48 protein-coding genes (2 of these 48 running past the window's edge) are annotated in these 57,671 nt (G+C 58.0%); 22 read left to right on the forward strand and 26 right to left on the reverse strand.

What is annotated here, in order from left to right; all coding sequences use genetic code 11:
- The 3 genes in view from ACPOL_RS07310 to ACPOL_RS07320 are tightly spaced (at most 1 nt apart) and all read right to left on the reverse strand, a layout consistent with a single transcriptional unit that may run on beyond the window.
- On the reverse strand, positions 1–1,008 hold the 5' portion of the coding sequence (locus ACPOL_RS07310) for an efflux transporter outer membrane subunit (protein ID WP_236657302.1). 492 nt of this gene lie to the left of the window's left edge; 1,008 of the gene's 1,500 nt are visible here — the first part of the coding sequence; its start codon is at positions 1,006–1,008; its stop codon lies off the left edge, out of view.
- The gene (locus tag ACPOL_RS07315; protein ID WP_114206472.1) at positions 1,005–2,285 is read right to left on the reverse strand and encodes an efflux RND transporter periplasmic adaptor subunit; all 1,281 of its coding nucleotides are present in this window, start codon (positions 2,283–2,285) and stop codon (positions 1,005–1,007) included. Before ACPOL_RS07315 ends, ACPOL_RS07310 begins: the two co-directional genes overlap by 4 nt.
- A 1-nt stretch (position 2,286) precedes the next feature.
- Entirely contained in the window at positions 2,287–5,571 is a 3,285-nt protein-coding gene (locus tag ACPOL_RS07320; protein WP_114206473.1) for an efflux RND transporter permease subunit, read from the reverse strand.
- A 445-nt stretch (positions 5,572–6,016) separates the two neighbouring features.
- Here ACPOL_RS07320 and ACPOL_RS07325 point away from each other — a divergent pair, with 445 nt between their 5' ends.
- The 3 genes from ACPOL_RS07325 to ACPOL_RS07335 all read left to right on the forward strand — a co-directional run bounded on the left by ACPOL_RS07325 (position 6,017) and on the right by ACPOL_RS07335 (position 9,632).
- Positions 6,017–7,489, forward strand: coding sequence for a circularly permuted type 2 ATP-grasp protein (locus tag ACPOL_RS07325; RefSeq protein WP_114206474.1), 1,473 nt, complete (start codon positions 6,017–6,019; stop codon positions 7,487–7,489).
- Between the two features lie 75 nt (positions 7,490–7,564).
- Positions 7,565–8,527 (forward strand): alpha-E domain-containing protein, encoded by a 963-nt coding sequence (locus ACPOL_RS07330; protein ID WP_114206475.1) that lies wholly within the window; start codon positions 7,565–7,567, stop codon positions 8,525–8,527.
- A gap of 118 nt (positions 8,528–8,645) precedes the next feature.
- Positions 8,646–9,632, forward strand: coding sequence for a transglutaminase family protein (locus ACPOL_RS07335; protein WP_114206476.1), 987 nt, complete (start codon positions 8,646–8,648; stop codon positions 9,630–9,632).
- Positions 9,633–9,660: 28 nt separating this feature from the next.
- On the opposite strand, the gene ACPOL_RS07340 is transcribed toward ACPOL_RS07335, so the two are convergent.
- The 3 genes from ACPOL_RS07340 to ACPOL_RS07350 all read right to left on the reverse strand — a co-directional run bounded on the left by ACPOL_RS07340 (position 9,661) and on the right by ACPOL_RS07350 (position 13,428).
- Complete coding sequence (locus ACPOL_RS07340; protein ID WP_236657303.1) at positions 9,661–10,419, reverse strand: SDR family oxidoreductase; 759 nt, start codon at positions 10,417–10,419, stop codon at positions 9,661–9,663.
- On the reverse strand, positions 10,412–11,806 hold the full coding sequence (locus tag ACPOL_RS07345) for an FAD-binding oxidoreductase (protein WP_114206477.1): 1,395 nt from the start codon (positions 11,804–11,806) through the stop codon (positions 10,412–10,414). The genes ACPOL_RS07340 and ACPOL_RS07345 overlap by 8 nt, the downstream gene beginning before the upstream one ends.
- Before the next feature lie 164 nt (positions 11,807–11,970).
- Positions 11,971–13,428: a UbiA family prenyltransferase gene (locus ACPOL_RS07350; protein ID WP_114206478.1), complete on the reverse strand. Its 1,458-nt coding sequence runs from the start codon at positions 13,426–13,428 to the stop codon at positions 11,971–11,973.
- 251 nt (positions 13,429–13,679) lie between these two features.
- Here ACPOL_RS07350 and ACPOL_RS07355 point away from each other — a divergent pair, with 251 nt between their 5' ends.
- Complete coding sequence (locus tag ACPOL_RS07355; protein WP_114206479.1) at positions 13,680–15,194, forward strand: helicase HerA-like domain-containing protein; 1,515 nt, start codon at positions 13,680–13,682, stop codon at positions 15,192–15,194.
- A gap of 24 nt (positions 15,195–15,218) precedes the next feature.
- On the opposite strand, the gene ACPOL_RS07360 is transcribed toward ACPOL_RS07355, so the two are convergent.
- The 3 genes from ACPOL_RS07360 to ACPOL_RS07370 form a co-directional block, all read right to left on the reverse strand.
- Complete coding sequence (locus ACPOL_RS07360) at positions 15,219–16,919, reverse strand: CRTAC1 family protein (RefSeq protein WP_114210684.1); 1,701 nt, start codon at positions 16,917–16,919, stop codon at positions 15,219–15,221.
- Between the two features lie 145 nt (positions 16,920–17,064).
- Entirely contained in the window at positions 17,065–18,873 is a 1,809-nt protein-coding gene (locus ACPOL_RS07365; protein ID WP_161557243.1) for a tetratricopeptide repeat protein, read from the reverse strand.
- Positions 18,874–19,057: 184 nt separating this feature from the next.
- A complete protein-coding gene (locus ACPOL_RS07370; protein ID WP_114206481.1) occupies positions 19,058–19,516 on the reverse strand; it encodes a MarR family winged helix-turn-helix transcriptional regulator in 459 nt (152 codons plus the stop codon).
- Positions 19,517–19,597: 81 nt separating this feature from the next.
- Between ACPOL_RS07370 and ACPOL_RS07375 the strand changes: the two genes are divergently transcribed.
- A complete protein-coding gene (locus ACPOL_RS07375) occupies positions 19,598–21,187 on the forward strand; it encodes a DHA2 family efflux MFS transporter permease subunit (protein WP_114206482.1) in 1,590 nt (529 codons plus the stop codon).
- Positions 21,188–21,447: 260 nt separating this feature from the next.
- Here the strand turns inward: ACPOL_RS07375 and ACPOL_RS07380 are convergent, their stop codons facing one another.
- The 5 genes from ACPOL_RS07380 to ACPOL_RS07400 form a co-directional block, all read right to left on the reverse strand.
- Entirely contained in the window at positions 21,448–21,816 is a 369-nt protein-coding gene (locus tag ACPOL_RS07380) for a DUF2721 domain-containing protein (protein WP_114206483.1), read from the reverse strand.
- A 258-nt stretch (positions 21,817–22,074) separates the two neighbouring features.
- A complete protein-coding gene (locus tag ACPOL_RS07385; RefSeq protein ID WP_150132932.1) occupies positions 22,075–22,911 on the reverse strand; it encodes an Ig-like domain repeat protein in 837 nt (278 codons plus the stop codon).
- 2 nt (positions 22,912–22,913) lie between these two features.
- The gene (locus tag ACPOL_RS07390; RefSeq protein WP_161557244.1) at positions 22,914–23,543 is read right to left on the reverse strand and encodes an SBBP repeat-containing protein; all 630 of its coding nucleotides are present in this window, start codon (positions 23,541–23,543) and stop codon (positions 22,914–22,916) included.
- Between the two features lie 122 nt (positions 23,544–23,665).
- Positions 23,666–24,226, reverse strand: coding sequence for a hypothetical protein (locus tag ACPOL_RS07395; protein WP_114206486.1), 561 nt, complete (start codon positions 24,224–24,226; stop codon positions 23,666–23,668).
- An 89-nt stretch (positions 24,227–24,315) separates the two neighbouring features.
- Positions 24,316–25,116, reverse strand: coding sequence for a DUF7948 domain-containing protein (locus ACPOL_RS07400; protein WP_114206487.1), 801 nt, complete (start codon positions 25,114–25,116; stop codon positions 24,316–24,318).
- A 284-nt stretch (positions 25,117–25,400) separates the two neighbouring features.
- Here ACPOL_RS07400 and hemL point away from each other — a divergent pair, with 284 nt between their 5' ends.
- Positions 25,401–26,705, forward strand: a complete 1,305-nt coding sequence (gene hemL / locus ACPOL_RS07405; protein WP_114210685.1) for a glutamate-1-semialdehyde 2,1-aminomutase — start codon at positions 25,401–25,403, stop codon at positions 26,703–26,705.
- A gap of 46 nt (positions 26,706–26,751) precedes the next feature.
- On the opposite strand, the gene ACPOL_RS07410 is transcribed toward hemL, so the two are convergent.
- Entirely contained in the window at positions 26,752–27,486 is a 735-nt protein-coding gene (locus ACPOL_RS07410; protein ID WP_114206488.1) for a polysaccharide deacetylase family protein, read from the reverse strand.
- A gap of 247 nt (positions 27,487–27,733) precedes the next feature.
- On the opposite strand from ACPOL_RS07410, the gene ACPOL_RS07415 reads away from it, so the two are divergent.
- The 3 genes from ACPOL_RS07415 to panC all read left to right on the forward strand — a co-directional run bounded on the left by ACPOL_RS07415 (position 27,734) and on the right by panC (position 30,556).
- Complete coding sequence (locus tag ACPOL_RS07415; RefSeq protein WP_114210686.1) at positions 27,734–28,390, forward strand: deoxynucleoside kinase; 657 nt, start codon at positions 27,734–27,736, stop codon at positions 28,388–28,390.
- Positions 28,391–28,771: 381 nt separating this feature from the next.
- Positions 28,772–29,701 (forward strand): 3-methyl-2-oxobutanoate hydroxymethyltransferase, encoded by a 930-nt coding sequence (panB, locus tag ACPOL_RS07420; RefSeq protein WP_114206489.1) that lies wholly within the window; start codon positions 28,772–28,774, stop codon positions 29,699–29,701.
- Positions 29,702–30,556: a pantoate--beta-alanine ligase gene (gene panC / locus ACPOL_RS07425; RefSeq protein ID WP_114206490.1), complete on the forward strand. Its 855-nt coding sequence runs from the start codon at positions 29,702–29,704 to the stop codon at positions 30,554–30,556.
- On the opposite strand, the gene ACPOL_RS07430 is transcribed toward panC, so the two are convergent.
- Together ACPOL_RS07430 and bcp are read right to left on the reverse strand one after the other, a co-directional pair.
- The gene (locus ACPOL_RS07430) at positions 30,557–31,210 is read right to left on the reverse strand and encodes a DNA-3-methyladenine glycosylase (protein ID WP_236657304.1); all 654 of its coding nucleotides are present in this window, start codon (positions 31,208–31,210) and stop codon (positions 30,557–30,559) included.
- Between the two features lie 66 nt (positions 31,211–31,276).
- Positions 31,277–31,768, reverse strand: coding sequence for a thioredoxin-dependent thiol peroxidase (gene bcp / locus ACPOL_RS07435; protein ID WP_114206492.1), 492 nt, complete (start codon positions 31,766–31,768; stop codon positions 31,277–31,279).
- Between the two features lie 195 nt (positions 31,769–31,963).
- Here bcp and ACPOL_RS07440 point away from each other — a divergent pair, with 195 nt between their 5' ends.
- The 4 genes from ACPOL_RS07440 to ACPOL_RS07455 all read left to right on the forward strand — a co-directional run bounded on the left by ACPOL_RS07440 (position 31,964) and on the right by ACPOL_RS07455 (position 36,599).
- Positions 31,964–33,463: a hypothetical protein gene (locus ACPOL_RS07440; protein ID WP_236657305.1), complete on the forward strand. Its 1,500-nt coding sequence runs from the start codon at positions 31,964–31,966 to the stop codon at positions 33,461–33,463.
- A gap of 14 nt (positions 33,464–33,477) precedes the next feature.
- Entirely contained in the window at positions 33,478–34,701 is a 1,224-nt protein-coding gene (locus ACPOL_RS07445) for a glycoside hydrolase family 18 protein (RefSeq protein WP_114206494.1), read from the forward strand.
- 123 nt (positions 34,702–34,824) lie between these two features.
- Positions 34,825–36,108 carry a phosphoribosylamine--glycine ligase gene (gene purD / locus ACPOL_RS07450; protein WP_114206495.1) on the forward strand — a complete coding sequence of 428 codons (1,284 nt, stop codon included), beginning with the start codon at positions 34,825–34,827 and terminating at the stop codon, positions 36,106–36,108.
- Positions 36,105–36,599: a DinB family protein gene (locus ACPOL_RS07455; RefSeq protein WP_114206496.1), complete on the forward strand. Its 495-nt coding sequence runs from the start codon at positions 36,105–36,107 to the stop codon at positions 36,597–36,599. The genes purD and ACPOL_RS07455 overlap by 4 nt, the downstream gene beginning before the upstream one ends.
- Before the next feature lie 13 nt (positions 36,600–36,612).
- On the opposite strand, the gene ACPOL_RS07460 is transcribed toward ACPOL_RS07455, so the two are convergent.
- On the reverse strand, positions 36,613–37,128 hold the full coding sequence (locus ACPOL_RS07460) for a Uma2 family endonuclease (protein WP_114206497.1): 516 nt from the start codon (positions 37,126–37,128) through the stop codon (positions 36,613–36,615).
- A gap of 72 nt (positions 37,129–37,200) precedes the next feature.
- Complete coding sequence (gatB, locus tag ACPOL_RS07465; RefSeq protein ID WP_114206498.1) at positions 37,201–38,676, reverse strand: Asp-tRNA(Asn)/Glu-tRNA(Gln) amidotransferase subunit GatB; 1,476 nt, start codon at positions 38,674–38,676, stop codon at positions 37,201–37,203.
- 186 nt (positions 38,677–38,862) lie between these two features.
- Between gatB and ACPOL_RS07470 the strand changes: the two genes are divergently transcribed.
- On the forward strand, positions 38,863–41,379 hold the full coding sequence (locus ACPOL_RS07470) for an ABC transporter permease (RefSeq protein ID WP_114206499.1): 2,517 nt from the start codon (positions 38,863–38,865) through the stop codon (positions 41,377–41,379).
- Between the two features lie 65 nt (positions 41,380–41,444).
- Positions 41,445–41,960 (forward strand): Uma2 family endonuclease, encoded by a 516-nt coding sequence (locus tag ACPOL_RS07475; RefSeq protein ID WP_114206500.1) that lies wholly within the window; start codon positions 41,445–41,447, stop codon positions 41,958–41,960.
- Between the two features lie 66 nt (positions 41,961–42,026).
- Here ACPOL_RS07475 and ACPOL_RS07480 read toward each other — a convergent pair whose 3' ends face one another.
- Positions 42,027–42,464 carry a hypothetical protein gene (locus ACPOL_RS07480; protein ID WP_114206501.1) on the reverse strand — a complete coding sequence of 146 codons (438 nt, stop codon included), beginning with the start codon at positions 42,462–42,464 and terminating at the stop codon, positions 42,027–42,029.
- Positions 42,465–42,561: 97 nt separating this feature from the next.
- Between ACPOL_RS07480 and ACPOL_RS07485 the strand changes: the two genes are divergently transcribed.
- The 6 genes from ACPOL_RS07485 to ACPOL_RS07510 all read left to right on the forward strand — a co-directional run bounded on the left by ACPOL_RS07485 (position 42,562) and on the right by ACPOL_RS07510 (position 47,747).
- Positions 42,562–43,518, forward strand: a complete 957-nt coding sequence (locus ACPOL_RS07485; RefSeq protein WP_114206502.1) for a PLP-dependent cysteine synthase family protein — start codon at positions 42,562–42,564, stop codon at positions 43,516–43,518.
- 6 nt (positions 43,519–43,524) lie between these two features.
- On the forward strand, positions 43,525–44,004 hold the full coding sequence (locus ACPOL_RS07490) for a M67 family metallopeptidase (protein WP_114206503.1): 480 nt from the start codon (positions 43,525–43,527) through the stop codon (positions 44,002–44,004).
- Positions 44,001–44,276, forward strand: a complete 276-nt coding sequence (locus ACPOL_RS07495; RefSeq protein WP_114206504.1) for a MoaD/ThiS family protein — start codon at positions 44,001–44,003, stop codon at positions 44,274–44,276. Before ACPOL_RS07490 ends, ACPOL_RS07495 begins: the two co-directional genes overlap by 4 nt.
- 48 nt (positions 44,277–44,324) lie before the next feature.
- Positions 44,325–45,506: a molybdopterin-synthase adenylyltransferase MoeB gene (moeB, locus tag ACPOL_RS07500; protein WP_114206505.1), complete on the forward strand. Its 1,182-nt coding sequence runs from the start codon at positions 44,325–44,327 to the stop codon at positions 45,504–45,506.
- A gap of 153 nt (positions 45,507–45,659) precedes the next feature.
- On the forward strand, positions 45,660–46,706 hold the full coding sequence (locus ACPOL_RS07505) for a PIN/TRAM domain-containing protein (protein WP_114206506.1): 1,047 nt from the start codon (positions 45,660–45,662) through the stop codon (positions 46,704–46,706).
- A gap of 111 nt (positions 46,707–46,817) precedes the next feature.
- Positions 46,818–47,747, forward strand: a complete 930-nt coding sequence (locus ACPOL_RS07510) for an acyl-CoA desaturase (protein WP_114206507.1) — start codon at positions 46,818–46,820, stop codon at positions 47,745–47,747.
- A gap of 52 nt (positions 47,748–47,799) precedes the next feature.
- Here the strand turns inward: ACPOL_RS07510 and ACPOL_RS07515 are convergent, their stop codons facing one another.
- On the reverse strand, positions 47,800–50,094 hold the full coding sequence (locus tag ACPOL_RS07515; RefSeq protein ID WP_236657306.1) for a PAS domain-containing protein: 2,295 nt from the start codon (positions 50,092–50,094) through the stop codon (positions 47,800–47,802).
- Positions 50,095–50,392: 298 nt separating this feature from the next.
- On the opposite strand from ACPOL_RS07515, the gene ACPOL_RS07520 reads away from it, so the two are divergent.
- Entirely contained in the window at positions 50,393–52,243 is a 1,851-nt protein-coding gene (locus tag ACPOL_RS07520) for a tetratricopeptide repeat protein (RefSeq protein ID WP_114206509.1), read from the forward strand.
- 244 nt (positions 52,244–52,487) lie between these two features.
- Here ACPOL_RS07520 and ACPOL_RS07525 read toward each other — a convergent pair whose 3' ends face one another.
- The 5 genes from ACPOL_RS07525 to coxB all read right to left on the reverse strand — a co-directional run.
- The gene (locus ACPOL_RS07525; RefSeq protein ID WP_236657307.1) at positions 52,488–53,933 is read right to left on the reverse strand and encodes a deoxyribodipyrimidine photo-lyase; all 1,446 of its coding nucleotides are present in this window, start codon (positions 53,931–53,933) and stop codon (positions 52,488–52,490) included.
- Between the two features lie 80 nt (positions 53,934–54,013).
- Positions 54,014–54,355 carry a cytochrome C oxidase subunit IV family protein gene (locus tag ACPOL_RS07530; protein WP_114206511.1) on the reverse strand — a complete coding sequence of 114 codons (342 nt, stop codon included), beginning with the start codon at positions 54,353–54,355 and terminating at the stop codon, positions 54,014–54,016.
- A gap of 61 nt (positions 54,356–54,416) precedes the next feature.
- The gene (locus ACPOL_RS07535; RefSeq protein ID WP_236657308.1) at positions 54,417–55,172 is read right to left on the reverse strand and encodes a cytochrome c oxidase subunit 3 family protein; all 756 of its coding nucleotides are present in this window, start codon (positions 55,170–55,172) and stop codon (positions 54,417–54,419) included.
- Complete coding sequence (ctaD, locus tag ACPOL_RS07540; protein ID WP_114206512.1) at positions 55,165–56,829, reverse strand: cytochrome c oxidase subunit I; 1,665 nt, start codon at positions 56,827–56,829, stop codon at positions 55,165–55,167. The genes ACPOL_RS07535 and ctaD overlap by 8 nt, the downstream gene beginning before the upstream one ends.
- On the reverse strand, positions 56,826–57,671 hold the 3' portion of the coding sequence (gene coxB / locus ACPOL_RS07545) for a cytochrome c oxidase subunit II (RefSeq protein ID WP_114206513.1). 225 nt of this gene lie beyond the right edge of the window; the window shows 846 of its 1,071 coding nt (coding positions 226–1,071); the start codon falls outside the window, past its right edge; its stop codon occupies positions 56,826–56,828. The genes ctaD and coxB overlap by 4 nt, the downstream gene beginning before the upstream one ends.

Below are 57,671 nucleotides of genomic sequence, written 5' to 3' on the forward strand. Positions count from 1 at the left end.
GGCAGCGATAGCAATGCCGATTTGAGCATTGGCAGCCTGGGCGCGGCGCTCTGCTCCAGAGATGTCGGGGCGGCGCTCGAGTAGCGCTGAGGGAACTCCGGTAGGGAGCTGCGGCAGATTGAGATTCAGGGGTTGCGGCGGAAGACCGAAGCTGGACGCGGGAACTCCGATGAGGGTGGCGATCGCGTGTTCAAACTGGGCGCGAGCCACTCCGAGATCGATGCTCTGGGCCACCGTGGACTGCAACTGGGTCTGCGCCAGGGCCACATCCGACTCCGTCGCGATTCCCCCTTTGAAGCGATTCATGGTCAGCTCATACGACTGTTGAAAGGCAGTGACCGTATCGTTCAGGAGTTGAAGGTCGGTATCGAGGCCACGAAGTTCAAAGTAATCGCTGGCCAGTTCGGCGCGAATGCTGAGATCGACGTTGGCCAGATCAGCAGCCGTGGCCTGGGCATTCGAGCGCGATGCCTCGACGTTACGGCGGATGTTCCCCCAAAGATCGGGTTCCCAGGAGGCCTGTCCGCTGGCAACCAGGTCACTGTAAGTCGACTTCGATCCGGGCACATGGAGCGGACGATTTTGCGACTGGCGCTCGCGGCTGGCCGAGGGACCGACGGTCAAGCTCGGATAATAACTGGCGCGGCTGACCTGCACCTTCTCACGGGCCGAGAGATACTGCTCGGTTGCCGCCTTCAGCGTTTGGTTGGAGACTGCAACCTTCTCTTCCAGCGCATTCAGCTGCGGATCCCCGTAGAGCTCCCACCACTTGCCGCGAATCACATTGTCAGCTGGTTCCGCCTGCTTCCAGGTGCCGTTCGGCGGCGGAACGGTAGCGGTCGTGCCGCCGTTCTCTTTGTAGGCTGGAGGGACGGGAGCGTCGGGACGTTTATAGTTCGGGCCTACAGTACACCCAGCCAGCAGCAGGCTAGCCGAAGCCAGCGCCATCAGGATACCGCGCTCGGTCGCGGACCGGAACGCGACGATTCTGCCATTCGCTCGTGTCATTTCTTTCCACCCTGGGCGCCGGCGGATTGTCCTCCACCCGCTCCTGCACCGCCGCCGGATGGATTAGCGGGCTTGACGATCTGAACGTTTTCTCCGTCGATGAGGGAGTCGGGAGGGTCCTGAATCACTCGGGAATCGGCGGCAAGGCCGTGGATGACTTGTACGGTGGCGCCATCGTCGCGCCCTAGGATAACGGGAACCAGCTTCGCTTTATTGTCTTCGGCGACCACCGCTACGCGAAGGCCCTCGGAGCGAAACATGAGCGCGGAGACCGGGACGATAAAGGACGGCGCATTGCTATTGGTTTTGAAGTGAACTTCGGTATAAGCGCCGGGAAAGAGTTCGCCGGTGCGATTATTGACGTCGAACTCGACCAGCAACGTTCGCGACGTGGGGTCGATCTGGCGCGAAGTGCGAACCAGCCGCCCGACGAACTTCCTGCCAGGAAATTCATTGAAGGTGAGGTCGGCGGTCATCCCAGGTTTTAAATTCTGAGAGTAGATCTGAGGGACGTTGACATAGAGGCGCAGGGTCTGGGAGGCGGCGAGATGAAAAAGCTCGGTTAACGGTGTTCCGGTGCCCGCTCCAGCATTGATCAATTGACCAATGTCCGTATTCCTAGCAGTGACCACCCCATCGAAGGGCGCAAAGACTTTCTCAAAGCCGACCAGCTGCTGCAACCGCTGAACGTTGGCCAGGGCCGACTTTACGGTGGTACTTGCGGCGTTGGCCTGGGTAGTGAAGTTGTCGGTATCCAGCTTGGATACGGAATCGGTCTTCAACAAGTCTTGATACCGGGTGGACTGGGTCTGTGCATTTCCGGCATTGGTTTGGGCGGTAGCCAGATCAGCCTGGGCCTGAGCGAGTTGCTGGTCGATCTCAGGCGACTCGATGTCGGCGAGCAGCTGCCCCTTGCGGACGTGTGCGCCAATATCGAAATACCACTTTTTTAGATAACCGTTGGTACGGGCATAAATTGGGGAGTCGGTGTAGGCCTCCAGATTCCCGGGCAGGACGACCTCCTGTTGAGGCTGGCCTTGAGTGGGCGGATTGACGATGACCGAGGGGGCAGCGAGAGCATTGGTATTGTCAGCGACGTTGGTTCGGGCATGGATGCGGGTGATGATGCCGGAGCCCGCAAGTAGCCCTGCAAGGACGACAAGAACCACCAGCAGCACGATGGCGCGTCCGGCGGAAAGCGCTTTGGGGCGGCGCGACTTGGGCTGCTCTTGCGGAGTTGGATTCTCTGCCGGGCGCGGTTGCTGGGGCTGGCTCATATTATTCGATGTCTCCAACGGTTGGCTCATACTTGTCAATCTGCGGCTCGGGATCTCTGGCTTCCCTTTCCCGGCGTTTCTTTTCGATGCGTCCATGCAGCACGCTGAAGAAGGTTGGAACAAAGAGCAACGTCGAGACGGTAGCAAAGAGCAGGCCACCGATGACTGCGCGTCCCAAAGGCGCGTTTTGCTCACCGCCGTCCCCCAGGCCGAGGGCCATCGGAACCATGCCGATGATCATCGCAAGTGCGGTCATGATGACCGGGCGAAAGCGAGTGAAGCCCGAATCTAACGCAGATTGCCGGGCATCGCCTACGTTGACTTCCAGTTGCTCGCGAGCGAAGCTCACCACCAGAATCGAGTTTGCCGTTGCGACGCCCATGCACATGATCGAGCCGGTGAGAGCGGGAACACTGATGTGGGTGTGGGTGATGAAGAGCATCCACACGATCCCCGCCAACGCCGAGGGAAGAGCGGAGATGATGATGAAGGGATCGAGCCAAGACTGGAAGTTGATGACGATCAGCAGATAAACGAGCAAGATCGAAAACGCGAGGCCGGCCATCAATCCGATGAAAGAGGTTTTCATCGTCTGGACCTGTCCACGCACGACAAGCTGGGAGCCGCGCGGCAGTTGCTTCCGGTAGCGGTCGACGATGTCCTCCAGCCTCTTATCAACGCTGGCAAGATCGTTGTTGACGACATTGCCGTAAATATCGATCACCGGAGCGATATTGAAATGGCTGACCGTGCCGAGGTCCTGCCCCCGCACGAAGGAGGAGACGTTGCCGAGGATTTGGACAGGGGTGCCGCCACGCTGATATGGGGAGGGTGCGTTGAGTCCTCCTCCGACTGCGCCAGCTCCGCTGCCGGCGGTGAGCGGTATGTTGTTCAAGTCTTGAAGAGAATCAAGGTTGTACTGCGGCGACTGCACGGCGATGTTGTAGCTCACGCCGTTGGCCGGGTTCAGCCAATAGGTTGGCGTGGTTTGGTAGCTGCCGCTGGTGGCCACCAGCAGGCTGTTGGTAATGTCCCGTTGTTGCAGGCCAATCTGCTGTGACTTGGTGCGGTCGACGTTTACATCAAATCTGGGATTGTCGAAGGGCTGCTGGATGCGAAGGTCAGTGGCCCCGGGAATGTACTTGATCTCGTTCATCATCCGCTCGGCCAGCTCGCGATCGGCGTACATCTGCTGCTGGGTGCCGATGACCTGGATGTCGAGCGGCGCGGGTAAACCAAAGTTAAGGATCTGAGTCACGATATCTACGGGCAACGTGTAAAAGGTCACGCCCGGGAAACGCTTAGGCAGACTGGCACGCAGCGACTGCACATAATCGTCCGTGGGGTGATGCTTCTCCTCAAGCGAGACTTGGATGTCGGCGTCGGCCGGCCCCACCGGAGCGGAGTTGCTGTACGACAAATTCAGACCGCTATAAGGTAAGCCGATGTTGTCGATGATGGTGTGCAGTTCAGCCTTAGGGATCTCCTCGCGGATCGCGTCATCGACCTCATCGCAAAGCCGGGCGGTCTCTTCAATACGGGTCCCCGTCCGGGCGCGGACGTGAAGCTTGAATTGGCCGCTGTCGCTCGAGGGGAAAAAATCCTGCCCGAGCCAGGGGTAGAGCAGCGCAAACGATCCGATGCAAAAGACGAAGAAGAGGACAATGAAGACCGCGGAATGCTCGATACAGAGTTCGAGAATGGTCTGGTAGAAGTTTCTCAGCCTTTCAAAAAGATGCTCGAAGAGCTGCTGACCGCGAACCAGCGGATTGCGGCTGTTCTTCTTAAGCGCCTCTGAATTCTTGTCGTGTTCCTTCAGCAGGTACTTGGCCATCGTCGGCACGATGGTCCTCGAAAGCAAGTACGAGGCGAGCATGGCGAAGACGACCGCCTCAGCCAGCGGGACGAAGAGATACTTCGCCACGCCGGTTAAGAAGAACATCGGCACGAAGACGATACAAATTGACAGCGTCGAGACGAAAGCGGGGATCGCAATCTGCGCCGCACCATCTAGAATTGCCTGCTCAATCTCCTTGCCTTCTTCAAGGTTTCGGTTGATGTTCTCGATCTCAACCGTGGCGTCATCGACCAGTATGCCGACAGCCAGCGCCAGGCCGCCAAGCGTCATGATGTTAATCGTTTCCCCGAGTGCGTGAAGCATCAGCAGCGAGCAAATGATCGAGAGTGGAATCGATACGGCGATGATCAGCGTACTGCGCCAGCTGCCGAGGAAGACCAGGATCATAATCGCCGTCAGGCAGGCGGCGATTATCGCTTCGCGAACGACGCCGGTGATGGCGCCGCGGACGAAGATCGATTGGTCAGAGAGCGGAGTGATGACCAGCTGCGGCGGAAGCTGCGACTTGATGAGCGGCAACTTCGCAAAGATGTTCTTGATGATATCGAGCGTCGAAGCGCTTCCAGTCTTTTGAATGGTAAGCAGCGAGGCGCGCTGTCCATCGACGCGGACGATGTTGGTCTGCGGTGGAAAGCCGTCGCGAACGTGAGCGACATCGTGGATGTAGATCATCGCCCCATTCACTGAGCGGATGGGCAAATCGTTCAAGCCGGTGATGGTCGTAGGGGCGCTATTCGTCTCGACCTCATACTCGAAGCGGTCAATCTTGGCGGTGCCGGCAGGCAGAATCAAGTTCTGTGCGGACACGGCATTGACTACATCGGAGGGCGACAATCCTTTGGCCTGGAGCGCCTGAAGATTGATATCAATCTGTACCTGGCGCTGCTTGCCGCCGTACGGATAAGGGATCTGCGCGCCTTCGACTGTGGCTAGTTGAGTACGGATGAAGTTCAGGCCAAAATCGTTGAGCTGCTGCTCGGAGAGTCCCTGACCGGAGAGACCAAGTTGCAGGATCGGAACGCTCGACGCATTGAACTGGATGATCAGTGGTGGCGTGGTGCCAACGGGAAGGGTACGCAAGGCGGTCTGAGAGACGGCAGTAAGCTGGGCCACCGCATTCGCGATCTGGACGGTCGGCTGAAAATAGACCTTCACGACTGCGACACCGTTGAGCGACTGGGACTCAATGTGCTCGATGTCGTTCACTGTAGTCGTCAGGGTTCGTTCGGTGATGGTGACAATGCGGTTCGACATGTCCGACGGCGAGAAGCCGGTGTAGTTCCAGACAATGCTGACAACCGGAATATTGATATTCGGGAAGATATCCGTTGGCGTGGAAAGAATCGACAGCGGGCCGAGAATGAGTAGAAGAATTGCGAATACGACGAAGGTATAAGGCCGTCGCAGGGCAAGGCGGACAATCCACATTTCTTAAACGTTCTCCTGAACTAACCAACTGCCATGACCGGACCAACATCTACCATCGGGACAAAAATCCGGCCTGCTGAAGCTCTTCTCAGCGCTCTTGAACGCGACAACCTGACGCGTCGGTCTGGGGCTGAAGAGCGAAGAATCTCGCGTTGTTCTTGCTGGCGGCGGCGGGTACGTGCTACAACGAAGTACGCTTCGTACCAGTCACCGAAAGTCGATCTTTCCTGACCAACAGTATAAGAGACTCTGAAAACAGGGGCGGCGGCAGAGCTTCCAAGTGCATACCAGCTTGACGCTTTCTCAGGCAAAAAAGACTCTCTTACCCTATCGTTTGTACCTAGTAGATGAGGGGAGCGGGTATACCGATGCAGAGATGCCTGACCCCGAGTGAACGATTCGCAATTACAAGCAACTAGGAAGAGACTGAGGCCCAGGACACTCGATGAGTACAGCAAGGCCTTCGGGGCACCTCGAAAATCCGGCATTAGCGGAATACTTTCTCGATCACGCCTTCGATGAGATGTTCGGCGAGCACGGGGAAATTCGCCCACAATACCGGGAGTTGCTCGAGGCGCTCACCTCGATTCCACGGGATGAATTGCAGCGGCGCAAGCGGTCCGCCGATGTTTCGTTCCTGACCCAGGGAATCACCTTCACGGTGTACGGCCGTGAAGAAGGTACGGAGCGCATCTTTCCCTATGATCTGCTGCCTCGAGTGATCACCAGCGCGGAATGGCAGCATATCGAAAGAGGGCTTACCCAGCGGATCACGGCGCTGAATTTGTTTCTGCACGATATCTACAATGAAGGCAGGATCCTCGAACAGGGCTTCGTTCCTCGGGAGATCGTTTACAGCTGTCAGCATTTCCGCCGGCAGATGCGCGGGCTTCAGGTTCCGCGCAACGTCTACATCGCGGTCGCCGGCACCGACCTGCTGCGCCTCGAGAGCGGCGAATTCGCGGTGCTGGAGGACAATCTGCGGGTCCCGAGCGGCGTCTCGTACATGCTCACCAACCGGCGAATCATGAAGAGGACGTTTCCGCAACTCTTTCGCTCCTATGGCGTCCGGCCGATCGAGCACTATACGCAGGCGCTGCTGGGTACGCTGAAGTCGCTGGCGCCGGAGGGTCGCCCCGAGCCTTCCATCGTGCTGCTGACGCCCGGCGTATACAACTCGGCATATTTTGAACACACCTATCTTGCCCGGCAGATGGGAATCGAACTGGTGGAAGGCCGCGATCTGGTCATTCACGACAACGTGGTCTATATGCGGACCACGGCTGGGCTCAAGCGGGTCGATGTGATCTATCGCCGGGTCGACGACGACTTCATCGATCCATTGTCGTTTCGCCCCGACTCGATCCTGGGGGTGGCCGGATTGTTCAACGCCTACCGCGCCGGCAACGTGACGCTGGCGAATGCTTTCGGGACCGGGGTTGCAGACGACAAGGCGCTCTATGCCTATGTGCCGCAGATCATCAAGTATTACCTGGGAGAAGATCCGGTGTTGAACAATGTCGAGACGTTTCTGATGACCGATCCGGTGCAGCGCCGTCATGTGCTCGACAATATCGGCAGCCTGGTGGTGAAGGCAGTGGGCGAATCGGGCGGCTACGGAATGTTGATCGGGCCGCATAGTTCCAAGGCCCAGCAGGAGGAGTTTAAGCGGCATATCGAGGCCAACCCGCGCAACTATATTGCCCAGCCGACGCTCAATTTTTCCCGCGCCCCTTGTTTGCAGGAGGACGGCAGCATCCAGCCTCGGCATGTGGATCTTCGGCCTTATATTCTGTTTGGCGACAAGGTGACGATTGTTCCCGGAGGGCTGACCAGGGTCGCGCTGCGAAAGGGCTCGCTGGTGGTGAATTCGTCGCAAGGCGGAGGAAGCAAGGACACATGGGTTTTGAGCTATTGAAGCGCAGCTGGTTTTGGTTAGGAAACCCCAGATGATGGAGCGCATCTCCCCGAAAACGGAGTTATTGCAAGTATCATGCTTTCACGCGTAGCCGACAGTTTGTACTGGATGAGCCGCTACCTAGAGCGGGCGGAGAATACGGTGCGCCTGCTCGACACCAACATGGGCCTGATGCTGGACAAATCGAGCACCAGCGCGGAGCGCCGCTGGCAGCGAGTGCTGGCGACGATCGGCAAACCCGAGGGTTGCGAATGGAAAGGCGATGTTTATGAATTCGTCGATCAGCTTTGCTTCGATGACACCAAGGCGGCGGCGGTGACCTCCTGCATCGTGCTGGCGCGGGAGAATGCCCGGCAGGTGCGCGAGGAGATCAGCTCGGAGCAATGGCAGCGGCTGAATCGGCTCTTCCATGAAGTAACGAAGCAGACCGATTCAGATCGTTCCGAGCTTCGGCTGTCGGAATTCCTGCCCTCAGTAGTCGATGGCATCCACCTCTTTCAAGGCGTCACGGATACGACGTTAAGTCATGGCGAAGGGTGGCAATTCATCCAAATTGGCCGGTATATCGAACGCGCCTCATCGACCGCCCGTCTCCTAGAGATTTACCATCACGACAGTTTCACGACAATGGAGGAAGTCCACGACGGCTTTGAGTACCTCGAATGGATTGGATTGCTGCGGACTTGCACAGCGTTTGAAGCCTATTGCAAGGTTTACACCGCTGACCTGACCTACGATCGGATTCTAGAATTTCTGGTGCTCGATGCCGACTTTCCGCACTCCATCCGCTTCTGTATCGACAGCCTGGTGAATGCGCTGCGCGCCGTCCAGCAGGACAGCCGCGGTCATCATGCAGAGGAACTGATGCGGCTTTCCGGCCGCTTACAGGCATCTCTACGTTATGGACAAATTTCCGAGATCCTGGAACGCGACGCAGGAATCTACCTGCGCAGGATTTTAGACCTATGTCTGCAGATTCACGAACTTATCTACGAAGTGTACATTCGCTACTCGGTGCAGACGGCGCTCGCGATGTAACCAATCAACTGCGGCGAGACCGTTGTCCCTCTGAAGCTCTTCAACCGGCACGAGCAGGTTGCGCGGAAGAGTCACACAGAACTCGCTGGTTGGATTCCACGAACGGGAGAAACGCTCAATGCTCTTTTACTCGATACGGCACCTGACGAAGTTTCAATATAGCCGGCCAGTTAGCGAGAGTGTAATGGAGATGCGCATGCACCCGCGCAGCGACAGCAATCAGCGCTGCTTGAGCTTCTCATTGTCGGTCAGTCCTCGCTGCCGGGTATTTTCCTATCGCGACCACCTGGGCAATAACATCCATCACTTCGACATTCCTGGGGAACACCAGCAATTGGTGATTGTCGCCGAGTCACTCGTCGAGCAACAGCCCCTGGCGAATATCCCGAAGCATTTGGACCCGAGCGCCTGGAGTGAACTCGACGCCATTGTGGCGCAAGGGGACTATTGGGAGATGTTGCTGCCGAGCGAATTTGCCCGGCCAACCGACCCGCTGCGAGCCTTTGCCAAGAAACTGGCTATCGTGCGCCGTGACGATCCTCTCACCATGCTCCACGAGCTGAATTCACGGCTGTACGAGCACTTCGACTATGTTCCAAAAAGCACCAAGGTGGATTCGCCCATCGACGTCGCGATCGAGTCCGGTAAAGGCGTCTGTCAGGATTTCGCGCATATTATGATCGCGCTGGTTCGCCAGCTGGGCATCCCATGCCGGTACGTGAGTGGTTACTTGCACCACACCAAGCAGATGCATGACCGATCGACCTCCGATGCCACGCATGCATGGATCGAGGCTTTGCTGCCGCATCTTGGATGGGTAGGCTTCGATCCCACCAATTGCCTGGTCGCGACCGACCGGCATATTCGGACTGCGATCGGCCGCGACTATGCCGATGTACCTCCCACCAAGGGAACCTATCGCGGACGCACCAGCAGTGAACTGTATGTGGCAGTGCGGGTCAACGCCTCCGAAGAGCCACCGGCGCTCGACCAGGACCTTCCGATTCCGGAAGACTGGTCGATGCTGGTCGAGAAGGCGCAGGCACCGCCCCCACCGCCAGCTGCTCCGCTCTTGCAGCTGCAGCAGGCGCAGCAGCAGCAGTAGCGTCCTCCAGAAAGCGTCGCGGCGTTCCTTACAGATCCAGATTCTTGAAGATGGCTTCAGGAATCGCGCGGATCACAAACATGATCGCTGCCCAAAAGCCGGGGACGTAAGCGATGTCTCTGCGCGTCTGCATGGCTCGCAGGATGCCGTGCGCCACGGCGGTGGGAGTCGCAAAGAGTGGTCCCTGGGGCAAATGCGCAGTCATCGGCGTGGCTACAAAGCCCGGGCGGATGGTGAGTACCTGAACTCCGGCACGATCAATGCGATTGCGGACCCCGTTGAGGAAGATGTTGAGTCCGCCTTTCGATGCTCCGTAAAGATAGTTGCTCTTGCGGCCTCGGTCCCCGGCGACCGAGGAGATCACGGCGAGGGTCCCCTGCCTGGTGCCTTCGAAATAGTTGGCGAGCCAGGTAACCAGCGATACCGGAGAGAGAAAGTTCGTGGTGAGAATGGCGCTGGCCGCTTCGTAGTGCGCCTGGGCCTCTTCCTGGATGCCGAGCACTCCGTGAGCGATAAGCGCGAGATCGATGTTGCCAAGACTCGCCGCCGCCTCGCTCAGCATGGCGGGATGGAGCGGAGTCTCATCCAGATCCATGGCATGGACGACGACGCTGGCCGCTCCGCGAGTGAGCAGATCGCTGGCCACCGAATTGAGCTTGCGCGGATTGCGCGCGACCAGAAAGAAATGCGTATCCGGCCGCGCGAGCAGCCTGCTGAAAGCCATGGCGATGCTGGAGGTCGCGCCCAGCACCAGGATTCCGGTGGGGCGCTTGTATGGTTTATACAAGGGCGTTTCCTAACCCGGCAGTTGAAGTCGCAGCGGCCAGGTTGATCGCGCCCACCCCGCTCACCCGCTGCCAAAAGCTGGAACTGAAGGCGGGATCGACGTAGTGGGCAAATTCTCGCCATTGGGGATAGAAGGACTGGAACTGCAGTGCGGTCATACACGCATCCTTGGCAGGATACATTTTGCCGTGGTGCTCGACGGTGATGTAAGCCAGCCGCTCGAGCAAGTCGAAGCTGACATCCCGTCGAACCGGGAAGTCCAGAGCAAGAGTGATGCCCGGCGCGGGAAAGGACATCATGCCCGGGGAAGGGACGTCGCCAAAGACTTTGATGACGGCGAGAAAGGAGGCCAGCCCGGAGCTGGTGATGGCCTTGAGGATACGCAGAATCCCTTGCTGGCCATCTTCAAACGGAAGCACGCACTGGAACTGCAGCAATCCATCTTTGCCGTAGAGACGGTTCCAGTGAAGGATGCTGTCGAGGGGGTAGAAGAATGGCTCGTAGTCTACCAGTGCGCGCTTCTCCCGGCCCAGCTGTTTGCGGTAGTAGAGGGCATTAAAAGCCTCGACGGTGTACTTGTTCAGCAAGACTGACGGCAAGTCGACCGGCAGCGTGAGCCTGGGATCGCGCGATGGTTTGAGGATGGAAGGCTCCGGCGAGTGATCGCCACGCATGAAAATGCCTCTGGCGAAATTCTTCCCTTGGGCAACGCAGTCGATCCAGGCAACACTGTACTCCGCGTTTTTGGCACCCTGGGAGAGCTCGAGAAACGCATCTACGCCCACAAACTTAGTGCCGTGGTAGACAATCTTGCGCGAAACGATCGGCCGGAGCTGGACCTCGGCCCAAGTGATCAAGCCGGTAAGCCCCATGCCGCCAATGGTGGCGGCGTACCAATCCGAGTTCTGTATTGGCGAGCATTCGAGCCGCATGCCATCGGAACGAACCAGCTCGAAGCGAGGCACATGGCGGCCGAAGGTGCCGGCGACATGATGATTCTTGCCATGAATATCGTTGGCGATGGCGCCTCCGACAGTGACGAACTTGGTGCCCGGCGTGACGGGTAGAAACCAGCCGAGGGGAACAGCAAACTTGAGGATCTCCGCCAGGGTGACCCCGGCCTCACAGCGCAGCAATCCAGTCTTCGGATCAAAGCCGATGAAGCGGTCAAGGGTGGTGGTGTGCAGAAGTGTGCCGTTCTCAAGCAGGCAGACGTCCCCGTAGCTCCTGCCCATTCCTACAGGCAACATCGAGGCGACGGGGCGATCGGCCGGGGGAAACTCCTCCATCCAGTAGAGCGGCACGAGGGTCGCTGGCAGACGAGGATAGCGTCCCCAGGATTCGAACGCTGGAGCTGATTTCTTTTGCCGGAGCTTGCTGGCGGACATTTTTTCCAATTCTCTGACTTCAATTCTCTCTTATTTGATGACGCTGGTGAAGCGGCTCGAGCCAAGCAGAACAGGACGGAAGTGGAAGTACTTTGCTTCAGCGAATTTTCTCCCGAAAAACCCATCAATGGTCGACACGTTGCTGTCAGTCGTACTGCCTTGTGCTAAAGGGAGAACAAGGCCACACCGACAATTCCGGCGCCAATCACGACGCTGGTGCGGTCGGTAAGCGCGAAGACCACCGGATCCTCGTTCAGTTCGCCACGGGAGGCGAGCAACCAGAAGCGACTTACCCACAGGATCAGGAGCGGGGTGATCAGCCACATCCGATGGGGATGGCTATACAGAGACGCAATGTCATGCCCGCTGATATACAGCGTGAAGACGACCACCGAAGCGTAAGCGCTGGCGGTGCCAAAGCTGCGGATCTGTTCGATGTCCTGCAGTAAATAGCCTCGACCATTTTCAGGAACATGGCTGGTGGCGCGCAGATTCTGTAACTCGCTGAAGCGTTTGACCATGGCTAGACTGAGAAAGAGAAAGAGCGAGAAGCCTGCCAGCCAGGGGGAAATTGTTGTTCCAGTGACGGCGGCGCCAGCCAGCATCCTCACCGTATACAGACCGGAGAGCAACAGCACATCGACCAAGACGAGACGCTTCAGTGCTAATGAATACGCCAGAGTGGTAACGAAATAGCCCAGCAGCCATCCGAGAAAGTTGATAGATAGCCACCAGGCGCTGAAGAAGCCGGCCGCGAGAAAGATGCCAACGATGCTAAGGCCGGTAAACGCCGACAGATCGCCGGCGGCGAAAGGCCGATGCCGCTTTCGCGGATGGCGGCGATCCGGGTCGAGATCAAGCAAATCATTGACGATATAGGTCGCAGAAGCGCAAAGGCTAAAGCAAAGAAACGCTAGCGACGTCCGCTCCAAAGCCTTCGCGTGGATCGCATGCGAGAGCAGCAAGGGGACGAACAGCAGAACATTCTTAGACCATTGATGAAGGCGGATAGCTCGCAGAAACGATTTGACCGGGGCAGCCCGATCCTGAAACTCGCGAACGACATGCACTTGCTTCAAGCGGAGAGAAGCCCGCAGCGAAGAGTCTGGATTCGCAACCATGGGCTCAGTCGAGTTGAGAAGCAGCGGCAAATCGGGTACAGCATTGCCAATGTAGTCGAACTCGCCCTCCGGTAAAAATCGCCGCAGACCTTCTAGCTTGTTGTGACTCGTCAGGTTTGTAACACCGTCGCTGGCAAATACCCCACTGAAGATGGCCAGATGTTTGGCGATGCGATGGGCGAGCCTGGTGTCTGCTCCGGTCGCCAGGTAGAGCGGCCGCCCCTCCGCCTGCTGCTGGCGGAGGTAGGTCAGCAATTCGCGGTTATAAGGCAGGTGTCCAACGTCGAGCGAAACGGACTCAGAGACATGCGCCTTGAGCGATGCCTTGCCGGCGGCAAGCCACTTCGGAAGGCTGAGAAGCAGCGCTGGCCGCTCACGCGCAAGCAGCAGGACGGAGTCAAAGAGTGTATCGGACTTGACCAACGTCCCATCGAGATCGACGAACAGCGGTCGATCGGCTGTGGCCGATGGTGTCGGTAGGTCAACCTCGATCTGAGTCATTCGATCCCGTGAATCTATGAGCACTCCATCCCCCGCCGATGTGAAGCGGAGCGGCCAGTCGGGCGCGAAGGTCTTTCCAGCTAGAACCCGCCAGGTTCAGGGGTGTTACGAGTATAGGACGATTCAGGCAGTAGACGATTTCGCACACTTCCACTGGAAGCGTCGCTTTGCGCCATTTATACCTTAGAATCGGAGAGCTACGCAGGTGTTGTATCCGCGTTTGAGAGTGAACCGACCCGCAAGAGGTGATTATGCCGGAACAGTTGCAAATCGCTCAAGGTAAGATGCCGCTGTATCTTCTTTCGAATATGTCCAACCGGCATGGTTTAGTCGCCGGGGCGACTGGTACCGGTAAAACCGTGACGCTGCAAGTTATGGCGGAAAGTTTCAGCCGGATCGGCGTTCCAGTATTCGCTGCCGACATCAAGGGAGATCTCTCGGGAATTAGCCAGCCCGGTACCGACAACCCGAAAATTGCCGAGCGGATCAAGAGCCTGCAGCTGACGGACTTCGCTTTTGCTGGGTGTCCGGTCGCTTTTTGGGATGTCTTTGGGGAAGAAGGGCATCCGATCCGGGCGACTGTCTCGGAGATGGGACCGTTGCTCTTCAGCCGACTGCTTGGGTTGAACGATACCCAGGAAGGCGTGCTGGCGCTGGTCTTCAAGATCGCCGACGATAGCGGTCTGCTGCTGCTCGATCTGAAAGACCTGCAGGCGATGCTGCGTCACGTCGGCGAGAATGCTAAAGACTTTCAGACGCAATACGGCAATATTTCGGCCGCCAGCGTGGGAGCGATCCAGCGCGGGCTGGTCGCACTCGAACAACAGGGTGGTGCGAAATTCCTGGGGGAGCCGGCGCTCAACCTGGACGACTTGATGCAAGTCGACGCCAACGGACAAGGAGTAGTAAACATCCTTGCGGCCGATAAGCTGGTCAATTCTCCGAAGCTATACGCCACTTTCTTGTTGTGGATGCTGACGGAGTTGTTCGAGCGGCTGCCGGAGGTGGGTGATCCCGATAAGCCGAAACTGGTGTTCTTCTTTGACGAAGCCCATTTGCTCTTCAGCGATTTGCCCAAGGTCATTCAAGACAAGGTGCAACAGATCGTGCGGTTGATCCGGTCGAAAGGGGTTGGGGTGTACTTCGTGACGCAGAACCCGATCGACGTGCCCGAAGAAGTGCTTGGACAACTTGGGAATCGGGTACAGCATGCCTTGCGAGCTTTTACTCCGCGGGACCAGAAGGCGGTTCGAGCCGCGGCACAAACCTTTCGAACCAACCCGGAGATCAATATCGAAACCACGATCACCGAACTCGGTGTGGGGGAAGCGCTGGTCTCTTTTCTCGACGAGAAGGGCACGCCGAATATCGTGGAACGTGCTCTGGTTTGTCCACCGCGAAGCAAGATCGGTGCAATCACTGCTGAAGAGCGGCAGCAAATCATTGCCTCTTCCCTGGTGGCCGGTGTTTATGAGAAGGTCGTTGATCGGGAATCCGCTTATGAAATGCTGCAGGCGCGTGCCAGTCAGGCGCCGGCTGTAGTGGCCGTCCCGGCGGACGGGCAGGCGCCATCTTCGTCACCAGCGTCCGCCCGGCCCTGGTATGACATCCCCGGAGTGACCACGCGCAGCGGGCGCGGCGATTCGCTGGTCGAGACGGTCGCGAAGACGGCAGTTCGCACGGTTGGCGTCGCGGTAGGACGGCAGATCGTACGTGGTTTGATGGGTTCGTTGCTTGGCGGAACGACCACCAAACGACGGGCTTGAACGCCATGAATTCACAAGAACCCGTTACTTCTTGCCGGCCCGCGGCGCAGGCTCTTCGACGGCCAGGATCTGGTCGCCGCGGATGTCTTTGAGTGTCTGCTGGATGCCGCTTGGCCAGCGTATGTCAATCTGTTTTAGGACCGTATCCGCACCAAGTCCAAAGTGGACGCGCTTATCGCACGAGGACAAGTAGCTGCAGGCCGTTGACACGGTTTCAAGCTGTGAACCGCTCGAGGTCGTGATCTTTACCTCGGCTCCGATCGCATCGCGATTGCTGCTATGACCGGTCAAGTGAAGCAACAGCCAATGATTTGCGGTCGCCGTTTCATTGCGAAGCACATAAAGAGGGCCGTCGTTAGTTGTGACCACGGCATCGAGACGTCCATCATTGTCGATATCGCCGATGGCCATGCCGCGCCCTGCCCACGCCTGCTGAAAGACTTTGCCGGAGACGGCAGAGACGTCGATGAATCCCTTCCCCGAGTTCCATGCCACGAGCATCGGTTCGCGGTAGCGAAGCTGGGGGAAATCGAGCTCAATGGTATCCAGATCGTGGCCCTGGGCGATTAATAAGTCTTTCCGGCCGTCATTGTCGTAGTCCAGAAACTTCGCGCCCCAGCCGGAATGAAGCAGCGTAATTCTCCCCAGTCCCGACGTATAAGTGTCGTAAGTAAAGCTGCCGTCGCCGTTGTTATGATAGAGAGCGTACATCTGGTTCGCCAGGTCGGTTATGACTAAGTCGGGAAGCCCGTCGTTGTTATAGTCGGCAAAGTCGATGCCCATGCCTGCATAAGTGCGGCCGTCGCCGTTGAAGGCAACCTCCGACATCAGAGCGACTTCTTCGAAGGTACCGTCGCCTTTGTTATGAAAGAGGAACTCGGGCATGGAGTCGTTGGCAACAAAGATATCGATCTTGCCATCGCGATCATAGTCGGCGAGGCCGATCCCGAGGCCTTTGCCGGGTTTGTCGAGTCCGATCCTGGCGGCGATCTCGGTGAAGCGGCCATTGCCTTCATTGTGATAAACAAGCGGCGCGATGGCGGGAAACAAGTCGGGATGACAGTAGGCGCGATGACCTGGCCGATGCTCTCCGCAATAGATGTCGTCGAAATCCCACTTCATATAGCGCAACACGACTAGATCGAGGCGGCCATCGTTGTCGAGATCGACCCAGGCAGCACTGGTCGACCAGCCGCTGCCGCCGGTCCCGGACTTCTCCGTAACATCGGTAAAGGTTCCGTTGCCATTATTGTGGTAGAGCTTATTTCCACCATACGCAGTTACATAAAGATCTTCGTAGCCATCATTGTCGTAATCGCCGACGGCTACGCCCATGCCATAGCCAACGCCTTGAAGGCCAGCCTTGGCGGTCACGTCTTCAAAGGCGCCGTCGGGTTTCTGATGATAGAGCCGGTTCCAATCCGACGGACCGGCCTTCTGTGGGATTGTTCCTTTGGGGGTTGGATCGCTCAACGGAGCTCCGTTGACGACGAAGATGTCGAGCCGCCCGTCGTTGTCGTAATCCAGCAGTGCGACGCCCGAACCCATAGTCTCGGGCAGATATTTCATCGAGGTGTGGGAAGAAACTTGTTTGAACTGGATGCCGGTCCGCGCCGTGATGTCAACGAATTTGGCGGGAACGCCAGCAGTCACTTCTGGAGAAGCGGCCTGCGCCACACACTCGGGATGCAAGCCGAGGGCAAGCAGCAGGACGAATGCTGCCATCCGACAATGCCCTATCGCGCTTGTGTTTTTCGGATTCACGGCTGGTCTATGCCCATCGCTGAATTCTATCTTTGGATCCAACTTGCCATCATCTTGCAGACCAAGTGCTCGCACATTGCAGACCAAGTGCTCGCACATTGAAGGTTCAGGGTTGGTTCTTTTCAATTTGCGCGATCTTGGCTCGCTCGGCTTCCGCTTCCGTGGTCCTTCCTGAGCGGGTGAGAGCATCTGCAAGCCCCCGGTGGCCATCAATGTAGGTCGGATCGCTCGAGACGGCGTCCTGGAAGCGTTCAATGGCATCGGTAATCTTTCCTTGCTGCAGGAGCAGGTTGCCGGAGTTAGCGGCGAAGGTCGCACGCTGGCGGTTGACGGCGCCGCGGGTCAGATCGGCCGCGATTTTGCGCTCGGCGGCGGCTTCGTCCTTCTGGCCTTGCTGGGCGAGAACGCCCGCCAGGGTGATATGCGCGCCGGGCTGGTTGGGCAGTAGCCGGACCGCTTCGCGCAGCGCTTTCGCGGCCTCGGGAAGATTGTTCTGCTGCTTATAAACGCTACCCAGAATGGCCCAGCCATCGCCATTGTCCGGTCTCATTTCGACCGCCAACTTCAACTGCTCGGCAGCCTCATCGAAGTGTCCAATCTGCATGTTGAGGATCCCGAGGGTAAAGGGAGGATCGGGGGAAGCTGGATTTAACCGTGCGGCCAACTCCAGTTCGGTTTTGGCCGCGGCTACATCGTCTTTCAACTTGAGCGCCAAGCCGAGGTTATAGTGCAACTCATAGGCATCGGGAGCGAGTTGGACGCCAGTTCTGAACTCGCGAATGGCATCGTCAAGATCGCTCTGCTGCAGGTAGGCGACGCCTAGATCTTGATGGACGAGCGGGTCCTTTGCATTCTCGGCAAGCGAGCGCTCGTAGAGAGGGATCGCCTCCTTCGACTTCCCTGTCTGCACCAACGCCAGCGCAAGATTGGTCAGTGCTGGCGCATTCCGCGGCTCTGCATCGACAACCTGCTGAAAGAGGGGAATTGATTGCTGTTCCTGCCCGGTGCCTTGCAGGGCAAGGGCGAGCTGGTATTTGGCTTCAAGGGCGGCGGAGGCGGGGAGAGAGCCAGATGCAGGGAGACTAGAAGCAAACTGCACCGCGTGCTGCAGAATGGGAACTGCTTTCTCGGCATCTCCATTGGCGATCAAGGCGCGCCCTAGTTCTACCTGCGCTGCTATGTCCTGAGGCGAAAGTTCGCTGGCCACGGTCAGTTCCCGGACCGCATCGGCCGGCCGCTGTTCAGAGAGCAAGGTCACGCCAAGATGCTCATGAGCGGCCGCAAGGTTCGCGTCCAGAGCAATCGCCTGCTCAAACTGGGATTGGGCAGCAGGCCAATCCTGGCGCTGCGCTTCGAGCGAGCCGAGCGCGTCATGCAGGCTGGCATCAGAGGGAGCGTCCACGAGCGCCTTTTGCAAGCGCGCTACTGCAAGATCGGGCTGCTGAATAGCGGTCAAGGCGGCCGCATACGCAATCAGTGCCGATGGCGGCAAATCAGCGGGGTCCCGGTCTAGGGTTCGAAAGAGCGTCACGGACTTGTCGTAGGCATGGGTCTGTTGATAGGCCAAGGCGAGATTGATCTGGGCCGAGCGATCTTCGGCATGAATTGAGAGCGCGCGCTCAAGTTCAGGAATCGCCAACGAGTACTGGCCGAGTTGCACCAGGATGGAGCCTAAGGCGCTGTGCCCTTCGGCGATCTCCGGGGCGAGTTGCACAACTTGCTGAAAGTCTGCCTTGGCGGAACCGAGGTCGCCACTCTGAGCGGCCGCATAGCCGGCGTGAAAGGCCGCATCCGCCTGGCTCAACTGCACCTGGCGGTCGGGCGTCACCTGGGCATCGGCAAGCAAGCCCAGCAGCAAGAAAACGACTGGCCACCCAAAGGTCTCGTATTTCAATTTGTTGCGAAACCGGTGCATCGCCATCCAGGCTGCGAGACTTATTTGAAGTGCGGCGCGTTGCGAAATTGTTACGGCTGCTCGAGCCGGCCCGCGCAGGGCTGCGATCTATATTATCGCGATTCGCCTCTGGCCTCGCAGCCCTGGAATGGCCGTCGTAGAGGGTGCTTGCAATCGTCGTGAACCGTCCTGGCAAGTTGGCTGCTTATTTCTGATTGACCGCGTCGAGATTGCTGAGACACCGGGACAGCAGCGTCTCGAGTGTGTGAACCTCATCGTCGGCAAAACCGTCAAGCATCTGGGTATAAATCTCCCCCAGAGCAGCTCGGGAGCGGGCCAGGATTCGCTTCCCCGAAGGAGTCAGACGAGCGAGCAAGATGCGGCCATTTTCCGGATGGGGGCTGCGGATGACCAAGCCTTTGGCTTCGATCCCGCGCAGGAGCACCTGAGTGGTTTGCGGAGTGACCTGGCAGGTGCGGGCGAGTTTCGCGCCGGAGATACCCGGATCGCGGTCCAAGGCGCCGAGTACGTGAAGTTGGGCGGAGGTGATGCCGTAAGGACGAAGAACTTCGTCCAGCCTTTCTCGCAGCAGCTGCAGCCCTCGCTTCATGAGCGCCGCTACGGGAAAGTTGGCCGAATTTTCTCTCGGATGACAGTCGGACATATCAGTCTACTGATACTCTATCAGCAGACTGATATCTGAATCCTGGAAAAAAGCCACTGATCGTGGCGGGACAAGTGCACGTTGCCGGACATACACGACTGGAAGCCAAGCCATAACCCCTGGGCGGTTGCGCTCACGGTCACCTTGGCGACGTTCATGGAGGTGCTGGATACCTCGATCGCCAACGTCGCGCTTCCCCATATGGCGGGATCGCTCGGCGCTAGCCAGGACGAGGCAACGTGGGTGCTGACCAGCTACCTGGTGGCCAGCGCCATCATTCTGCCGATTTCCGGATGGCTAGCGACGCGTTTTGGCCGGAAGCGCTTCTACATGACCTGTGTGGTCATCTTCACCGTATGCTCCCTGCTCTGCGGTCTCGCCCAGACGCTACCAATCTTGATTTTGGCCCGGGTACTGCAGGGCATTGGCGGCGGCGGGCTGGCCCCGAGCGAACAAGCGATCCTGGCCGACAGCTTCCCAGTGAGCAAACGCGGCCAGGCGTTCGCGGTCTATGGCATGGCAGTAGTGGTTGCGCCGGCGATCGGGCCAACTCTCGGCGGCTGGATTACAGATAATTTCAACTGGCATTGGATCTTCTTTATCAATATTCCCATTGGGATTCTCTCCCTCTTCCTCAGCAACCGGATGGTTGAAGATCCGCCTTACCTCATGGAACAGCGCGCCACCATCATGAAGGACAAGCCTAAAGTCGACTTTACCGGCCTGGGTCTGGTCGCGGTGGGCGTCGGCTGCCTCGAATTCGTACTGGATAAGGGTCAGGAAAAGGACTGGTTCGGCGACTCGATGATCACCACCTTCTTCCTCATCGCCGTTTTTCTGCTGGTCTTCTTCGTCTTCTGGGAGTGGCGGCATCCTGACCCAATTGTCGACCTGAAGCTTCTGAAGAACCGGAACTTCGGAACCGCCGTCTTTCTACAGTTCATTTTGGGGATTGTGCTGTTCAGCACGACCGTGCTGATTCCGCAGTTCCTGCAGACGCTGCTCGGGTATACGGCGGAGCGCTCCGGCATGGTGCTGTCGCCGGGCGGCTTATTGATGATGGTGCTGATGCCCGTCGCAGGCATTCTGGTAGCGAAGATGGACGCTCGGCTACTCGTCTCAATCGGCTATACGCTGACGGCGCTCATGCTCTTTAATCTCACTCATCTGAGCCTGGATGTCAGCTTCGCGCAGATCACGCTGTGGCGAGCTCTGCAGGTGATCGGACTGCCGTTCGTCTTCATTCCGATCAGCACCTTGAACTACGTGGGAGTTCCGCGCAACAAGAGCAATCAAATTTCCAGCTTCTCGAACTTTGCCCGTAACCTGGGCGGGAGCATGGGCACAGCGATGCTGACCACGTTCCTTACCCGCACCTCGCAGACCCACCAGTCAGCTTTGGCGGCCAACACCGGCAACAGCATGGCTTACAACGCCTACATCGATCGGACCAAGTCAGCGTTGATGGCGCTCGGGCAGGGTGCGGACCAGGCGAAGCAAGCAGCGGTGGGCCATGCATACACGCAGATGGTCCGACAGGCCTCCATGCTCAGCTACATGAATGCGTTCTGGCTGTTGAGCGCAATCATCGCCTGCCTGATTCCATTGCCCTTCATTATGCGAAAGCCGCCACCACGGGTGAAGGCGCCTATAGAAGCCGCGGCCCACTAGCATTGGAGCGGTTGTCGACTCTCTGACAACGGGAGTGTCCGGATGCGGACTGGATGTGTCAAAAATGGACGGGAGGCTCGGCGGAATGCTCTCTGCTTTCCCGGAATCAACGACTTGCGTATGGCGAGGCGCTTGCCTACACACCTCTGGCAGTTCGTGCTCAACTTTTTTGGTTCCGGCACTAGTCTCCCGTGCCATTTTGGGATCCCGAGTCGCGGGCTGCCGCGGCTTAGCTCCTCATCCGCGCCCCCGCGAAAAGATCAAAGCTTGCTCGCGTCCCGAAGTACCTCGCTCGCTTCAAGAGCAAGGGTCTTGTAAGAGGCCTGGACTTCAAAGAACTGGAGGATCACGGCGGTGCCCACTAGCGCGACTCCGATACCGAAGATGGGCAGCGTGACCACAGACAGCATCTGTCTCCAGGTAGTGAGGCAGATCAGCAACGCCACCGAGACGAAACAACAGATGGCCAGATAGAGAATGCGAGAGGACCAGGAGACCAGGGTCATGCGGCGTTGAAAGATCAGCATCTGCCGTTGAATGTTCTCCCGGCGTCCCTCCGGCAGCCCACCCGCCCGGTATTCGTGGGCGAGGGTTCGAATGCGGTCCCGAGACAGCGAGATAGCGCGCATTGACCCCGGACAGCAGAATTGCAGTGGCCGAGACCATGACCACCGGGGTGACGGCAGTGGTGACAATCCTTAGCGGATCCTCGATCTGGTCGAATGGGCTCATAGACGCAGTCTTCGATTTTCATCATAGCCGCGCACTATGAAGACTGATGCAAGAACCATGCCTGGTCCTTGCATTCAGCCGGATTGAAGACCCTCCCTCCCAATTGAGCGATTTTCACCGCTCAACGGGAGGGTCGCTCAAGCTGGCGCCGTGCCCTATTTGGGGTTCATCTGCTGGTTGACGATCGCCTGACTGTTCGCATCGCTCGCGCTGCCCGCATAAACAGCAGCGATCTGATGGGTACCTGCACTAAGCGCCGAGGTCTTGAAGGCGGCGGCGCCATCTGTGAGCGAGACGGTTCCAATTATCTTTCCATTATCTTTAAAGACAACGGGGCCGGTTGGGGTGGAGCCCGAAGCGCCGCTTACGACCGCTGTAAATGTCACCGTATCGCCCGCGACCGCCGGGTTCGCGGATGACATCAGCGTCGTCCTAGTTCGAATTGCACTCGGATCGATGGTGAACGTTGCCGTTGCGACCGCGCTGTCTTCACCGTTCAGGATGGCAATCGCCTTGATAGTCTGAGTCGTGTAGGCCACATAGGTACCGGTGTAGATCTTCGATTTGCTCGTAGGAGTCGGTCCATCAACGGTGTAGTAGATCGATGCGCCTGGCGTTTTGGTTTCCATGACAACGGGAACCGGTAGGAAATATGTACCTCCGATGCGGGGGAAGGTCGGAGTGGCGACCTTGCCGAGGGTGGTCTCGACGACGGTGTAATTGCTTGCCTGGTACTGCCCTGGCGCTCCTAAATAGGTAGCCATAACTATGTTGTCAATGCCAATCGGGAGGCTACTGGTCATATAAGAGGCTTTTCCTGTCTCGTCCAGCGCCACCTCAGCGGCGGTCACATTGTTAATGAGAAAACGAATTGTTCCCGTTGGCACCCCGCTGCCCTCGACAGGAGTAACGTCGGCGGTGAAGGTCACCGGAGAACCCACGTTCGCTGGATTTGCGCTCGCCATGAGCACCGTATTTGTGGCTGACGGCAAGTTCAACTTTGAGGTGAACTTAGCGGCAATGAGTCGCTTAATTCGGTCCCTGATGCGATGTTGGTCGTTCGATAAGCCCCTTTAGTCACCGGGAAGTTGGGAGACGAGACTTCGCCGAAGACAAAAGCATTGCCGCTTTTGTCAACCGCGATTGACGAACCGAAATCGCCATACTGCCCTCCCGCTCCACCTAGATAAGTTGAATATTCAAGCGCGGATCCGTCGAGGTTCAGTTCCGTGAAAAATGCGTTGTAACGACCGGGCACTGCGCCGTTGCTCTTCTGATAAGCATCAGAGGTCACCGGAAAGTTGGTTGCGGCGGTGCTTCCCGTTGCGTAGAGATGCCCTTCAGGGTCGACGGCGATTCCGTCGACGGCAGAATTAAAGTCGGACGGATTGCCGCCAAGAAAGGTGGAGTAAATCAGGCTCCTGCCTGTCGGAGAGAACTTGCTGACGAAACCTGTCCCGTCAGTGGTAGTAGTCTGAAATGCCCCGCTCGTAACGGGAAATGGTTCTTCGCCGTTGAACTCGCCCGCAAGGTAAGCATCACCGTAGCCATCCACCGCGAGAGCCAGGGGCCCGAAAGGACTTGCGCCTTCCAGACCACCATTGCCCAGAAATGTCGAATACACAAGGCCGGTCCCTCGAGGGTTGAGTTTGGCGACAAAGTAGTTCCCGCCAATTTGATGGTTTTTGTTGTTGGATGAAAACGCAAAAGGGGTAGTGGGAACGTCGTAAGACCCGGAGAAGCCCGCTATGTAAGCACAACCGATTCATCCACAACGATAGCCTCGGCAGTATCGGTGTCGCTTCCACCGAGAAATGTAGAGTACACCAGCGCTGAAGCAGTGGGATTGAGCTTGGAGACGAACCCGGTGTAAGGGGCAGGCAGCAAAGGTTGAAACGAGGCTGGCGTTGTCGGAAATGGAATATACCCATTGAAGAAACCTAAGAATGCTACAGAGCCTGTAATGTAAACATTTTTTGAAGCATCTAGAGCTATGCCTCTTGGCCGGGCAAAGCCATACTCCCCGAAGAAGGTAGACCAGACCAACCCGGATCCAGTTGGATTCAGTTTGGTAATAAACGCTTCGACGTTGTACCCCAAGCCGCCGCTCATGGGAAGGGTAGGTTGGATCACGCCGCTGGTCGTGGGAAAGTCGACTGAAGACGTGCTCCCTAAAACGTAGGCTTCCCCCTCGGCGTCCACTGCAATGCTTTCGGCTGTTTCACTTGAAGTCCCGTCCTGATCATTGTTGCCTCCGCTTCCGCTAAGATAGGTCGCATACTCCGCTGCGGTTCCGCTTGCGTTCAACTTAAGAACGTATACGGTTGCATTCGACTTCGGCGCGGTCTGGAATGCGCCGGAGGTGGTTGGGAATGTCGGAGCCGACGTATCGCCGGTCAGGTAAGCATTGCCGTCCTTGTCGATGCAATGAGACGCCCCACAGCGCCGGTATCGGTGTTCGGGGTTTCGCCAACTCCGCCGCCCGCGCCAATATAAGTCGAGTACACGAGGACTGGGTCGATGATCAAGTCGCGGCTATGATCGTAAGCGCCGAGACGGAAACGGACGACGTTGTTTGCGGCCAGCGCAAAGGCGCCACTTATAGCCTGGCGCTTGCCCTCCGTCATCTGATAAACGACCGGCCTGTGGAAGGTTACCTCGCCGTCCTTCGCCATGAGTTCGAGGTCACCGTTGGGAGCCAACTTGAGCTGCTTTGTCCCCGCAAAATGCAGCTTCACTGAATCCGGGTCTGCATTCGGCGCGACGACAAAGTCGTATTCAAGCTGCCGCTGATTTCCGTAATAGATCAGGTCGACTCCAGGATAGACGCCGAAATACCTCACTTTGGCATAGGTCGGCACATTGCTGTGCCACTTTGACGCACCCTTGCCAACAAAATAATTTACCTTGCCCGGAAGTTCGTCGACCCCCTCGACTCGTCGTCCACTGGTTGCACCCGCCAGTTCCATTCGGACGCTCGCGGTCGTGAAGCCCATCGCCACCGGCGACGAGTTCGCAGCTTTGTCCGGAAGGCGGCGCGGATCGGCGACAGCGGGAGCGGCCAGCGCCAAGACCGCGGACGAGTTAGTAAGAAAGAGCGAATAGCCGGCGCCGCGGGCGAGGAAGCGTACCTGCGGATCGGTCTGCCCATGGTTGGCCTCAAAGCTTAGAGGAAGTTTTCCGTAGCTGGCCGCCACAGCAGGTGAAGGCGATGAAATCGAAGTTGGGCTGGTGAGGGGCTCGCTGAATTGACACGTTGAGAGTGGGCAGTTGAAAGAGTCGATACTAGGGCAAGAAACGCAACACGGGGGAAGATTCTCATCGAGGGCTCCAGGTAGAAATAGGCTTGACCCCAGACCTGACAAACAACTGTCTGACCGAAGTTCGGGAATCGTACGCGGCAACGATGCGCTCAAAGGCCATCAAAGTCAATGAATCCTTCGCGCTGATCCAGGCGCAACCTGAACCTATACTGAGAGCAATGTCTAGAAGCCTCACCAAATCTCACGAATTCCAGCTCCGCGCCGAACGCCTCCTGCCCGGCGGAGTCGATTCTCCCGTACGAGCCTTCCGCGCCGTTGGCGGAGCGCCGCCGTTCCTCGTTCGCGCCAAGGGTGCTTACTTGTGGGACGCCGATGGCAACCGCTACCTTGACTATTTCGGCTCCTGGGGACCGATGATTTTGGGTCATGCCTATCCGCCGGTAGTCGAGGCGATTCAAAAAGCGGCGGCGAATGGCGCCAGTTTTGGGGCTTCGACACCGGCCGAAGGGGAGTTGGCGGAGATGGTGGTTTCCGCCTTTCCTTCAATCGAGAAATTGCGTTTTGTCAGCTCCGGCACCGAGGCCACTATGTCGGCGATCCGGGTGGCGCGGGCTTTTACCGGGCGAAAATATATCGTTAAGTTCGAGGGCTGTTATCACGGTCATTCCGACGGCCTGCTAGTCAAGGCAGGCTCCGGAGTCGCCACTTTCGGCATCCCCGGCTCAGCGGGGGTTCCCGACGAGATTGTCCACTTCACGCTGGCCCTCCCCTACAACGACCTGGACGCGGTCGAAGCCGCCTTCCGGGCTCATCCCGACGAGATTGCCTGCGTGATCCTCGAGCCGGTGGTCGGCAACATGGGCTGCGTCGCTCCGGTTCCGGGATATCTGGAGCGCCTTCGAGCCATCACCTCGGTCGCCGGCGCAGTATTGATCTTCGACGAGGTGATGACCGGCTTTCGCGTAGCCCTCGGCGGAGCCCAGGCGCTCTACGGCATTGAGCCCGACCTGACTACGCTCGGCAAGATCATCGGCGGAGGTCTGCCCTGCGGGGCGTTCGGCGGCCGCGCCGAAATCATGGATCTGCTCGCGCCGCTCGGTCCCGTGTACCAGGCAGGGACGCTGAGCGGGAATCCGCTGGCCATGGCAGCCGGGATCGCGACCGTCAGCGAATTATCAGCCCGCGCTCGCGAAATTTATCCGGAATTAGAGCGGGTAAGCGCCGCGGTCGCTTCCGGAGTCGCAGCCGAAGCTGAAGCCGCTGGCATCTCCGTGATCACCAACCGGGTGGGGTCAATGTTTACCTGGTTCTTTACCAAGGACCCGGTGACCGACTGGGAGAGCGCCTCCGCTTCGGACACGGCGTTGTTTGGGAGATTTCATCGTGCCATGCTGGAGGCTGGAGTCTGGCTGCCTCCTTCGCAGTTCGAGGCAATGTTTTTGGGAACAGCCCATGGGGATGCTGAAGTGGAGGCGACGATCGCGGCGGCGAAGGTGGCGTTTGCGGAAGATCGGCGCAAGTAGTAATTTGCTGGTCACTTAGAGCGAGAAAAGCTTCCAAATGGCTTCATTAGCCATTACTTTTGGCCGAGATCTGGTTCGCATCGATGTAAGCGGCGTGCGTGCCGACTCGAACCAGCAGCTTCCCCACCGCTTCCACGGTGGCCCTGCGATTCTGCCCGATTCCGGCTTGGCCACCATCGTGAAGGACGATGTTGCTGCTTCGCCTTGCACGCCGATTTCGATCGATTCCCTTCTCTAAGTAATTCAGGATTCTTGAAGCGTCGTTTTCGGGTTTCCAGTCGTAGCCCATCACGTTCCACATGACTGGCGTCAATCCGAGTTCGCAGGCAGTGCGGAGCACGTCCGGACGGCGGGCTCCATGCGGCGGCCGGAAATGGTGGACCTTCTGGCCGAGCACATCTTCGAGCGCCGCATTGCATTCAGCGAGTTCCCGGCGAACCCTCGCCGCCGACTCCAGCACCAGCCAAGGATGGGTCATGGTGTGGTTGCCAATTAAGTGTCCCGCCGCCTGCACTGCGCGAACTATATCCGGCCGCTGCCTCACAAAGCGTCCGATCATAAAGAACGTCGCCCGCACCCGGTGTTCGGCAAGCATCTCCAGAAGTTGAAACGTGTAAGGATCGTTCGGTCCGTCATCGAAAGTGAGAGCGACTTCGTTAGGATTGCGAGTGGCGATGACGGTCTGCCCGAAGAACTGCGAGCCAGGTGAGAGCGAAGCGTAAGCCAGGCCTCCGGCGGCGAGGGTCATGGCGGCTCCAGTAGCGGCTAGCTGGGTGAGCATCGACTCTAAGTGTATCTACGGCCAAGGATGCGTTTTCAGAGGGTTCTTGGTTGGCGAAGATATGCGGCGCATGTTATCTTCGTATTTTATTCGCCATACAAGACGTGGCAAACTACAATGAAGGCAGGATTATGTCATGTGAGGTTGAATCACCAAAGGCGTTTTGCCACGAAATGCCGACTGGGTCGATTCCTCGCACGACATCCCGCCTGCGCTTGAAGTCAAGCACCCTTTTCCGGGAGTCACTATGGCTAAACTCTTTGAACACCCGCGTTTCATCGCCCTGGAAGGTCCGATCCGAGTAGGAAAGTCGAGTCTGGCGGAGATTCTGGCTGACGGGCTGCATGCGCGGAGGATCATTGAACCGGAAAACAATCCCTTCCTTGATCGCTTTTATGCCGGGCAGACCTCGGTTGGTTTCCAGACGCAGATGTGGTTCCTGCATCAGCGTTATGAACAGCTAAAGGGTATTCAGAGCGAGAATGAAACGACCCCGGTCGTCGCCGACTATATCTTCGAGAAAGACAAGCTCTTTGCTTACATCAACTTGTCGGATGCTGAGTTGGCGCTTTACAACAATTACTATCAGCACTTTCGCGAACAGGTTCCCACTCCCGACCTGGTGATCTACCTCCAAGCCACTCCGGAGGTGCTGAAGCAGCGATTGAAGCGCAAAGGCGTCGCGGGCGAACGCGCGGTAAGCGACGACTACCTGGAACAAGTGGCGGCCGCTTATGAGCACTTCTTTTTCCACTACACAGCCAGCGATTTGCTGGTGGTGAATACCTCCGAGATCGACTTTGTGAACAACAATGGCGACTTGCAGATGCTGCTCAAAAGGCTTTCGGAACCCATCAAGGGGACGCAATATTTTCTGCCGCTCAGCACCGAACTCGCGGGTTGACCACTTCATTAACACGGCAGTATGCTTCCGGGTTCGTTGACTGAGAGGAAATTCAGGCAGCGAGCAGGAGGGTCATTATGTCTCAACCGAAAAAATGCGCGCACGCCAGTTGTACCTGCATGGTCGAGAAAGACAAATACTGCAGCCAGCACTGCAAGGATGCGAAGGGAATGACGGAGCTGTCTTGCCATTGCCACCATGCGCAGTGCAAGGGTTAGAACAAAAAAGCTCCTGCTTTCCTTACTGACACCCCGTTGACCGATGCATCACCGGATCGATGAGGAGGGGTTGACTTGTCATCCCGGCGCGAAGTGGCGTATTGTCTGAAATTGTTCGGGCGGCATCCCAGAGTTACCGGAGGGAGCCGCACTGGAGACAACCATGAGCGTCACAAATTTTCGCAGCACGGATGCGAATGCGTCCACGGATGAGCGAGCGAGTTCTTCCGCGACGAAGGTCACCCTTCCCCATCTCCAAACCAAAAAGCATCAGCGGCAGCCGATTACTGCGCTAACGGCATATGATTACGCAACCGCCCGGCTGGTTGACGAGTCGGGCATCGATATGGTCCTGGTCGGTGATTCACTGGCCATGGTCGTGATGGGTTTGGACAGCACCCTGGCGGTTACCGTTGACGAGATGCTGCATCACACCCGGGCGGTGCGCCGGGCGGTGCGTCGGGCGATCGTGGTTGCCGATATGCCCTTCGGCTCCTATCACTCGAGCGTCGCTGAGGGCGTTGGCAACGCCATTCGCTTCATCAAAGAAGCAGGCGCTGAAGCGGTCAAGATTGAGGGCGGCCGCAATCGCCTGGAGTTGGTCGAGAGGCTGGTGGACGCTGAGGTTCCAGTCATTGGTCATCTTGGACTCACCCCCCAGTCCCTGCACCGGATGGGCGGCTATTCCGTCCAGGGGAAGTCGATGCGGGCGATCGATGAGCTGATGCGTGACGCCACCTCGCTCGAACATGCAGGGGCTACTGCGGTCGTTCTCGAGGGAATGCCGCGTGAGGTAGCAAAGCACATCACCGCCGATCTCTCGATCCCGACTATTGGAATCGGCGCCGGCCCGGACTGCGATGGACAGATTCTGGTCTTCCACGACCTCGTTAATCTGAGCTTTTCGAAGCCGGCGAAGTTCGTTCGTCAATTTGGCGATGCGGCGGCGCTCTTTCGGTCGGCGATCGGAAGTTACCGCGAAGAGGTGCTTCAGCGATCGTTTCCAGCCGAGGCAGAGAGCTATCACCTCGGGAAAGAGGAGCGGGCGACGCTCGAAGAAAGAGCTGCGGCGAAGTTCGCTATCGCTCGCTAAATGAAGGTCGTCGGGACGATTCAGGAGATGCAGTCTGCCTGCCGCGCTCTGCGCCTTGCAGGCCAGTCGCTCGGTCTGGTTCCAACCATGGGCGCCTTGCACGATGGGCATTTATCGCTGGTAAGGGCGTCGAAGGCGACCTGCGGGGTCACCGCGGTATCGATCTTCGTCAACCCAACGCAATTCGCTCCGAACGAAGACCTGGCCAAATACCCGCGAACCTTTGAGACCGATTGCCTCGCACTTCAAGCGGGAGAGGTGGATCTGGTCTTCGCGCCGACGGTGGCGGAGATGTATCCCCCCGGAGCGGTGACCTGGGTCGAGGTTGCGGAGGTGAGCGACCGGCTCGACGGCGCCTCTCGTCCGGGTCATTTTCGCGGAGTCGCCACGGTCGTCGCCAAGCTCTTTCACATCGTCTCCCCGACTCACGCGTTTTTCGGCCAGAAGGACGCAGCGCAATTAGCGGTTTTGCGCAAGATGGTGCGCGATCTGAACTTCGACCTCGAAATAGTCGGCTGCCCGGTCGTCCGAGAGGCGGACGGCTTGGCAATGAGTTCGCGGAATCGCTTCCTCCAGGCAGAGGAACGACAGCACGCGCTGGTCATCAGCCAGGCTTTGCGCGAGGCTGGCCGAATTGTCGCGAGCGGCGTTACGTCGGCCGACCAACTCGTCGAGAAGATGGCCGCTGTCATGCGCGAGCAGCCGAAGGTCCGGGTGGACTACATCGCGGTGGCCGACCCGAACACCCTGGAGGCAATCAGCGATGTTCGTCAAGGAGGATTGCTGGCGATTGCGGCTTTTGCCGGCTCCACGCGACTCATCGACAACATTTTGATCGCTGGCCGAACAGGCTGATTACCGTCGACCCCCATCGATTCGCGAACTGGCGCCTGAGACAAACCGATTGCCTTCAACGTGAAAGCGCAGCGGGAGATGGGATGCCTTGCTGATGCCGATTCGGGGGGTGACGGCGATATGGCCTGGTTTGTACCCATCGCTGCGGATCTGCAGGTCGGAATCGGGGTTGGTGAGATCCATGCCGTTATGGGTTTCGCGGCGAATGGCGAGCGCCTGGCAGAGCTTTCCCGGGCCGGAGGTCAAGAGGCGCGGCTGCGCATCCGCGGGCAATTTGCGCAGGGCTGCCATGGTGGCCAGTCCGGCGATGGGTTTGAGAGCGCGAATCAGAACACAGCCGGCCTTGCCCTCTGGCTCGCAGGAGACGTTGAGGCAGTAGTGAACTCCATAAATGAAATAGACGTAGGCGCGTCCAGGCGGCCCAAAAATCACCTGGTTCCGGCTTGTCTGGCCGGCGAAAGCGTGGGCGGCAGGGTCGTCCTGGCCGAGATAGGCTTCGGTCTCAACGATCCGGCCGATCAGGAATTCGGCTTGTAAGCGCCGTAGGAGCAGCTTGCCGACAAGCCTTCGGGCCACCACGTCGGGAGGATCAAGGTAGAACTCCGGAAGCAGCGTGCCAAGATCAGAATTGGCACGGGAGATGGATTTCTCCACTTCTCTAGACTTCGGTGAGACCAAAGTTGAATCCATGGGCAAGCGGACCGGCTGGGGCCTTGCCTGTCATCCTTGGTGTGCCTGGGCTTGGTGCGCCCGGGTGTACTCGTTCACCGCAGCCAGCACTTCTTCGGCATGCCCTTCGGGCTTCACTTTAGGAAAGACTCGAATCAGGTGCTGGTCGGGGCCAATAAGAAAGGTGGTTCGCTCGATGCCAATCACTTTCTTCCCATACATGTTCTTTTCCTTAAGAACGTCAAACTGTTTGCAGACAACTTCGTCTACATCAGCAAGGAGCGCATAGGGCAGATCGTATTTCTCCTTGAATTTTTTCTGCGCCTTGGGGGTATCGCGCGAAATGCCGAGCACGACAGCGCCGGCATCCTGAATTTTCTTGAAGATGTCCCGGAAACCGCAGGCTTCAATGGTGCAGCCGGGAGTGTCGGCCTTGGGATAGAAGAAGAGAGCTACGGGCTTACCGGCGAAGTCGGAGATATGTACGGTATTTTCCTGCTCGTCCTGAAGGGTAAAGTCGGCGACTTTCTGGTTCGGTTCCATGGTTCTATGAATTTCCTTCCGCTCTGAGATTCATCCTACTACCGGGAGTAGCATTGCAGCAGAGCGGGCGAAGACCCCGGACTTCAGTTGATTTCGTCCCGCTCAGTCTTGAAAGCTATGTCATCGCCGATCTTTAGAGGAATTGCAAGACACTGGTCGCTAACGCTGGCGGGTTTGGCGCTGGGGTGTAGCCTTGTGCCTCGGGCCGAGGCGCAATATCCGGGGCACACCAAGAAGGATGATGAGAAGAAGGTGGTCGAGCCGCGAGCGATATCGGTGCTGGAGTGGGTAGGCGAACCAGGAAAGCCGAGTTCGGGGCGGATCATTCCGATTACCGTCTTTGTTGGCGGGGAATATCAGGATGGCGGCCTCTACCTGGCGCAGCCGGCCCCCCTGGCAGTGGAAAGCGACACCCTCTACGAACTGGAGCGGGCCGGCGCGCCCCAGGGGACGTTCGATGTAGCTGGCGGGCAGAACATCGCTGGGGCATGGTTTGGCTTTGGCCAATGGAAGCCGTTAGCGCCTCCCAAACCTCCCAAGAAGCTGACGCCCTCAAAGGTCCCGCCGAAGGTGGTCCAGGATAACGATCCCGACCGGCCGCATTTCAAGGGTGGCGACGATGGCAAGAATGCAGGAAACACCACCCCACCTGCTTCGGATCCAGATAAGCCGACAATCCATCGGAAACCTGATTCGGGAGGAAGCGATAGCAACGCCAGTGGATCCAGCGGCGGTAGCGGCAGCGGATCGACAACGGCATCGAACGACCCCGACAAGCCAACACTTCACCGTCGGACTGACAGCGGTAGTGGCACCGCGAGCGCCGGTGGCGGCACGGCGCCCGACGATCCAGACCGGCCGCATTTGAAGAAACACTCCGCAACCTCGGACAACGCCGCGTCGTCAGACGATGAAGGAGGAGCGGTGACCACAGCCAACGAAGCCGATCCCGACCGGCCCAAGTTATCGCGTGGCAAGCCAGCTTCCACGGAAAAGCCGTTGGAGGCTGCCAAGCTCAGTGGTATCCCTCCCAACGTGCAGCAAATGACGGCCGTCTCGGATGCAACCGTGCGGGAGCCGCATACATTCAGCTACCAGTGGCCGAGCCCCGACCAGGTGGTCAAAATGCAGGCCGCGGTCGAAGCGTTGGCGATCAAGGCAGTGCTCGCGAATGGAGCTGCTCCTACGGCCCAGATCCCCGCAGCCTCGACGACTCCGACGCCTCCCCGGATCACTTCGCGATCGGGCCCGAGGAGCACACTCGCCCACCAGGTCGCGCCCAAACCCCCACCGGTGATGCTCACCGACAAGGATTTTCGCGCCTACGAGCTCTCCTATAACGGTGGCGCGACGCTGGTTTTCACTGCCAAGGCCGAGGTCGGCCCCAACAATGCCGGAGTTACTTTGGAGAAGTTCGTGACGATCATCGCCCAGCCGGACTTTAACGGGGATCCGCAGGTGCGTTTCCAATCAGTGACTGACAAGGCGCATCTCGACATCACTCCGCAGATGAGGTTTGTGGATGCGGTCGATACCGACGGCGACAATCGCGCCGAGTTGATCTTTGAGCTACGTCATTCCGCCGACCGGCAGTTCGCAATCTATCGCTTGCACGGCACCCGTGCCGAACAGGCATTCGCAACCGGCTCGCTTCCCTATCTTGCCTCTGGCGGATCTGAGACCAAGGCGAATTGAGGCGGATTGACGGAATGTCGCTCCGATTGAACCGGTCCAGCCAATGGCGGCTGGGCGCAGCCCTAGGTCTCTTGCTGATGTTTCTGGGGATATACCCGCCTGTCCTGAGCGTTGCGAGCCTGCGGTCTCATGGGATTTTAGTAGGCTATTTTCCGCAGTGGGGCGTCTACAACCAGTACTTCGTCAAAAATCTTTTGAGCAGCGGAGCGGCCTCTCTGCTGGACCAGATGGATTACTCGCAGGGCGTAATCGCCGACGGCCGTTGCGCGATCGGCGACCCAAATGCCGACCTGAACTTTGTCTACACCGCAGCCAATAGCGTCAATGGGAAGGCGGACGATCCGTCGGCAACACTCCGCGGCAATTTCCATCAGCTTCAAGAACTCCGGCGCATTTATCCGAAGCTCAAAGTGCTGATCTCGCTTGAGGGGAAGCCGGATGGGTTCGCCGCCGCGGCGAGGCCGGAGAATCGCGCTGCATTTGTCTCCTCGTGCATCAATATGTTCGTTCGCGGCCACATCGCCCCGGGCGTCGAGGCTGGAAGGCTCTTTGACGGCTTCGATGTGGACTGGGAGTATCCGGGTCCGGCCGATAAAGACAATTTCTTGGCATTACTCTCCGAATTTCGCCGCCAGATGGATGCATTGCATGCAGGTCTGAAGCTCTCCATTGCCGTGGCTGCCGGCGTCGATCACTATCAGGGATTCGACATGAAGGCGATCTCTGCGGAGGTGGACCAGGTCAACGCGATGAACTATGACTACAACGGGCCGTGGAGCCACACGACCGGGTTTATCGCGCCGCTTTATGAGGCTGCCGGGGATCCACTACATCAGAATACCGTTGATGCAACGATTCGCAGTTATGAGGCGGCGGGCGTTCCCCCGGCGAAGCTACTGCTCGGAATGCCGTTTTATGCCTACGGATGGAGCGGGGTCAACAACGTAAACCATGGGCTCTTCCAGCCCGGCCAGCCTATTCGAGGAGATCACTTTTACAGTTATATTCAGTCGATCGAACCGGCTTCCAAGCTCTACCGCGAGAGTGCTTCTCAGGCGCCCTGGCTTTTTGATGGCCAGAACTTCTGGACCTTCGACGATCCACCCTCGATACGCGCCAAACTCGGCTATGCGCGTCAGCATCAGCTTGGCGGGGTCATGGTCTGGGAGCTTAGCAACGATTCAGCGGATGCGCTGCTGTTGAAGACAATCGGCACCAACTTGCACGCGCGCGAATGAAATACTTCGGGAACATCCGGGCCGGACGCGGGGTGGATTTGGAATCGGCCGTCGAGTGAGTTAGCCTCGATGGATGTCTCCCAGAAGTAGCTGCTATTGGAGGCCTAGGAGTCTCTCAGCTTCATGAAAGTTCTTGTAATCGGATCGGGGGGTCGCGAACATGCCCTCGCCTGGGCCTGCGCCAAGTCTTCCCGAGTCAGCGAAGTCGTCTGTGCTCCTGGGAATGGCGGCATCGCTTCGGTCGCCCGCTGTGTGCCTGCTCGACAGACAGATCTTTACGACCTGCTGCACGTGGTCGCGACGGAGGAACCTGACCTGACGATCGTCGGACCGGAGTTGCCGCTTTCACTGGGACTAGTGGATGAGTTGCGCCGCCGCAGCCTTCCGGTCTTCGGCCCGACCAAGGCAGCGGCGATGCTTGAGACGAGCAAGGCTTTCGCCAAGCGGTTTATGCAGCGGCATAACATTCCGACGGCGAAGTATGCAGTGGTTTCAAGCGAAGCAGAGGCGCTCGAATCCCTCGACTTGTTCCACCTGCCGGTGGTGATCAAGGCTGATGGCCTCGCCGCTGGAAAAGGGGTGCTGATCTGCGAGACCAAAGCAGAGGCGGAAGCCGCCATCGCCGGGCTTTTCAGCGGGAAACTGCTGGGAACGCTGGAAACATCGATCGTGATTGAGGAGTTTCTCGAAGGGGAAGAGATCTCCTTTCTGCTGTTGTCGGATGGGCGACACGCAACGCCGCTGCTTCCCGCGCAGGACCATAAGCGGATCGGGGAGGGAGACACCGGATTGAACACCGGCGGGATGGGCGTCTACACGACCGACGGGATGCTCGATGACAAAATGAATGCGTGGCTGGTGCAGCACGTCGCGCAACCGACGATCGATGGAATGGCTGCTGAGGAGACTCCTTTTACCGGAGTGCTCTATTGTGGACTGATGATGACTGCTCGTGGTCCGATGGTGCTTGAATACAACACCCGCTTCGGCGATCCCGAGACCCAGGCAATCCTGGTTCGCATGGAGAGCGATTTTGTGGAGGGCTTGGAATCGTGCGTGGGCGAGCGGCTCAGCGATACGGAATTCAGGTGGCGAGGCGGCGCCTCCGCCTGCGTAGTGGCCGCCTCGGAGGGCTATCCGGGAAGCTTTCAGGCGGGCAGGAAGATTGAGGGACTCGCAGCCGCCGGAGAAGTCGCACAAGTCTTTCATGCGGGTACGACCGTAATAGACGGCGAATACTTCACCAGCGGAGGCCGGGTCCTGGGCGTAACCGCGGCCGGGGATTCGCTCAAGGAAGCGCTAGGCTTGGCCTATGAAGGGATGAGCCGCATTCATTTCGATGGCATGTATTACCGGCGGGACATCGGCTACCGGTCCCTGAATCGGATGGAAGAGGAAAAATCATGACTGCGCCAGCTCTCAGTGCGGCCGAGATCATCGATTGGAACGAGGAAACCAGCAAGCACTGGCAGAAGCTGTTTCAAGTCTACCCAGAGGCGCTCGATTACGACTGCGACGTATACCAGGCGCGGACGGTGCGCGGGCTTCTGCGGCATATCGTTGCAGTGGAACTTCGCTACTCGGAGCGATTGAGCGGCAATCCACTAACGCCTTATGAACAGGTGCCGGACGCCTCCGCCGATTTATTATTTGGATTGCACCGTCAAGCAATCGAGCGATACCGGAAGCTCTTGGCAGACCCATCAATGAATTGGGAGGAAAAGCTGGAGTTCACGACGCTTTCCGCGGGGACCCAAAGTGCGACGCGCAAGAAGATCCTCTTTCACGCGCTGCTGCATGGCATTCGGCACTACGCGCAATTGGCGACGCTGGTGCGGAAGCAGGGAGTCAAGCCGGATTGGCCGATGGATTTTCTGTTCAGCGGCGAACTGAAATAGCCTTAGATCGGCTTCAGTCGAGTTCCGCGAATATCTGCGGCAAAGGCAAGTAGATTGGGGTGCCGGGAACAGCCAGCTGTTCGCCCTCCGGGGCATGGAAGCCTTTTGCATCGCAGATAAAAGCCTCGCGGCGGAGCGGATCGAAGGCCCAAACATGTCGAACGCCAAACAAGAGATAGTCATCACAGCGCTCGCGCATCTCGCGCATAGTATCGGACCGCGACAGCACTTCGCAGCAGACGATCGGAGGGACCCGCACAATCGGCTCCATGGGCTGATTGCGATCGAGCACCGAGACGTCGGGAATGCGAAACCTCTTCTCCGAGACCTGGACACGCTGCTCGACGACGGGAATGATTTTCCACTCCTTCCGATGCGTCCAAAGCCACGCCGCAATCGCTGTCTGCAGTCGCGCATGTTCGTGTTCCCCCAAGTTGCGCTCCCGTACTTCGCCGTCTACATAGTCGCAGTCGGGACTGTAGCTCGTCGCCAGGTAGTGTTCGACAGAGATGAGGGTAGGAGTTGACATAGGGCTCCTTCAAGCATACGCCGCCCGTTCGGCTGTCCAACGACAGGCCGCCAAAGCGTTGCCGCACGGACATCAGACATCCAGCTTCTTCGTCACCAACTCATTGAGCAGCCCCGGATTAGCCTGCCCCTTGGAAAGCTTCATCACCTGGCCGACGAAGAAGGCGGCAACGGTCTTCTTCCCGCCGCGATACTGCTCGACTTGCTTCGGGTTGGCGGCGATGACTTCGTCGATCAGCTTTTCGATCGCAGCCGGATCGCTCAGCTGCTGCGGTTTTTCGCGGTCATAGACGATCTGGAAGTCTTCCTTCTTCTCGAAGGCGATGTCGAAGAGCTGCTTCCACTGCTTGCTCGAAAGCTTTCCTTCCTCGGCTAGATCGGCGGCGAAGGCGATGCCTTTCATGGTGACGGGCGACTGCTCGAGTTCAAGGTTATGAATCTTGAGCCGGGTGACCAGTTCACTGTTCACTAGGTTCGCTACCCGGCGTGGGTTCTTCGCTGCCCGTGCGGCAATTTCGAATTGATCGGCGAACTCGCGGGTCGCGGTTAAGGTCTGCGCATCCTGGGCGCTGATTTCGTATTCCTCGATGAACCGGGCCCGTTTGGCCTCGGGCAACTCTGGTAGCTGCTTGACGATCTCCTGCTTCCACTCATCGCTGACGATCAGCGGCGGCAGATCCGGCTCGGGGAAATAGCGGTAGTCATGGGCCTGTTCCTTAGAACGCATGGAGTAGGTACGGCCTTCGGCGGCGTTCCAAAGGCGGGTCTCCTGGACGACCCGGCCGCCGCTCTCGATCAATTCGATCTGGCGTTCGATCTCGTACTCGAGCGCAGAGCGGATATAGCGGAAGCTGTTGACGTTCTTGACCTCGGCCTTGGTGCCGAACTTTTCCTGGCCGCGCGGGCGAACACTCACATTGGCGTCGCAGCGCAGCGAGCCCTCTTCCATGTTGCAATCGCTGACACCGGTATAAAGCAGGATTTCCTTCAGCTTGGTCAAGTACTCGTAGGCTTCGTCGGGGGTGCGGATATCCGGCTCGCTCACGATCTCGATCAAAGGCGTACCGCAGCGGTTCAGATCAACATACGTCTTGGTGGCCGACTCGGGAAATCCATCATGAATGCTCTTGCCCGCGTCTTCTTCCATGTGCAGCCGGGTGATGCCGATACGCTTCTCGCCATCCGGAGTATTGACATCGATGTAACCGTGCTCGGCGAGCGGCTTGTCAAACTGCGAAATCTGATAGCCCTTGGGCAGGTCGGGGTAAAAGTAATTCTTTCGGGAGAAGATCGAGCGTTCACGGACCTCGCAGTGAATGGCGGTCGCGGCAAGCACGGCAAATTCGACTGCCCGCTTGTTCAGCACCGGCAGCGAGCCGGGCAATCCCAGGCAAGTGGGGCAGATGTTCGTGTTCGGAGGCGCACCGAATTTTGACGAGCAGCCGCAGAAGGCCTTGGTTCGGGTAAGCAGCTGCACGTGGACCTCGAGTCCGATCACCGGCTCGTACTTGGTCAAGATTTCTGGAGAGGGGCTTGCGGAGGCGGACATGACTGCCTTGATTTTAGCAGCGCGAACCGACGTATTCCGCTGCCGCCCGGCGCATGTTCCAGGCAAACGATTGAGGCGATGCGACCCGGCTCTTTTTCGCTTGACTAGGTTAAGCTGTTGCCATCCAGGGAACGCTTCTAATCATCGCAGGTGAATGGTCCGCAGGAATCGAGGAAAACCGCAACTATGATGACCAGCATCCTCAACGATCTTCTCTTCGCGCTGCGCCAATTGGCCAAGGCCCCCGGTTTTGCCTTCACAGCGGTCTTGACGCTTGCGCTGGGGATTGGAGCGAATGCCGCTCTCTTCACGGTGATCGACTCGGTCTTGATCCGGCCTCTGCCCTACTACGCCGGCGACCGCCTGGTCATCGCTGGCACAGCCGGGGATATGGCAGACGATTTCAACTCGACTTCCTGGCGGAATCTTGAAGACATTCGCCGGCGCTCCCATGTCTTCGAGGACCTTGCTGGCTTTGACGGCGATGTCGCGATTATCCAGACGGCGCAGGGCGGCGAGACCGTCTTTGGACCCAAGCTGACCTGGAACTTGCTCAATATGATTGGCGCGCGGCCAGCGATCGGCAGAATATTCTCTGAGGCTGACGGGCAGGAGGGCGCGCCGCCTACCGCCATCCTCAGCGACGAGTTGTGGCGCAAGCAGTTCTCCGCCGATCCCAGCGTGGTCGGGCGAGATATCCGTGTCGGCGGAGTGCCCCACAAGGTCATCGGCGTGATGCAGCCGGACTTTCGCTTTCCCGACAACCAGATATATACGACCGCGACCGAAGCGGTCTGGCTGCCTCTGCAGCCTAACAAAGAGATGCAGACCGGGCGGGGTCTCAACTTCCTGAATCTGCTCGGCAGGGTGAAGCGTGGAGTTACGCTCGCCCAGACTCGCGCCGATCTGGCCGCGACTGCCCACTCGATTGAGCGAGACTTTCCCAAAGAAGCAAGGGATTTGCGCTTGAACGCAGTGCCTTATCAGAACGTCATCACCAACTCGGTTCGGCCCGTCTTCGCCGGCCTGGTCGCCGCGCTCGGCCTGGTGCTGTTGATCGCCTGCGTCAACGTGGCCAACCTGCAGCTGGCGCGCTGTCTAAATCGTCAGCAGGAGTTTGCGGTGCGCACCGCGCTCGGAGCCGACCGGGGCCGGCTGGTTCGCCAGTTGCTGGTCGAAGGCGGACTGTTGAGTGTGCTTGGCTCGGCGATCGGGCTGGGTCTCGCTGCCGCGATTCTCTGGTCCCTTCACAAGCTGCCTGAGGGCATGATGCCGCGCGCCGCCAACATTCAGCTGCGCCTGTCCGTGCTGGCAGTGCTCGCAGTGATCGCCGTCATTGTCACCCTGCTTTCGTCGCTGCTGCCAGTGTTGTTGGCCTGGGGGACCCAGCCGGAGACGGCTCTACGCGGCCAGTCGCGCTCCTCGACCCCAAACGCGGCGCGTTCCCGGCTTGCGGGATGGCTTGTCTCCGGAGAAGTGGCCCTCGCCGCCGTTCTGCTGGTGGCCACCGGCCTCTTGTTCCACACCCTCTACAACCTTGAACACGAGCGGCTCGGTTTTGAGACTGAACATATTGTCACCTTCACCGCGACGCCCCCTGATTCGCTCGGCTACCTTGCTTTCCAGAATGCGATCGGCAACCCAGGCGCAAACCGGGCGGTTACCTCGATCGCTACCCGCGTTTATCAGCCGCTGCTGGAGCGGCTGCGCCATCTCCCCGGGGTCCGCGACGCGGCGCTGGCGACGTCGACGCCGCTGGACGACGTCAACTTCAACTCCAGCTTTGAAATCGTCGGACAGCCAAAAGTGGAGGGTACGAAGAACGAAAGGCAAACCCTGATCCGGGCCTTGAGTGGCAGCTTTCCCGCCGCCATAGGGACCCCGATCGCCCGAGGCCGCGCCATCTCCGACGACGACACCGCCAGCGCTCCATTTGTCGCGGTCATCAACCAGGCCCTTGCCGACCGATACTTTCACGGCGCCAACCCACTCGGTCAACAAATCGACCTTGGAGGTAAAGAGACGGGAATGCTTCAGCCCTACACCATCGTTGGCGTAGTGCAGGACAACATCCGCCACAATCTCACCGAGTCGCCCAAGCCCGAGCTCTCGCTCTCCTACCAGCAAGTGCCGCCGGATTCCCTCTTCTATGCCATCCTGCTGGCTTCGGCGACGCAGTATGTGATCCACACGAGCGGGAGCATCGACCTCACCCAAAGCATTCACCATGTCGTCCAGGACACCGCTCCCGGCTTCGCGGTTGACGATCTCAAGACGATGGAGACGGCGGTTGAAGACGCCACCGGCAATCGGCGGCTGGGAGTTTATCTCATCGGATCGTTTGCCGGCTTAGCCATATTGATGGTCATGGCCGGGCTTTACGGCGTGCTCTCGCAGTTGGTCTCCCAGCGCCAGCAGGAGGTTGGCATCCGCATCGCCCTTGGCGCCACCAGGGAGTCAATCCTGGCGCTCTTCCTTCGCCAGAGTTGGCGACTGATTGCCTTCGGCATCGTCGCTGGCGTGGTTGTTTCGGTGCTGGCCACGCGGCTGGTTCGCAGCTTTCTGTTCGGCGTGCCAGCTCTCGACCCGTGGTCGTACCTGGCAGCGGGAGTTGCGCTGGTTGTGGTCGGGACCTTGGCCGCTTTGATCCCTGCCCGGCGAGCCTCGATGGTTGAACCAATGGAGGCGCTCAGAAATGAGTAGCCGGATCAGCCGCTACCACCTGGGTGAGCGACTCAGAGTACGATTGAAGGCAGCATCAGAATCCAATGACCACTTCTACACTCATCCCGGTGGCTGAATACCTGAGCGCAAGCTACCGTCCGGATTGCGAATACGTCGATGGCGAACTCCGGGAGCGCAATGTGGGCGAATCAGATCACAGCATTTTGCAGGCGGCGATCACAGCATGGTTCTGGAACCATCGACGGGAGTGGCAAATCGAAGTGCGTCCGGAGCAGCGCGTACAGGTGTCGCCGACACGGTATCGCGTTCCCGACATTTGCTTGCTGAAGGCGAACCAGGCACGCGAGCCGATCGCCCGTATGCCTCCGCTCGTATGCATTGAGATTCTCTCAAAAGACGACACCCTCAGAAGCACGCGGGAACGGGTAAAAGACTATCTGACCTTCGGGACCAAGCACGTCTGGCTTCTCGACCCTGCTGAGCGGGAAGCGTTCGTTTGCACCCAAAGGGGTCTGCATCTCCCGATCACCGGACAGCTGCTGGTCGAGGGAACTGACATCTTCTTGCCCCTGGAAGAGATCTTCAGCGCCCTCGACTGAAGTCAGTTAACCTTTGAAGCTTGAACTGAACGAAACCCTGCTGTCGGCGAAAACCTGGGGAAATCTTTAATGGCCGCCTGAACCTGCGACTTCCGTCGAATGTTCCCGCCCTTTCACTCGGTCGTATAAATACACATCGCTGACCGTTCCGAGGGATTCGTTGTAGAGACTCTCCGAACCGGCGCGTTCGCGCAGCTCTTCGGCAAAGTTATGCACCGCCTTCAGATGATCGGCCGTGGCTGGAACTTCGAGCTTCGAGGTCTTCAAGAATTTCTGGTTGCCACGGTCGAGGAGCCGGCTGATCTCGCCGCAAAGCAGGAATCCTGGATTGGCGGTCAAAGAGGCGGTTTTGCCGTCAGCGGACTTCTTCAGAATGGCGCCAACCCCATTTTTTTGGACAAATACCTCGTTTGCGACCCCGGGCAGCTCGCGCACATCAAACTTGTGAGCGCGAAGTTCGCTGACGATTTGATCGAACGTGGGATGCTTGACTTTGATGGCCATAGCGCTGGACCTCCAGCAAAAGCTACACTGAAATTTGCACTCTCAACGACTAACTGTCGCACATCCAACAGAACGTCGCAATTTGTTCCATTTTGACATGACAACTGCTACCAAATTTGGCACCGGAGTACTCGAGCGGATCGGCAACACGCCACTGATCCGTCTGGAACGCATCACCGCACATCTTCCCAGAGTGCAGATCCTGGGGAAAGCCGAGTGGGCTAATCCAGGCGGCTCGGTGAAAGACCGGGCCGCGTCGGCAATTGTGGCCGACGCCCAGGCGCGCGGACTGCTGGGAGCTTCCAGTGCTACTCACGGACAAAGGCTCCTGGACGCAACCAGTGGCAATACCGGGATTGCCTACGCAATGCTGGGGGCGGCGATGGGCTTTGGCGTCACCCTGTGCATGCCTTCGAATGTGTCTCCAGAGCGAAAGAAAATCCTTGCCGCCTATGGAGCCGAGGTGATTTCGACCGATCCGGCGGATGGATCAGATGGCGCGATCCGGAAGGCCCGCGAGCTTGCCGACGACGGTGGAGACCAGTACTACTATGCCGATCAGTATGGGAACGACGCCAATTGGAGGGCGCACTACAAATCCACTGCTCCCGAGATTTGGCGTCAAACTGACGGCCAGATCACCCACTTTGTGGCAGGACTCGGCACCAGCGGCACGTTCATGGGAACGACCCGGCGGTTGAAAGAATATTCTCCCAGTATCGAATGCATCTCCATGCAGCCCGATTCAGCCTTTCATGGCTTAGAGGGCATGAAACACATGGCTTCAGCGATCGTGCCGGCCATCTACGACCCGGGCCTTGCCGACAGGAACATGGAGATGGAGACCGAGAAGGCCCACGCGATGGCCAGGCGGCTGGCGCGGGAAGAAGGTGTGCTGGTCGGAGTTTCGGCGGCTGCCAATGTCGCGACGGCGTTGAAACTTGCAGAAGAACTAGCCGAGGCCGGGACGCGCAGAGCGCAGGACGCGGTCATTGTGACGATTTTGTGTGATTCAGCGGATAAGTACCTAAGCGAACGTTTCTGGGAGGAATAAGAAAAGATGCTACGACTCACCTCGGCAATCTATGAAGCACTGCGGACCCATGGCGAAGAAACCTATCCCCATGAGTGTTGTGGCGTGCTGCTGGGGCGGTCGGAGGCAGGCGGAAACACGGTCGAAGCGGCTGTCCGCGCTGGCAACACGCGCACCGACTCGGCTCACAACCGTTACAATATTGCTCCGCAGGAGCTGGTCAAAATCCAGCGGCAGGCGCGGGAACAAGGCTGGGACATTGTCGGTTTTTATCACTCGCACCCCGATCATCCCGCGCAATGGTCGAGCACCGACTTGGCGGAGGCTCACTGGCTTGGCTGTTCCTACGTCATCACCGCGGTAAGCAGCGGAAGGGCCGAGCAGACCAACTCGTTCCTGCTGACTGGCGCCAGCGAAGAAGACAAGTCCCTGATCTTGGAGCCGATCGAATTGAACGGCGTCCTCCCCGAAGAGTCTGAAGAAGAATTGAGGAGCATTCCGGCATGAAGATACATATCCCCACACCGCTCCGCGTGTACACGGGCAAGCAGGACACGGTGCTGGTCGACGCGAAGACGGTCGGCGAGGCGCTGTCGCAGCTGACCGTGCAGCATCCCGAGTTGAAAAAGCATTTGTATACAGAAGAGGGCAGGCTGCGGTCTTTCGTAAACGTCTATTTGAATGACGAAGACGTGCGATACCTTCCCGAAAAAGATACGACCGCCGTGACCGGCGCCGACGCGTTGACGATCATCCCGTCAATCGCGGGCGGAAAGTAGTCTCCGGTGCACGCGCTGGCCGCAAACCCGCAACGCAGAAAGTAGATTATGGCAACAACTCTTGAACTTCCCGCGACCCTGCCCGATCTCAGCAATGAAGAGATTGCGCGCTATTCCCGCCACCTGCTCTTGCCCGAAGTCGGCATGGAGGGGCAGAAGAAGCTGAAGGCCGCCAAGGTGCTGTGCGTGGGCACTGGCGGCCTGGGTTCGCCGCTGGCGTTGTATCTGGCCGCTGCCGGCATCGGCACGTTAGGCCTCGTCGACTTTGACGTCGTGGATACCAGCAATCTTCAACGGCAGATCATCCACACCACCAACGATGTAGGCCGTCCCAAGATTGACTCGGCGGAAGAAAAGCTGAAGGCGCTGAACCCCTTCATCAACATCGTAAAGTACGAGACGATGCTCACCAGTGCGAACGCGCTGGAGATCATTCGCGAGTTCGACGTGATTGCTGATGGCACGGATAACTTCCAGACCCGCTACCTGGTAAACGATGCCTGCGTTCTCACCGGCAAGCCAAATGCTTATGGCTCAATCTTCCGTTTTGAGGGACAGGCTAGCGTCTTCGCGACGAAAGATGGCCCCTGCTATCGCTGCCTTTACCCGGAACCACCGCCGCCAGGGCTAGTTCCCTCCTGTGCCGAAGGCGGTGTCCTGGGGATACTTCCCGGACTGGTGGGCGTGATTCAGGCGACAGAAGCGATCAAGCTCATTCTTGGCCAAGGCGAGCCGCTGATTGGGCGCCTGCTGCTGGTCGATGCGCTCAACATGCATTTCCGTGAGCTAAAGCTTCGAAAGAACCCGGACTGCCCGGTCTGCGGAACAAATCCGACGGTCACGGAGCTTATCGACTATGACCAATTCTGCGGCATCGTGCCGCCTGCCCCCATGGAGAGTGCAATGAACAATGGAATTCCCCAGATTTCGGTGACTGACTTCAAAAAGAAGCAGGATGCCGGCGAAGATATCTTCCTGCTTGATGTTCGCGAACCGCATGAGTATCAGATTGCGAACATCGGCGGACATTTGATTCCGCTTGGTGACCTGCCGGCGCGGGTGAACGAACTGGACTCCAGCCGTGAGATCGTGGTGCACTGCAAAATGGGTGGACGCAGTCAGCAGGCGGCGGAGTTCCTGCAGCAGGCAGGCTTCCGCAAAATCCAAAATCTTGCCGGTGGCATTCAGGCGTGGTCCGAACAGGTCGATCCTACAATCCCTAAGTATTGAGTCGATAGGACGGAAAACCGGAGACGGCACGCTTCAGAGCGCGCCGTTTTCTTTTGCCGTGCTTTGTTGCGGGTCGGTATACTCCCACTTGCCCGCTGCTAAGCAAGCAGACAAGAATCGCATTCAAGCATGGGTGTAGGGAGTCTGGTTGATATGGACTTGATTTTGATCCGCGTTGTCTTCGTCCTGGTCCTTGGAGTTGCGGCTTACTACTTCCAGCCGTTAGGTTTGAGCCCGTGGATCTCCGCGCTGGCCGGGGCGGCCGCAGCGGGTTTAATGATTGTCTTCGAGCTCCGTGTGCGGGCGCTCAGCCTTAAGCGTCTGCTGGGTGCGGTGATTGGGAGCACGCTCGGCATCTTTGGCGCATTTCTCTTCGCCGCGGTCCTGCGCAACAGCATCCCTGCGGGAGGCCTGCAGGAGATGCTTCAAATTCTAGTCCTGCTGTTCATGTCCTATGTCGGTCTGGTTGTCGGAGCGAACAAGGGGGATCTGCTGAACCTCTCGGCTCTTGGCGATCTCTTCAATACCGAGACGACTACCGGCCATAGCCTGAAGCTGCTCGATACCAGCGCCATCATCGATGGCCGCATCGCCGATATGGCGGAGACCGGATTCCTCGAAGGAACTCTGGCGATTCCCGAGTTCGTCCTGCATGAGCTCCAGATGGTGGCTGATTCCTCGGACGGTTCCAAGCGGCAGCGGGGCCGGCGCGGACTGGACATCCTGCAGCGCATGCAGGCGAATGCGCAACTCACCGTTGAGATCCTGCATGAGGATTTCCCGCAGATCAAGGAGGTCGACCTGAAGCTGATCGAGCTGGCTAAGAAGTTACGGGCCAAAATCGTCACCAACGACTTCAACTTGAATAAAGTCGCCCATCTGCATAAGGTCCCGGTCCTGAACATCAACGACCTGGCGAACTCGCTTCGTCCGGTCGTGCTGCCGGGCGAGCGCATGAATGTAGTCATCCTTAAAGAGGGCAAAGAATACAACCAGGGCGTAGGCTATCTCGATGACGGAACCATGGTGGTTGTCGACCATGCGCGGCGAATGATTGGACGGGCCATAGAAATCACCGTCACGTCGGTTCTGCAAACCGCCTCCGGCAAGATGATCTTTGGCCGGGTCGACGAACTCGCTCCAAAACCGGAGACGATGCGCGCCATCAGCGGCGAAGTTCGCGAAATGTCCGGGGATTGAGGCGCCGCAAGCTCTAGATTTCCAGGTTGTTTTCCACTAGGCCAGGTATTACGGAAGTCTTACAGCTCACTACAGAGGAGCCGGTTTAGGCTCGAACCAGCGGTGAATATTATGACGACCCTGGCTACGGAAACTCCTATCAAGACCGGCGAAACTGCCTCTCTGCCCACGACCCAACAGAAATCGGAAGAGTTCAACTGGGTCTTCTTTGTCACTATCGCCCTCTTCCACCTTTTGGCGTTGGCAGCCATTGCGCAGTCGGCCCTGCATTTCCGCTGGTCCTCCGTGGTGGTGTTTCTGGCAACCTGGATTGTCGGCCAGAATGTCGGCATCGGCATGAGCTACCACCGGCAATTGACACACCGCGGCTATGTCACTCCCAAGTGGCTCGAATACCTGATGGCCGGCTGCGGAACCATGGCGCTGCAAGGCGGACCGCTCTATTGGGTGGCCGTCCATCGAATGCATCACCAGTACACCGATAAGCCGGGCGATCCGCATTCCCCTCGGGACGGCGCCTGGTGGTCGCACATGGGTTGGATTCTGAGCGGCTCGCTCCACAACGAATCGAAGGTCCTTTCGCGATATGCGCCCGACCTTGCCAAGGACTCCGCTCATCAGTGGCTCAGCCGCTTCCACTGGCTTCCGGTCACTATAGTAGGCGTAGGCTTGCTGCTCGCCGGAGCGGCCTTTGGAGGCTGGGGCTGCGGAATCTCCTGGGCGCTCTGGGGAGTCTTTCTGCGAGTAACGATCGGGATGCACGTGACTTGGCTGGTCAATTCGGCAACGCATATGTGGGGTTCGCGGCGCTTTGAAACCCGTGACGACTCGACGAATAACTGGTTGATCGCGCTGTTGACCGGCGGTGAAGGCTGGCACAACAACCATCACGCCCACCCCGTATCCGCCCGCCATGGGATGGCATGGTATGAGCTTGACTTCAATTACATGGGCATCCAGCTGCTGGAGTTACTCGGTCTGGCTAGAAATGTCCACGCACTGGACGCAAAGGCCGCCTTGGCGAAGTCCCAGGGGAGATAGCTTATCCTGGCGCCGGAGTGCGCTGAATCTACTATCTGAAAGAACTTATTCTCTACGGCTGGATCCCAAAGTTTACGGGAGCCTTTGAGACTGGCGCTAAGTACTCGCGGCTTGAAGAAATTGGCTCTTGGACATCCAAGTCGGGCAAAAACACTGAAAAGACCGTCCCCCGGTGCGGCTCCTGCTGTCTGGAGCGAACGCGAATTCGACCGCCGTTCTTTTCGACAATTTCTTTGCTGACCCACAGGCCCAGCCCAGTACCGGTCTGGCCTTTAGTACTGAAGAATGGATCGAAGAGGCGCGGCATGATCTCCGGACCTATGCCATGGCCGCTGTCCGCCACTGTGACCAGAACACCCTTGCGTCCCGATTTCCAGTCGGTCGCAGGTCTTTCGCGCATCTCGATGCGGCCATTCGAGCCTACTGCGTCGAGCGCATTTCCGACCAGATTGGCGACAATCTGCCGCAGCTCCCCAGCGTAGATCATGACCGGCCTCAATGTACGGGAGTGCACCGTAAGCGTTACATCGGCATGCCGGAGACGACGCTCGTAGAGTACTGCAACCGAATCCAAGATCCCCCTGACTTTGATACGGGCAGCCCTGGTGCTCTGGCGATAGAAGCGCAATGTCTGGGTGGTGATGTGCGTGATGCGCGTGATCTCAGATTGGGCCGTTTCCAGATAGGAGCGAGTCTCTGGCGAGAGCGCCTGGTCAGTCTGCATCAGGTACAGAAGGTTCGTGACAGCTTCGAGCGGATTGTTAATCTCGTGAGAGATCGACGCGGCGAGGCGTCCAACGGCAGCCAGCTTTTCGCTTTGGCGCAGTGCCTCCTCAGCTTTTCGCGCCTCGGTCACGTCGACGCCGAGCAGGATGACACCTGAGACGTTTCCGTCCGCGTCCCGCATTGGCTGGTAGGTAAGGTTCAGGTAGCGGCGTTCGAGCGGTTGACCGGAGTGACGGGCGAAGTCGATCGAGTGGCCGTGCGCCGTGAACGGCTCACCAGTTCGATAGACCTGATCCAGGGCATCGATCAGATCCTGCTGGGCGGTCTCTGGAAGAGCCGAGCGGATCGGCTTGCCGATCACGGTGCGACCGCCGATGAGCTCCTGGTAAAGCGGGTTGGTGACTTCAAAGATGTGATCCGGACCGCGCAGGAGCGCCATCAATGCCGGGGCTTGCTGTAGCAGCTCTGCCAGGCGACTCCGCTCGTTGCGCAGAATGTCTTCAGCCTGCTTGCGCGCGGTGATGTCCCAATTAACGCCCAGGACGCGAGCCGGGCGGCCGTCAGCATCGTAGATGGCCTTGCCGCGACCGACCAGCCAATGAACAGATTGGTCGGGCCAGATCACACGGAACTCATGGTTATATTCGACCCCGTCCTCGAGCGTTCGCTGAAGCGCCTGAGTGGTCGCGTCCCGATCCTCTTCGTGGACTGCAGCCGCGCAACGATCGATAGGGGTCATCTCCGCGGGGGCCCGGCCGTAGATCCAATCACTATCGTTTGTCCAAACCACCTCACCAGTGGCGATGTCCCAGTCCCAGGTGGCCAACTGGCCTGCATTCTGGGCCAGGCGAAGCCGTTCTTCACTAGCCCGCAAGACTTGTTCCGATTGCTGGCGCTCGGTGACGTCGCGGGTAGTTCCCGCAACCGATTCCACTTCCCCGCCAGGTCCAATGACCGGCACGAAAATGTAGTCATAGATGCGACGACCGTGGGTGCCGGCGAAGGGTACTTCTCCGCGGACAGAGCGGCGGGTGGCCACCACCTGATCGATCTCACGATCATGCATCGCCGCATGCCACTCTGGATAACCAAGCTCGAGGCAGGTCTTGCCGATGGCGTCGTTCCATGTCCGTCCCCACATGGTGAGCAGGGCCTCATTCGCATAGACGAACCTATGGTTCAGGTCGAAGACATAGACGAGATCGGGGGTATTCGACAAAGCGGCTTTGTAGGCGCGTTCGATGCGCGCAGCCCCCTCCTGTTCAAGCTTCCGCTCGGAGAGATCGCGGAAATAGATGGCCAGCCCCCCACCCCCGGGATGAGCGTGGATCTCTAGCCATAGATCGTGCGTCTCGCTGACGTAGTGGTGCTGAAAGTGCTGGGCCTCGCCGGTAAGCATCGCTTGGCGGTAGCGGCGCTCCACCTCGGTGCCGCGAGAGGCTGGCCACGCCTCCCAGTGCGTAGCCCCAAGAAGCTCACCGGCGCTCACTCCCGCGGTCCGTTCGGCGGCCGGATTCATGTAGGCGATCCGAAACTCGGAGTCCAGCAGAACGAACGCATCGGACATACTCGCAAGGGCGTGCTCGACGCGAAGCTTCGAGATCACTCCGGAAGCGGCCAAATAGCTAACTTTAGCTGCGTACTTATTGGGCAATGTTTGTACTACCTTGATGCTTCAGGATATCTGATTCCGGCCGCCAAGATTCCACTCACTTATACCCGACCAGGGCCGCAGATGAGTAGACGAATTTTCTCCCGGCAGGTAGTTGGCAGGGTAAAAAAAGTCCCGTACATCACCATCTGATGAAACGAGAGTTCCTCTCGGCCGGAATCCCGGATTATTGATGCCCGGCGAGTGAATAGGGTGTACCAAAGACTAAGAAAACGTCATCTCTTTGATATAGTGAAGCCGCTCCTCTATGTCCAAACGAATTGCTCTCTTACTTCTACTGGGGTTCAGCGTCACTGGCTTCGGCAAGGACAGCGGAGAGAGTTGGGTGCAGGTGCAAAGTCCGCACTTTGTCGTGCTGTCGGACTCAAGCGAGAAGCAGGCGCGCAAGATCGCAGGACAATTCGAACGCATGCGCTCCGTCTTCCATAGTGGATTTCCGAATGCGAACGTCGATCCAGCCTCCCCGATTCTTATTCTCGCGATGAAGGACAAAAAAGGCTTTCAGACGCTGGAGCCGCCGTCCTATCTGGCCAAGGGTCAGTTGGACCTGGCGGGGCTCTTCCTTCACGCCCAAGACAAAAACTACGTCTTGCTGCGGCTCGATGCGCCCGGCGAGCATCCTTACGCCAGTATCTATCACGAATACACACATTTGTTGATGGCCGATACGATGGAGTGGCTGCCATTGTGGGTCAATGAAGGCCTCGCGGAGTTCTTTCAAAACACTGACATTCATGAGAAAGAAGTGGACCTGGGACAGGCGAGTGCTGATGATATTGCCCTGCTTCGACAGAACCAGCTGATTCCGCTAGAGACATTGTTCACGGTCGACGCCAAGTCTCCCTATTACCATGAAGACCAGAAGGGTTCGATTTTTTATGCTGAGTCGTGGGCGTTGACCCACTTTCTCTTTCTAAATGACCGGTCGACTCCCACCCATTTACATCGATACCTCGATATGGTGAGCCAACATGTAGACTCAGTCACCGCCGGCGAGCGGACTTTTGGCGACCTGCATCAGCTGCAAAAGGCGTTGCAAGCTTACATCTCCCGCAATAACTTTCAGTTTTTCAAGGTATCTGCCCCGGCGGACATCAATGAGACGGCCTACTCATCGATTGAACTGCCTGTACCGGCAGCGAATGCGATCCGAGCCGATTTCCTGGCGCACAATGATCGCGGCGACGATGCCAAGGCACTTCTAGAATCAGTGCTGCGCGAAGACCCGAAAAACGCAGCAGCGCACGAGACAATGGGCTTTCTGGAGTTCCACCAGGGCCATCTGGAAGCCGCTCGCACCTGGTTTGAACAGGCAGTACAACTGGATTCTCAAAGCTATCTGGCCCACTACTTCTATGCCGCTATATCGCTCCAAGTCAGCACACCCGTCCGTCCGGAAGACATCGAGCAGAGCCTGAAAACATCCATCCATTTGAACCCGAAATTTGCACCAGCTTATGACCAACTTGCGTCGTTCTATGGCACGCACCATGAAAAGCTCGAGGAGGCCCACGCGCTCAACCTGCGGGCGGTGCAATTGGATCCAGCCAGCCTCGACTATCGTCTGAACGCGGCGAGCGTCCTTCAGGAAGCCAATCGTTATGCGGATGCTATTCGCGTGCTGAAGTCTGCCAAGGGTGTTGCGAAGACACCAGAAGAGGCCGCCTCGGTCGAGAACCGGATCACTACGCTCGAAAGATATTCAGCTCAGCGGGATGAGGCCGCCTCTGCCAATGGTCAATCCAGAGCAGTTGCAAGCGCGAGTGCCGTGACGACGAGGCCGGGCGCCACGCAGCCTGCGCCGCGCCATCCATCCGAGGAACCAAATGGACCGAAGCACATCGCCAAGGGCGTGATCAAGAATGTGCGATGTACCGATCCCTCAGTCATCCAGCTAAACGTTGAAGGGGCGGGAAAGGCGATTTCCCTCTATAGCAATAACTATTTCAACATCCATTATTCCGCAACCAACTACACCCCGGATAATGAGATCCACCCGTGCACCGACCTCGAGGGAATGAAAGCCAGCGTGCAGTACGCGGAGAGCTCGGACAAGACCGTCGACGGCCAGATCCTATCGGTCGAACTAAGTAGGTGAGATAGGTAGATAGATGGGTGTAGGTGAGATGGCTAGGCTAGATTGCGCTGTCATCTACCGAACCTTCCCCCCGGTCAATGGGAACGCACAGTCACCAGCGAGTCGAAGCACTAACGAACCCTGCGGAACCGGCCACTAGGAACGTGTGCACTTGGTTGGTTTCGCATCAACCTGCGTCTCAGAATTGAGACGTGGGATAGCGGTTGGAACGATACAAACTCAATGCGACGGACTCGCAGGGATCTTAGGTGAGTAGCGGCGGCGGTTCATTCTCCATCACGTTGCGGATATAGAGTTTCGAATTGAACTTCTTTCCGGTGGAAGCGGCCGACATGTAGCGGATCGTGCCAAAGATGGGCCGGTCAAACCAAGGGCGGTCATGCACTCCGGCAATTGCCCAGGCAATTCCTGCGTAGCCGTTGGGATCGCGGCCGTCGAGTTCATAGCGATCGTTCAAGTAGACGGCGTTCTCAAAGGCAATGGCCGGCGACTGCGACCATTCTAGAATCTTCTTCGCCCAGTACATCCGCATGTAGTTGTGCATCCAGCCGAACTTGACCATCTGCATCTGCGAGGCGTTCCAAAGCTCGTCGTAAGTCTCCGCTTTCTCCAGCTGCTCCAGGGTGTAGACCGGATCGCGCTTGTCGCGGGCATGTTCGCGGAGGGTTTTCTGCGCCCATGGCTCGGCGCAGTCGATTGAATCGTAGGCAGGAACGTACTTCACGAAGTTGACTGCAAGCTCGCGCCACCCGATCACCTCGCCGATAAAAGCGTCGTAGGCTTCCTTGGTGATGACCTTCTGCTTCAGAGCTTGGTCGACGGCCAGAGCAATGGTGAGCGGCCCAATATGGCCAAAGTGCAGGTAAGGTGAAAGATGGCTGGTGCCTGCCTTCTCGGGATGATTGCGCCGGTCTTGGTAGTGCGCCAGGTCATTGGCGACAAAGTCTTTCAGGCGCTTAAGCGCTGCATGCGTGCCGCCGGTCAGGTAATCCACCGGCTGAACGGTACGATCCAGATGCTTCCAGCCCTCGGTCAGATCCTCTTTCACATCGAAGGACTCGAAGTTAGGCGGCCTTTGCCATTGGCGGACAGGCTTCGGATTTTCAGGTTTGACCAGATAAGTAGGAAAATGCGCGTAGAGCTTGGGGCGAAAGATGTGCAAGGCGAAATAGTGCTTGGGGAACAATCCGGAAGGGACGAGCACGTCGGCATCCACGGTCCAATAGGGAATTTTCAGCCGATGGGCAAGTACGCTACGCCAACGCTCAGGCTCACGGCAGGGATTCTCGTCGCCTATGACCATGGCTGCTCGTAGCTCGGTGAGCAAAGCTTCGAGTGAATTCTTGGGAGGACGGCGAACGATAAACGAGATCCCGCGTTCCGCCAGGTCTGCTTCGATATCTCGCAGCCCCTGGTTGAGGAAGACGTAGTGACGCAGGTTCGCACTGGGGAAATTCGAAATAGCCGAGAAGAAGACGACGATTGGCAGGTCGAGCTCATTTGCGACGTCGATCGCCACATCGAGTGCCGGGTTGTCGACGGCACGCTCGGCGCGCTGCATCCAGTAGACGACGCACTTGGCGTCTTCGGCTGGAGGGCCAGAGCGTCTGATCCGAATTCTTGGGTTGCGGGATATGGTTTCGAGGGCGGAGGGAGATTCGGCTTTGAGCGCGGAAGAAGGAGTCATCATGCGTCTTAAAACAACGTCAATTAAATTTTAGACGCATCAGGACCGGGAAGTACGCGGAGCCGTATGACTCTTCGGCAGGACTACCAAAGACCCCAGGAACGGCTCATGTAATCGCTAAGCGTCATCATAATGAGCACCAGGAAGGTGAAGAAACCGGCACCGACGGTGAGCTTCATCAGCCGCGAGCTGTAATAAACGTGCATAAAGAAAAGGATCACAAGGACGCCTTTGAAGCAGGCGATCCCCAAGGCAAGAATCGGGTTAAAAGGCCCAAGATCGACGAACGCGGCACCGACCGTCAGGCCGGTTGCCACGAGCAAAGAAACATAAACCAGCAGGTAGGCCCTGGGGCTGACGATGTGGTGGGCATCTTCGGCTACATGGAGATCGTCGTGGTCGTGAGCGGGGTTTGCTTTGGCCATAATTTCCTATTCAAAGACGACGCAATTCTAGTCAACGCTTCGCGCCGCCGGGCATCGCCATCTAGCGTCCGGGGTGGCGGTTAATAAGATAGAGAAGCGGGAAGAGAAAGATCCAGACAATATCGACAAAGTGCCAATACAGGCCAAAATATTCTATCGGTTGCACATACCCGTTCGTATAAGCGCCTTGCTGGGCGCGAACCAGAAGCCAGATCAGCAGTCCGATACCGATGATCATGTGGAGGGCGTGCATGCCGGTCATGGCGAAATATAAAGAGAAGTAGACCTGTGTCTTCTCCGCCATATCAGGCGCGAGCGGTACCTCGTGCGAGGCGGCCGAGGGATGCACGAACTGAGAAATCGAGAAGTCGGCGCCTGGGACGTGGTGCAACTCGAATTTCTCGCTGTATTCCACGTACTTGATGCCCAGGAAAACCAACCCAAAGAGGATGGTGAAAATCAGCGAGAGGACCAGACCTTTACGGCGGCGCGTCTCCGCGCACCAGACGCCTATTGCCATGGCGAATCCCGAAGTGATCAGAACCGCGGTGTTGATCGCCCCGAGGGTGATGCTGAGTGTGTTGCTGGCTGCCGCAAAGGCCGGATAGTACCAATTGCGATAGATCAGATAGGCCGCGAACATGCCACCAAAGAACATGATTTCAGTGAGGAGGAAGAGCCACATGCCGAACTGAGTGGCTTCTTTTTGCTGCTCCACCGTCTCGAAATGGTGGCGCAGGTAGGCGGGATGCTCGTGGCTCCCGCCCTCAAGTTCAGAGGAAGCTCCAGGATGGGTGACGATTGCCTGACTATCCAACGGTGGTCACCTCGTGCTTGGTTTTGTTTGCCAGCCAATCGTAGTCGTATGCTTCGTAATCCACGATCGGCGTTTCAAGGAAGTTCTCAGTGAGAGGCGGAGATTGGATCTGCCACTCAAGTCCAGTAGCCTGCCACGGGTTAGCTCCAGCAATCTTGCCATACTTCAGCGACCAGGTCATGTAGATCATCGGCATGAGGTAGCCGATACCGAGGACGGTCGCGCCCGCGGTCGACAGCACATTTAAAACCTGGAACTCTGCCGGGTAAGCATGGTAGCGGCGCGGCATGCCCAGATATCCCAGGATGAACTGGGGGAAGAAGGTCAGGTTGAATCCAATGAAGGTGACCACGGCAGCCAGCTTCGACATGGCTTCGGGATACATGCGTCCGGTCATCTTCGGCCACCAGAAGTGCATGCCTGCCAAATACGCCATCAGCATGCCACCGACCATCACGAAGTGGAAGTGGGCGACGATGAAGTAGGTTTCCGTGAGGTGGATGTCCATCCCTAGAGAACCGAGAAAAACACCCGTCAGGCCACCGATTGTAAACAGCCCGATAAAGCCGAAGGCATACAGCATCGGCGTCTCAAAGGTGAGGGATCCTTTGTAAAGGGTCGCCGACCAGTTAAAGATCTTGATGGCCGAAGGCACCGCGACCAACATCGTCAGAAGCGAAAACACCAGCGCCGAATAGTTCGACACGCCCATGATGAACATGTGGTGCGCCCAGACAAAAAAGCCAAAGAGCGCGATCGCTACCGAGGAGAAGGCAACCGCGGTATAGCCGAAGACCCGCTTCCTCGAGAAAGTGCTGATCACCTCGGAGATGACTCCCATACCCGGAAGGATCATGATGTAGACCGCGGGGTGAGAGTAGAACCAGAACAGGTGCTGGAAGAGAAGTGGGTCGCCGCCTTTGGTCGGATCAAAGACCCCGATGCCGATCGTCCGTTCGAGGATGACCAGTACAATCGCGATGGCCAGGACCGGGGTGCCGAGGACCATCAAGATCGAGGCGGCATAGTTCGACCATACAAACAGCGGAAGCCGGAACCAGGTCATTCCCGGAGCTCTCATACGATGGATAGTGACGATGAAGTTCAAGCCCGTAAAGATAGAGCTGAACCCGGCGACAAAGATGCCGAGTGCCGCGGTCACCACGTGCGTGTTCAGATAATGTGTACTGAGCGGCGTTGTGAATGTCCAACCGGTATCGACACCGCCGAGCACCAGGGCGGCGATGGTAAATGTCCCGCCAATCAGATAGAGGTACCAGCTGAGCAGGTTGATCTTGGGAAAGGCAAGATCCTTCGCCCCCACCATGATCGGTATCACGAAGTTCCCGATGACCGCAGGTACGGACGGCACCAGGAAGAGGAAGATCATGATGACGCCGTGCATGGTGAAGAGCTTGTTGTAGGTATCGGAGGCCATCAGATCGGGTTGCGGGGTAAGCAACTCCAATCGAATAAGGCCGGCCATCGAGCCACCGAGGAAGAAGAAAAAGGTGATCGAGATCAGGTAGAGCATCGCGATCCGCTTATGGTCGCCAGTCAGCAACCAGCTTTTCAGACCATATTCCTTGTTCAAATAAGAAAGCTTTGGCAGGGTGGCGCCCTGCTGTTCCGGAAGTCTCACGACTGTGCTGCTCATTGCTTCACCATCCCCGGCCCCGACGTAGCATTCGGCGCCACAGTGCCTGCTTGCGCGGGCGATACCTGACTCGTCGTCAGCGTTTGCTGGTTACGATAGTTGGAGTTCAGTCTCTTGATGTATTCGACCAGGTCGATCAGTCCTTCTTCACTTACCTGCCCTTGATAGGTCGGCATGATGGGAGCATAGCCGGAGGTGACATGCATCGACGGATTCAAGATGGTGTCACGTAAAAAGGCGTCATCAACGGTCACGTAAGAGCCGCTCGCCAGCTGCAGCTTGGCGCCGTAAACAGCGGCCAGGTTCGGGCCGCGGGCGTCCGCTTGGCCGGAGTGGCAGCCGTTGCAGCCTAGGCTCGCGTAGAGTCGTTCCCCATTCTGGGCGAGCGACGCTCCACTGGTGCTGCCGGCCGTCCAAGCCTGGTAATCCTCCGGTTTCATGGCCACAATCTGCCCAATCATCTGCGAATGAAGCGTCCCGCAATACTGGGTGCAGAAGAGGTGATAAGTTCCCGGGAGAGTGGCTTCAAACCAGACAGTGGAATACCGGCCGGGAATCACTTCTCGCTTCACCCGGAAGGCCGGAATTGAGTAACTGTGAAAGACATCCTGAGAGATCATGGTGAGCTGGACAGGACGATTGATCGGAATGTGCAGCGCATTGATCTCGTGCTGGCCACCGGGGTGCTCTGCCTTCCACATCCACTGCTTCCCGACAATATAAATATTCATTGCGTTGGTCGGAGGGTTGTAGATGCGGAAATACAACAACGCTCCCCAGACGAAGCAAACCATGAAGAGAGCGAGGGGGATGATGGTCCAAGTCGCCTCGAGCAGGGTCGA

This window comes from Acidisarcina polymorpha (assembly GCF_003330725.1).
GTDB lineage: Bacteria > Acidobacteriota > Terriglobia > Terriglobales > Acidobacteriaceae > Acidisarcina > Acidisarcina polymorpha.

Coding starts and splice junctions, on each gene's coding strand:
- ACPOL_RS07315 (WP_114206472.1), bottom strand. CDS start 2,285: ATGAGCCAGCCCCAGCAACCGCGCCCGGCAGAGAATCCAACTCCGCAA.
- ACPOL_RS07320 (WP_114206473.1), bottom strand. CDS start 5,571: ATGTGGATTGTCCGCCTTGCCCTGCGACGGCCTTATACCTTCGTCGTA.
- ACPOL_RS07325 (WP_114206474.1), top strand. CDS start 6,017: ATGAGTACAGCAAGGCCTTCGGGGCACCTCGAAAATCCGGCATTAGCG.
- ACPOL_RS07330 (WP_114206475.1), top strand. CDS start 7,565: ATGCTTTCACGCGTAGCCGACAGTTTGTACTGGATGAGCCGCTACCTA.
- ACPOL_RS07335 (WP_114206476.1), top strand. CDS start 8,646: ATGCTCTTTTACTCGATACGGCACCTGACGAAGTTTCAATATAGCCGG.
- ACPOL_RS07345 (WP_114206477.1), bottom strand. CDS start 11,806: ATGTCCGCCAGCAAGCTCCGGCAAAAGAAATCAGCTCCAGCGTTCGAA.
- ACPOL_RS07350 (WP_114206478.1), bottom strand. CDS start 13,428: ATGACTCAGATCGAGGTTGACCTACCGACACCATCGGCCACAGCCGAT.
- ACPOL_RS07355 (WP_114206479.1), top strand. CDS start 13,680: ATGCCGGAACAGTTGCAAATCGCTCAAGGTAAGATGCCGCTGTATCTT.
- ACPOL_RS07360 (WP_114210684.1), bottom strand. CDS start 16,919: ATGGCAGCATTCGTCCTGCTGCTTGCCCTCGGCTTGCATCCCGAGTGT.
- ACPOL_RS07365 (WP_161557243.1), bottom strand. CDS start 18,873: ATGCACCGGTTTCGCAACAAATTGAAATACGAGACCTTTGGGTGGCCA.
- ACPOL_RS07370 (WP_114206481.1), bottom strand. CDS start 19,516: ATGTCCGACTGTCATCCGAGAGAAAATTCGGCCAACTTTCCCGTAGCG.
- ACPOL_RS07380 (WP_114206483.1), bottom strand. CDS start 21,816: ATGCGCGCTATCTCGCTGTCTCGGGACCGCATTCGAACCCTCGCCCAC.
- hemL (WP_114210685.1), top strand. CDS start 25,401: ATGTCTAGAAGCCTCACCAAATCTCACGAATTCCAGCTCCGCGCCGAA.
- ACPOL_RS07410 (WP_114206488.1), bottom strand. CDS start 27,486: ATGCTCACCCAGCTAGCCGCTACTGGAGCCGCCATGACCCTCGCCGCC.
- ACPOL_RS07415 (WP_114210686.1), top strand. CDS start 27,734: ATGGCTAAACTCTTTGAACACCCGCGTTTCATCGCCCTGGAAGGTCCG.
- panB (WP_114206489.1), top strand. CDS start 28,772: ATGAGCGTCACAAATTTTCGCAGCACGGATGCGAATGCGTCCACGGAT.
- panC (WP_114206490.1), top strand. CDS start 29,702: ATGAAGGTCGTCGGGACGATTCAGGAGATGCAGTCTGCCTGCCGCGCT.
- bcp (WP_114206492.1), bottom strand. CDS start 31,768: ATGGAACCGAACCAGAAAGTCGCCGACTTTACCCTTCAGGACGAGCAG.
- ACPOL_RS07445 (WP_114206494.1), top strand. CDS start 33,478: ATGTCGCTCCGATTGAACCGGTCCAGCCAATGGCGGCTGGGCGCAGCC.
- purD (WP_114206495.1), top strand. CDS start 34,825: ATGAAAGTTCTTGTAATCGGATCGGGGGGTCGCGAACATGCCCTCGCC.
- ACPOL_RS07455 (WP_114206496.1), top strand. CDS start 36,105: ATGACTGCGCCAGCTCTCAGTGCGGCCGAGATCATCGATTGGAACGAG.
- ACPOL_RS07460 (WP_114206497.1), bottom strand. CDS start 37,128: ATGTCAACTCCTACCCTCATCTCTGTCGAACACTACCTGGCGACGAGC.
- gatB (WP_114206498.1), bottom strand. CDS start 38,676: ATGTCCGCCTCCGCAAGCCCCTCTCCAGAAATCTTGACCAAGTACGAG.
- ACPOL_RS07470 (WP_114206499.1), top strand. CDS start 38,863: ATGATGACCAGCATCCTCAACGATCTTCTCTTCGCGCTGCGCCAATTG.
- ACPOL_RS07475 (WP_114206500.1), top strand. CDS start 41,445: ATGACCACTTCTACACTCATCCCGGTGGCTGAATACCTGAGCGCAAGC.
- ACPOL_RS07480 (WP_114206501.1), bottom strand. CDS start 42,464: ATGGCCATCAAAGTCAAGCATCCCACGTTCGATCAAATCGTCAGCGAA.
- ACPOL_RS07485 (WP_114206502.1), top strand. CDS start 42,562: ATGACAACTGCTACCAAATTTGGCACCGGAGTACTCGAGCGGATCGGC.
- ACPOL_RS07490 (WP_114206503.1), top strand. CDS start 43,525: ATGCTACGACTCACCTCGGCAATCTATGAAGCACTGCGGACCCATGGC.
- ACPOL_RS07495 (WP_114206504.1), top strand. CDS start 44,001: ATGAAGATACATATCCCCACACCGCTCCGCGTGTACACGGGCAAGCAG.
- moeB (WP_114206505.1), top strand. CDS start 44,325: ATGGCAACAACTCTTGAACTTCCCGCGACCCTGCCCGATCTCAGCAAT.
- ACPOL_RS07505 (WP_114206506.1), top strand. CDS start 45,660: ATGGACTTGATTTTGATCCGCGTTGTCTTCGTCCTGGTCCTTGGAGTT.
- ACPOL_RS07510 (WP_114206507.1), top strand. CDS start 46,818: ATGACGACCCTGGCTACGGAAACTCCTATCAAGACCGGCGAAACTGCC.
- ACPOL_RS07520 (WP_114206509.1), top strand. CDS start 50,393: ATGTCCAAACGAATTGCTCTCTTACTTCTACTGGGGTTCAGCGTCACT.
- ACPOL_RS07525 (WP_236657307.1), bottom strand. CDS start 53,933: ATGATGACTCCTTCTTCCGCGCTCAAAGCCGAATCTCCCTCCGCCCTC.
- ACPOL_RS07530 (WP_114206511.1), bottom strand. CDS start 54,355: ATGGCCAAAGCAAACCCCGCTCACGACCACGACGATCTCCATGTAGCC.
- ctaD (WP_114206512.1), bottom strand. CDS start 56,829: ATGAGCAGCACAGTCGTGAGACTTCCGGAACAGCAGGGCGCCACCCTG.